53 protein-coding genes and 2 tRNA genes are annotated in these 51,703 nt (G+C 41.5%); 47 read left to right on the forward strand and 8 right to left on the reverse strand.

The annotated features are described in order from the left end of the window. Positions 1-204: 204 nt before the first annotated feature. From MM817_RS12950 to MM817_RS12960, 3 genes are read right to left on the reverse strand one after another with little or no spacing between them, the layout of a single operon-like run. Positions 205-447, reverse strand: a complete 243-nt coding sequence (locus tag MM817_RS12950; RefSeq protein ID WP_241715875.1) for a hypothetical protein — start codon at positions 445-447, stop codon at positions 205-207. 54 nt (positions 448-501) lie between these two features. Then, the gene (gene serA / locus MM817_RS12955) at positions 502-2,097 is read right to left on the reverse strand and encodes a phosphoglycerate dehydrogenase (protein WP_241715878.1); all 1,596 of its coding nucleotides are present in this window, start codon (positions 2,095-2,097) and stop codon (positions 502-504) included. Next, positions 2,075-3,235, reverse strand: a complete 1,161-nt coding sequence (locus MM817_RS12960; protein WP_241715880.1) for a pyridoxal-phosphate-dependent aminotransferase family protein — start codon at positions 3,233-3,235, stop codon at positions 2,075-2,077. The genes serA and MM817_RS12960 overlap by 23 nt, the downstream gene beginning before the upstream one ends. 367 nt (positions 3,236-3,602) lie before the next feature. Between MM817_RS12960 and MM817_RS12965 the strand changes: the two genes are divergently transcribed. Further along, positions 3,603-4,277, forward strand: coding sequence for an SIR2 family NAD-dependent protein deacylase (locus tag MM817_RS12965; RefSeq protein ID WP_241715881.1), 675 nt, complete (start codon positions 3,603-3,605; stop codon positions 4,275-4,277). Here the strand turns inward: MM817_RS12965 and MM817_RS12970 are convergent. Then, a complete protein-coding gene (locus tag MM817_RS12970; RefSeq protein ID WP_241715883.1) occupies positions 4,266-4,562 on the reverse strand; it encodes a hypothetical protein in 297 nt (98 codons plus the stop codon). The two genes, MM817_RS12965 and MM817_RS12970, sit on opposite strands and share 12 nt — an antisense overlap. Before the next feature lie 129 nt (positions 4,563-4,691). Here MM817_RS12970 and MM817_RS12975 point away from each other — a divergent pair, with 129 nt between their 5' ends. Together MM817_RS12975 and MM817_RS12980 are read left to right on the forward strand one after the other, a co-directional pair. Further along, positions 4,692-6,080 (forward strand): leucyl aminopeptidase family protein, encoded by a 1,389-nt coding sequence (locus tag MM817_RS12975; RefSeq protein ID WP_241715885.1) that lies wholly within the window; start codon positions 4,692-4,694, stop codon positions 6,078-6,080. A gap of 190 nt (positions 6,081-6,270) precedes the next feature. Then, the gene (locus tag MM817_RS12980; protein WP_241715887.1) at positions 6,271-6,630 is read left to right on the forward strand and encodes a hypothetical protein; all 360 of its coding nucleotides are present in this window, start codon (positions 6,271-6,273) and stop codon (positions 6,628-6,630) included. Here MM817_RS12980 and MM817_RS12985 read toward each other — a convergent pair. Beyond that, positions 6,615-7,280, reverse strand: a complete 666-nt coding sequence (locus MM817_RS12985) for a PrsW family glutamic-type intramembrane protease (RefSeq protein WP_241715889.1) — start codon at positions 7,278-7,280, stop codon at positions 6,615-6,617. The genes MM817_RS12980 and MM817_RS12985 overlap by 16 nt on opposite strands. A gap of 108 nt (positions 7,281-7,388) precedes the next feature. Between MM817_RS12985 and MM817_RS12990 the strand changes: the two genes are divergently transcribed. From MM817_RS12990 to MM817_RS13010, 5 genes are all read left to right on the forward strand, one after another. Then, entirely contained in the window at positions 7,389-8,183 is a 795-nt protein-coding gene (locus MM817_RS12990; protein WP_241715891.1) for a DUF2797 domain-containing protein, read from the forward strand. A gap of 91 nt (positions 8,184-8,274) precedes the next feature. Then, entirely contained in the window at positions 8,275-8,448 is a 174-nt protein-coding gene (locus tag MM817_RS12995; protein WP_241715893.1) for a hypothetical protein, read from the forward strand. Positions 8,449-8,517: 69 nt separating this feature from the next. Then, positions 8,518-8,841: a YuzB family protein gene (locus tag MM817_RS13000; protein ID WP_241715895.1), complete on the forward strand. Its 324-nt coding sequence runs from the start codon at positions 8,518-8,520 to the stop codon at positions 8,839-8,841. 139 nt (positions 8,842-8,980) lie between these two features. Then, positions 8,981-9,739: a S1C family serine protease gene (locus tag MM817_RS13005; protein ID WP_241715897.1), complete on the forward strand. Its 759-nt coding sequence runs from the start codon at positions 8,981-8,983 to the stop codon at positions 9,737-9,739. 339 nt (positions 9,740-10,078) lie between these two features. Further along, positions 10,079-14,620 (forward strand): glutamate synthase-related protein, encoded by a 4,542-nt coding sequence (locus MM817_RS13010; RefSeq protein ID WP_241715899.1) that lies wholly within the window; start codon positions 10,079-10,081, stop codon positions 14,618-14,620. Between the two features lie 105 nt (positions 14,621-14,725). Here the strand turns inward: MM817_RS13010 and MM817_RS13015 are convergent, their stop codons facing one another. After that, positions 14,726-15,097 (reverse strand): hypothetical protein, encoded by a 372-nt coding sequence (locus MM817_RS13015; RefSeq protein WP_241715901.1) that lies wholly within the window; start codon positions 15,095-15,097, stop codon positions 14,726-14,728. Between the two features lie 135 nt (positions 15,098-15,232). Here MM817_RS13015 and MM817_RS13020 point away from each other — a divergent pair, with 135 nt between their 5' ends. Then, a complete protein-coding gene (locus tag MM817_RS13020; RefSeq protein WP_241715903.1) occupies positions 15,233-15,955 on the forward strand; it encodes a class I SAM-dependent methyltransferase in 723 nt (240 codons plus the stop codon). A gap of 80 nt (positions 15,956-16,035) precedes the next feature. Further along, positions 16,036-16,605, forward strand: coding sequence for a GTP cyclohydrolase I FolE (gene folE, locus MM817_RS13025; RefSeq protein WP_241715905.1), 570 nt, complete (start codon positions 16,036-16,038; stop codon positions 16,603-16,605). Here the strand turns inward: folE and MM817_RS13030 are convergent. Next, a complete protein-coding gene (locus tag MM817_RS13030; protein ID WP_241715907.1) occupies positions 16,588-17,307 on the reverse strand; it encodes a metallophosphoesterase in 720 nt (239 codons plus the stop codon). The two genes, folE and MM817_RS13030, sit on opposite strands and share 18 nt — an antisense overlap. A gap of 44 nt (positions 17,308-17,351) precedes the next feature. Here MM817_RS13030 and MM817_RS13035 point away from each other — a divergent pair, with 44 nt between their 5' ends. The 36 genes from MM817_RS13035 (at position 17,352) to MM817_RS13210 (ending at position 50,520) form a co-directional block, all read left to right on the forward strand. Then, positions 17,352-17,861, forward strand: a complete 510-nt coding sequence (locus MM817_RS13035; RefSeq protein WP_241715909.1) for a SprT family protein — start codon at positions 17,352-17,354, stop codon at positions 17,859-17,861. 14 nt (positions 17,862-17,875) lie between these two features. Beyond that, entirely contained in the window at positions 17,876-18,142 is a 267-nt protein-coding gene (locus MM817_RS13040; RefSeq protein ID WP_241715911.1) for a hypothetical protein, read from the forward strand. Positions 18,143-18,153: 11 nt separating this feature from the next. Beyond that, positions 18,154-18,465 (forward strand): hypothetical protein, encoded by a 312-nt coding sequence (locus tag MM817_RS13045; RefSeq protein WP_241715913.1) that lies wholly within the window; start codon positions 18,154-18,156, stop codon positions 18,463-18,465. Next, positions 18,462-20,534 carry an ATP-dependent helicase gene (locus MM817_RS13050; RefSeq protein WP_241715915.1) on the forward strand — a complete coding sequence of 691 codons (2,073 nt, stop codon included), beginning with the start codon at positions 18,462-18,464 and terminating at the stop codon, positions 20,532-20,534. The genes MM817_RS13045 and MM817_RS13050 overlap by 4 nt, the downstream gene beginning before the upstream one ends. Then, positions 20,531-21,535, forward strand: a complete 1,005-nt coding sequence (locus tag MM817_RS13055; protein WP_241715917.1) for a substrate-binding domain-containing protein — start codon at positions 20,531-20,533, stop codon at positions 21,533-21,535. The genes MM817_RS13050 and MM817_RS13055 overlap by 4 nt, the downstream gene beginning before the upstream one ends. A gap of 174 nt (positions 21,536-21,709) precedes the next feature. Beyond that, positions 21,710-22,291, forward strand: coding sequence for an adaptor protein MecA (locus MM817_RS13060; protein WP_241715918.1), 582 nt, complete (start codon positions 21,710-21,712; stop codon positions 22,289-22,291). 95 nt (positions 22,292-22,386) lie between these two features. Then, the gene (locus tag MM817_RS13065; RefSeq protein ID WP_241715920.1) at positions 22,387-23,487 is read left to right on the forward strand and encodes a M20/M25/M40 family metallo-hydrolase; all 1,101 of its coding nucleotides are present in this window, start codon (positions 22,387-22,389) and stop codon (positions 23,485-23,487) included. A 24-nt stretch (positions 23,488-23,511) separates the two neighbouring features. Then, positions 23,512-24,453: a D-alanine--D-alanine ligase family protein gene (locus MM817_RS13070; RefSeq protein WP_241715922.1), complete on the forward strand. Its 942-nt coding sequence runs from the start codon at positions 23,512-23,514 to the stop codon at positions 24,451-24,453. Positions 24,454-24,558: 105 nt separating this feature from the next. Next, the gene (locus tag MM817_RS13075; protein WP_272879986.1) at positions 24,559-25,821 is read left to right on the forward strand and encodes a Glu/Leu/Phe/Val family dehydrogenase; all 1,263 of its coding nucleotides are present in this window, start codon (positions 24,559-24,561) and stop codon (positions 25,819-25,821) included. A 59-nt stretch (positions 25,822-25,880) separates the two neighbouring features. Continuing rightward, positions 25,881-26,087 (forward strand): hypothetical protein, encoded by a 207-nt coding sequence (locus MM817_RS13080; RefSeq protein ID WP_241715924.1) that lies wholly within the window; start codon positions 25,881-25,883, stop codon positions 26,085-26,087. Positions 26,088-26,252: 165 nt separating this feature from the next. Further along, positions 26,253-27,254 (forward strand): spore cortex-lytic enzyme, encoded by a 1,002-nt coding sequence (sleB, locus tag MM817_RS13085; RefSeq protein WP_241715926.1) that lies wholly within the window; start codon positions 26,253-26,255, stop codon positions 27,252-27,254. An 11-nt stretch (positions 27,255-27,265) separates the two neighbouring features. Then, positions 27,266-28,636, forward strand: a complete 1,371-nt coding sequence (locus tag MM817_RS13090) for a PepSY1/2 domain-containing protein (RefSeq protein ID WP_241715928.1) — start codon at positions 27,266-27,268, stop codon at positions 28,634-28,636. A gap of 105 nt (positions 28,637-28,741) precedes the next feature. Continuing rightward, positions 28,742-29,416: a flagellar brake protein gene (locus MM817_RS13095; RefSeq protein ID WP_241715930.1), complete on the forward strand. Its 675-nt coding sequence runs from the start codon at positions 28,742-28,744 to the stop codon at positions 29,414-29,416. A gap of 23 nt (positions 29,417-29,439) precedes the next feature. Beyond that, positions 29,440-30,168, forward strand: coding sequence for a (d)CMP kinase (gene cmk, locus MM817_RS13100; RefSeq protein WP_241715932.1), 729 nt, complete (start codon positions 29,440-29,442; stop codon positions 30,166-30,168). Positions 30,169-30,178: 10 nt separating this feature from the next. After that, positions 30,179-30,784 carry a lysophospholipid acyltransferase family protein gene (locus tag MM817_RS13105; protein ID WP_241715934.1) on the forward strand — a complete coding sequence of 202 codons (606 nt, stop codon included), beginning with the start codon at positions 30,179-30,181 and terminating at the stop codon, positions 30,782-30,784. Beyond that, the gene (locus MM817_RS13110) at positions 30,765-31,118 is read left to right on the forward strand and encodes a hypothetical protein (protein ID WP_241715937.1); all 354 of its coding nucleotides are present in this window, start codon (positions 30,765-30,767) and stop codon (positions 31,116-31,118) included. The genes MM817_RS13105 and MM817_RS13110 overlap by 20 nt, the downstream gene beginning before the upstream one ends. Continuing rightward, complete coding sequence (rpsA, locus tag MM817_RS13115; RefSeq protein ID WP_241715939.1) at positions 31,072-32,262, forward strand: 30S ribosomal protein S1; 1,191 nt, start codon at positions 31,072-31,074, stop codon at positions 32,260-32,262. Before MM817_RS13110 ends, rpsA begins: the two co-directional genes overlap by 47 nt. Positions 32,263-32,320: 58 nt before the next feature. Beyond that, positions 32,321-33,694, forward strand: a complete 1,374-nt coding sequence (locus MM817_RS13120) for a DUF512 domain-containing protein (RefSeq protein ID WP_241715941.1) — start codon at positions 32,321-32,323, stop codon at positions 33,692-33,694. A 29-nt stretch (positions 33,695-33,723) separates the two neighbouring features. Beyond that, positions 33,724-35,058, forward strand: coding sequence for a ribosome biogenesis GTPase Der (der, locus tag MM817_RS13125; protein WP_241715943.1), 1,335 nt, complete (start codon positions 33,724-33,726; stop codon positions 35,056-35,058). Positions 35,059-35,079: 21 nt separating this feature from the next. After that, positions 35,080-35,673, forward strand: a complete 594-nt coding sequence (plsY, locus tag MM817_RS13130; protein ID WP_241715945.1) for a glycerol-3-phosphate 1-O-acyltransferase PlsY — start codon at positions 35,080-35,082, stop codon at positions 35,671-35,673. A gap of 48 nt (positions 35,674-35,721) precedes the next feature. Next, positions 35,722-36,783, forward strand: a complete 1,062-nt coding sequence (locus MM817_RS13135; protein ID WP_241715947.1) for an NAD(P)H-dependent glycerol-3-phosphate dehydrogenase — start codon at positions 35,722-35,724, stop codon at positions 36,781-36,783. A 44-nt stretch (positions 36,784-36,827) separates the two neighbouring features. Beyond that, positions 36,828-37,208 carry a glycine cleavage system protein GcvH gene (gene gcvH, locus MM817_RS13140; RefSeq protein ID WP_241715949.1) on the forward strand — a complete coding sequence of 127 codons (381 nt, stop codon included), beginning with the start codon at positions 36,828-36,830 and terminating at the stop codon, positions 37,206-37,208. Between the two features lie 3 nt (positions 37,209-37,211). Continuing rightward, entirely contained in the window at positions 37,212-38,054 is an 843-nt protein-coding gene (locus MM817_RS13145) for a lipoate--protein ligase family protein (RefSeq protein WP_241715951.1), read from the forward strand. A gap of 306 nt (positions 38,055-38,360) precedes the next feature. After that, positions 38,361-39,839, forward strand: a complete 1,479-nt coding sequence (gene spoIVA, locus MM817_RS13150) for a stage IV sporulation protein A (RefSeq protein ID WP_241715953.1) — start codon at positions 38,361-38,363, stop codon at positions 39,837-39,839. 204 nt (positions 39,840-40,043) lie between these two features. Then, positions 40,044-41,624, forward strand: coding sequence for an acetate--CoA ligase (locus MM817_RS13155; RefSeq protein WP_241715955.1), 1,581 nt, complete (start codon positions 40,044-40,046; stop codon positions 41,622-41,624). 92 nt (positions 41,625-41,716) lie between these two features. Beyond that, positions 41,717-41,793: transfer RNA gene (locus tag MM817_RS13160), tRNA-Pro, on the forward strand. A gap of 77 nt (positions 41,794-41,870) precedes the next feature. Next, positions 41,871-42,086: a trp RNA-binding attenuation protein MtrB gene (gene mtrB / locus MM817_RS13165; protein WP_419723398.1), complete on the forward strand. Its 216-nt coding sequence runs from the start codon at positions 41,871-41,873 to the stop codon at positions 42,084-42,086. Positions 42,087-42,187: 101 nt separating this feature from the next. Further along, positions 42,188-43,075 (forward strand): heptaprenyl diphosphate synthase component 1, encoded by an 888-nt coding sequence (locus tag MM817_RS13170; RefSeq protein ID WP_241715959.1) that lies wholly within the window; start codon positions 42,188-42,190, stop codon positions 43,073-43,075. A gap of 6 nt (positions 43,076-43,081) precedes the next feature. After that, entirely contained in the window at positions 43,082-43,807 is a 726-nt protein-coding gene (locus MM817_RS13175; RefSeq protein WP_241715961.1) for a demethylmenaquinone methyltransferase, read from the forward strand. 27 nt (positions 43,808-43,834) lie between these two features. Further along, entirely contained in the window at positions 43,835-44,812 is a 978-nt protein-coding gene (locus MM817_RS13180; RefSeq protein WP_241715962.1) for a polyprenyl synthetase family protein, read from the forward strand. 113 nt (positions 44,813-44,925) lie between these two features. Next, positions 44,926-45,369 carry a nucleoside-diphosphate kinase gene (gene ndk, locus MM817_RS13185; protein WP_241715964.1) on the forward strand — a complete coding sequence of 148 codons (444 nt, stop codon included), beginning with the start codon at positions 44,926-44,928 and terminating at the stop codon, positions 45,367-45,369. A 129-nt stretch (positions 45,370-45,498) separates the two neighbouring features. Beyond that, positions 45,499-46,290, forward strand: coding sequence for a CheR family methyltransferase (locus MM817_RS13190; RefSeq protein ID WP_241715966.1), 792 nt, complete (start codon positions 45,499-45,501; stop codon positions 46,288-46,290). A 109-nt stretch (positions 46,291-46,399) separates the two neighbouring features. Continuing rightward, positions 46,400-46,475, forward strand: a tRNA-Gly gene (locus tag MM817_RS13195). Between the two features lie 126 nt (positions 46,476-46,601). Next, positions 46,602-48,095 carry a glycerol kinase GlpK gene (gene glpK / locus MM817_RS13200; protein WP_241715968.1) on the forward strand — a complete coding sequence of 498 codons (1,494 nt, stop codon included), beginning with the start codon at positions 46,602-46,604 and terminating at the stop codon, positions 48,093-48,095. A gap of 104 nt (positions 48,096-48,199) precedes the next feature. Beyond that, a complete protein-coding gene (locus MM817_RS13205) occupies positions 48,200-49,858 on the forward strand; it encodes a glycerol-3-phosphate dehydrogenase/oxidase (protein ID WP_272879987.1) in 1,659 nt (552 codons plus the stop codon). 104 nt (positions 49,859-49,962) lie between these two features. Then, positions 49,963-50,520 (forward strand): glycerol-3-phosphate responsive antiterminator, encoded by a 558-nt coding sequence (locus tag MM817_RS13210; protein ID WP_241715970.1) that lies wholly within the window; start codon positions 49,963-49,965, stop codon positions 50,518-50,520. Positions 50,521-50,531: 11 nt separating this feature from the next. Here the strand turns inward: MM817_RS13210 and MM817_RS13215 are convergent, their stop codons facing one another. After that, positions 50,532-50,981 carry a hypothetical protein gene (locus MM817_RS13215; RefSeq protein WP_241715972.1) on the reverse strand — a complete coding sequence of 150 codons (450 nt, stop codon included), beginning with the start codon at positions 50,979-50,981 and terminating at the stop codon, positions 50,532-50,534. A gap of 274 nt (positions 50,982-51,255) precedes the next feature. Between MM817_RS13215 and MM817_RS13220 the strand changes: the two genes are divergently transcribed. Then, positions 51,256-51,510: a hypothetical protein gene (locus MM817_RS13220; RefSeq protein WP_241715974.1), complete on the forward strand. Its 255-nt coding sequence runs from the start codon at positions 51,256-51,258 to the stop codon at positions 51,508-51,510. Positions 51,511-51,703: the final 193 nt, after the last annotated feature.

Raw genomic sequence — 51,703 nt, forward strand, 5'->3', positions numbered from 1 at the left:
AGCCCTCCAGCGCCGATGGTACTTGGACCGCAGGGTCCTGGGAGAGTAGGTCGTTGCCAGGCAAGTGCACGATACGAGAACGAGAGAGTCTAAGGTTATGAAGCCCTAGACTCTCTCGTTCTTTTTTGCATGGGTATGAATCTTACTTTCAATTAGGTAAAAACCATCACCATAGTATATACATCATCTATGGTGATGGTTTTTTTATTTACGTAAATCTTCTTCAACCTTTTGATCGATCTCTTCATCTGTCAGATCAAATTGTGATGAAAGATCACGAGCACGTCTTCGTTGTTCACGATAGTAATAATAAAGATCTTCGCGTGTGGGCTTTCTCTTCAAATGGGATGGTCGAAAAGCACGGAAAATAAGAAAACTAGCGATACTCGTAAGAATTAACATCAAAATACTTATAAGCGGACTTCCAAACCCAAAACCAATAATCACATTTTTCACCTTCAGTATGGGGGAGTACTCCTACTGAGTTACGCGTTGCTTGTATTAAGACTGGATAGGTAACTCTATATATAATACCCGATCCATGCCTACAGTATCTCGTATTTGTTTCAAATGCATCGCATCTACTTCACGATCCACACCAAGAATCATCATGGCTTGACCGCCGTTTTCTTGACGGCTGACCTGCATGGATGCAATATTGACACCTGATTGACCAAGAATTCCACCAACGTGACCAATCATACCAGGTTGATCACGATGCCAAGTAAGAACCATAGCTTCACTTGGTGCAATATCCACAGAGTACTCATCCATTTGTATGATGTGCAATCCATGGCCTGGAATGACTGTTCCTGCTACCGCAACTTTACTCTGATCGCCACTTAGTTGCACTTCTATCAGATTGGCATAAGTAGCATGCCGTGGTTGTTTTGTTTCTATGACCTCAATACCGATTTCCTCAGCAATCAAATTGGCACTAATTAAATGAACCTCTTCACGATAAAAATGAGTAAGAACACCTTTTAGAATCGATCTCGTTATAGCATCAATAGGTTGCGTAATTGGTTCTCCAAAGTATTTGATTTGAACTTGTTGTACGCTACCACGAATGGTTTGAGCAGCCATACTTCCAATGATTTCACCTAACTGTACAAAGGGCTCTACCTTTTTACGGGCTTCTGCAGATAATGCAGGTAGGTTTACTGTATGTGGATAACTTTCTCCACGCAGTAAACGAATGAGACCTACCGCAACGTCGACTGCAACATTGACTTGTGCCTCCACTGTCGACGCACCAAGATGTGGCGTAGCGATGACTTGAGGATAGCTTAAAAGGGGATTTGCCATTGCTGGTTCCTCTTCATATACATCGAGTGCCGCTCCTGATACAACTCCTTCATCCAGTGCTCGAATGAGTGCAGCTTCGTCAATGATGCCACCACGCGCGCAATTTAAAACCTTGACACCACGTTTCATCATAGCAAATTCTTTGTCGCTGATTAAGTGACGAGTATCCTTAGTTAACGGTGTGTGAACTGTAATAAAATCTGCCTTTTGAATAGTTTCATCAAGAGATGCTACTTGAATGCCTAATTTTTCTCCACGAGTTACACTTAAAAATGGATCATAAGCAATGACTTGCATACCAAATACTTGAGCACGCTTAGCTACTTCTGTTCCAATCCGCCCAAATCCTACGATTCCAAGTATTTTATCGCGCAATTCTACACCTGTAAAAAGTGTACGCTCCCATTTCCCTGATCGCAAGCTCGCATTTGCTTGGGGAATATGGCGAGCTAGTGCCAGCATCATTGAAAAGGTGAATTCTGCAGTTGTCACGGTGTTACCATCAGGTGCATTGATAACAAGAATGCCAGCTTTTGTTGCTGCGCGGACATCAATATTGTCGACACCAACACCTGCACGACCGATCACGCGCAATTTTTTTCCAGCTAATATAACTTCTTTCGTTACTTTTGTTTGACTACGGACAAGGAGTGCATCAAATTCGGCAATCACGTGAACTAATTCTCCTGCGGAAATACCTACTTTTTCAACTATCTCGAAATCTCCTGCAGCATATAATTCATGTAACCCTTGCTCGGAAATTGGATCAGTTACGAGTATTCTCTGCATGTACATATACCTCCGCTGCAGCACCTACACCAGTGCCAAGTGTAATATCATAACCTGTTTTTACTAATGCAATTTCAAGAGTAGCTAAACATTGCAATACATCGCTTGCATCAACATAACCCATATGGCCTATGCGAATAATTTTTCCTGCAAGTTGCTTTTGACCGCCTGCAACTGCTAAGTGAAGATCGTTTTTCATAATTTTACGTACTTCATCAGCATGATTTACAAATACAGTTGTTACAGTGTGACTTGCCATATGGTCATCTTCAACCATAAGGGTTAGACCCAGTGCTCGTATTCCTGCACGCGTCATATCACGCAATAAACGGTGGCGGTCCTGCGTTTTCTGTAATCCTTCAGCTAGAATCATGGATACGGATTGGCGTAATCCATAAATCAAGCTAACAGGTGGTGTCCAAGGTGTTGTTGATGCACTTATATCCTTCTGATATCGCCGTAAATCAAAATAAAAAGAACGTGCTGCTGGACCCTCTTTCATCCGTTCAATGGCACGTGGTCCCATTGCTACAAGTGCCAATCCAGGTGGTAATCCTAGTGCCTTTTGAGAACCCGTAACGACTATATCTACATGCCACTCATCCATTAGTAATGGGGAGCCAACAAAAGAACTCACAGCATCGACAATGAGATAGGCTCCATGTTCATGAGTGACTCGGGCAATCTCTTTTACATCATTTAATACTCCCGTGGAAGTCTCGCAGTGTGTCAGTAAAACGACTTGAATATCAGGATACTGCTGTAAAGTTTCAACGATCTCTTGTACATTTGCTGATGTGCCCCACTCGCAATTCATCGTGAGAACTTCAGATTCTGTCCGACGTGCAATGTCAGTAAAGCGATCGCCAAAGTTTCCAGTAGAAATTGCCAGCACACGATCACCTTGCTGAACCATACTATAAACCGCCGCTTCTAACCCAGCCGTACCTGTACCCGCGATGACAGCAACGTCACCAGAAGTTTGGAATAATTCGCGTAAATTCTCTTGCACCTCTTTAAAAAGTGTAGAAAAATCGCCACTTCGATGTCCTATCATCGAGTGCGTCATCGCTCTCGTTACTTCAGGCGGCACAGGTGTTGGACCCGGAATCCGTAAAACTGTTTTTTCATCAAACATATTCTCCACTCCCATTTTTTAGTGTATAACACAAAACCGCTTGCCCCCTTCTATGCAAAGGGGCAAGCGGTCAATACGCCTGCGGTACCACCCAAAGTCCTGATCGCTTTACAGCGTTCAGCTCAGTCAGTTCTTGTATAAAGAACTGTGACCGATAACGAGGTCAACGTAACCAGCTACTAGTGTATAAGTACACGTTCACCATTCACTCTGGAATGCTATCGAACTACGTTTTGTCACTGACTCGCACCATCCGTCAGTTCTCTTTGCACATCCCGCAGACTTGTTTCCATCATCGTTTTAGTAATATGGAATTTGTCAGAGAATACTACATAAACACTCTATCCGTCAAGGGGGAATTATAAAGATGAATCCTCATCCACCTTTACTATCTCAAAAAAAGGATATATTAAAAGCGATTCAGATGGCTAAACGTCCATTAGCAATCACTGGTGCAGGGATTAGCACAGCAAGTGGACTACCAACTATTGATGCTAAATGGCAGGGCCATTCTCTACAAGAATTATTTAAACTTAAGCACGCCCATCGGCATATAAAGGAGTACCAAAACGCCTACCGTGAGATGCTACAAGCCTGGATAGCAGCCGAGCCTAATCAAGCACACCTAATCCTAGCCATATCCAACTTTACAATTATTACTCAAAATATAGATGGACTTCATCACCGTGCAAAATCTTTCGATGTCATTGAATTACATGGTGCTCTTACGCGTTGGCGTTGTCACGGATGCCGTTCTCTATATCAAGCGCGTACACTTATCAATGGATCGATGGAGTGCGAAGCTTGCGGGAACATCCTATGGCCCGATATTGTATTTGAAGGTGAATATGTATATCAGCTGGCTAAAGCTATTCAATGGACCAACAACTGTGATTTGTTGTTTATTGTAGGTACACAACTGCAAATGAACCCGATTGCAAAGTTGGTTGAGATCGCATTGCGAAATCATATACCCATTGTTTGCTTTAATCGTGATGCAGAGCAAATGTTACCGCATTATCTAACAATATCACGATGTTGACTGAGTGATTAATTTTTGATATATGCGCTGAGCAAAATCGTACACTGATTCGGTAGGAAATGCTGATTCTTGAATAATCAAATCCATATATTTCATGAAGATAATTCTTGCTTCTTCTAGATCTGAACAAAAGATAGCAGGTGCTTCAAAATCTTCTTGCGCGTCAAAAACGTAAATGGCATATGTTTGATCCTGATGATGAAGGTCTAAATCGAGGGTTCGCAATTCGCCTTCTACTACTTTTGAAAGCACAATACGCTCCATTAATGTTCGTGCATTGCGCATTAGAACACCATCCATTCGTCATGCATAGAAAATAAAAGTATACCACGGAAAACAGAATCTTAAAAAGTTCGTGAGTACAGTTTAAAAAAGGAGTATACTTATTATATCTATTTTTTGAGGAGTGATCTAATGAAAGTGACTTTACGCCATACTCATGCTTCATCATGCACAGGAACCATCGGGTTTGTCACTGAACAAACTTTAGAATTTCAAGGTATTTCCTTATCTAAACGCCATCAAAAATTAGGTACTGTAACAACATTTACCGAACTTATTCTTGTAGGACTTGGCGATGCCTCTAAAGTAGATGCGGATAGCCTTCGTGCTGCTGCAGGACAAGCGTTACGGGAAGCAAATAAGGAGGAGTTTGGAGAAGTTGAGTTGATTTTACCAAACCTTCTTAGCGCTCATATAGAAGCGCAGGCTATTACTGAGGGAGCTCTTCTTGGTACATATCAATTTGATAAGTATAAAGCACATAAAAAACCAAATTCTGTTCACGAATTAGCTTTGCTCACTGAGAAAGACGTCACTTCTAGTATTGAAATTGGCAGCATTTATGCACATGCCACTGTACTCGCACGTGATCTAGCCAATGAACCACCTAATCTATTGCGGCCCAGTACGTTAGCTGATTTTGTAACTGCACATTTTGAAAAAACTAAAGCTACTGTAAAAGTTTTTCAGGGTGATCAACTTGTAGATGAACAAATGGTTGGCGTTCTCACTGTTGGAAAGGGTAGTGATCATAAACCTCGATTTATTGAAATTCATTACACAAGTGATGCATCAAAACCGCTTGTTGCTTTAGTTGGCAAAGGCATTACCTTTGATACAGGTGGCGTCAGTTTGAAAAGTGGTCGCGACATTAGTGACATGCGGATGGATATGGCGGGAGCCGCAGCTGTAATCGGTGCTTTAGATGCTCTGGTCGCAGCCAACATTCCGTGTAATGTGGTCGGTCTCATCGCATCAGCGGAAAACATTCCTGATGCAGGTTCGATGTTGCCAGGAGAATTGATCCAGTATCCAAATGGCGTCTCTGTTCAAGTGGCTAACACAGATGCAGAAGGAAGGCTTGTTCTTGCAGATGCACTTATTCGGGCGATGAAAATGAAAGCCGAATATACTGTGGATATTGCAACTCTTACAGGAGCTGCAGCAGCTGCTTTAGGAACAAAGTATGCGGCTCTCTTTGGCACAGATTCTCTAGTTGACACACTTCTTGATGCAGGTTCTGTTACAGGAGATGGGTTATGGAGAATGCCTTTAATTGAAGAGTACAATGATCAATTAAAAAGCACGTATGCTGATATTTCTAACATTGGGAAAGGAAAAGGTGGAGCCATTACGGCAGCTTTATTCTTGCAACACTTTGTCACAGAAAATGCACAGTGGGCTCACATTGATATGGCAGGTCCAATGGAAGCTGATTCTACGTCAGGATACAAACCAGCCGGAGCTACAGGATTTGGTGCGCGCGTTTTGGCGGAAGCTACCATTTTGCTTTCCAAATGATTGAATAACGCTTCTTGTTCATGTCATAGTGGGACAAGTTTCAAACAAGTCCACAAAATTTTTACTCCCATATGACTGAGTTTTACGTTATACTACGGATAAGCTTATGATTGTTTCAAAACGAGAGAATGCCCCCTAATCCGGTTGGTTACCAAAGGGGGCATTCCTTGTTGTACAAAGGAGGCAAATCATGCATTACGCCTTGGTGACTGAACATAGCAGAAAATCTCGAGCTGCAAAAAATGTATTTGATTTTATGCGCACAAAAAGTGAGATCCAACAGACGACTATTGATGCTATTGATGAAGGACCTGCTTTATCTGGCTTTCACGTGCCTGTAGTTGACCGTGCACGTGTGGTTAGTTTGCGTTTTCACGATGAACACTTAAGCCCATACTTTAAAACCAATATGAACCTTTTTCATCTCCTTATGATTGATGAAGAGACTGATGTCTCTGTTTTCAAAACGGAAGACGGTGTGTTATTTGTTTTTGAAGGGATTCCAGAAAATCCATTGCGAGCAGGACAAAGTGGTCATGATATGCGATAAGGTATTTTCCACTGCAATAAGGGATAACTTCGCATATAGGCAAAACGGACAAGCCACATCAAATACAGGATGAGTAAAATATTTGCAAAGTAACTCTCGGCCATGGCAAATGTATCATAAAGACCGTGCAATAATGCAGGAACAACAAAAGCAGGCCATATGGGTGCCTCTTCAAATTTGGCGCGACTAAAATAAGTACCCATCACGATGCCAAATAATGCGTGTGCTGGGACAGCTGTAAATGCGCGTACAAATGCAGTAGCAAGCCCAGAACTTAACACATACATGATATTTTCTATGGTGGCAAACCCAAGACCGATTGCTACTGCATACACAACACCGTCATAAGGCTCATTGAAAAATGATTTCGGATACACTAATCGGCGAAATGCGATCGCTTTTAAAGATTCTTCAACGGCGCCAGCAATAAAAAAGGCTGTGATCAGCGTGGCCAAGAATCCAGTTTGCGGCTCAGATGTTTGGCTGTATAGATCAAGTAAATATTTTTCTGCAAATGCTGCAGGAAGAACAATAAGCATGCCAACAAAATAAAGTAAAAACACAAATTGCGGCTTTTCTCGTTGTCGATCTGCTCTATAGATGACGGCTAAGAATAACAACGCTGGAATGATTGCAGCCAGTAATAACATGTTAGCTGTCCTCCTTTATCACCATACCTAATAGCATGACCTGTCGCCAACACATTGTTGCATGGTTTACATGAGATCAATGACACATTATTTTAGGAGCTGGATATATTGAAAGGTTTTTCTAATGGACTTACTCACTTTGTTCAAGAGCCAATCCAATATAACTGGATGTTAGGAGACGAAGAAACAAGGATGAATGAGTGGATAGGGGAAACCGTTCATCTTCGTTTTCTTGGAGAAAAACAATGTATCGTATGTGGTCGAAAAGTTAATAAACTATATCAAAATGGGTATTGTTATCCATGTGTTACAACTCTTGCGGAAACAGATCTGTGTATTGTAAAGCCACATGAATGTCATTTCGCACTTGGAACATGCCGTGATGAATCATTTGCTGCTACACACTGTATGATACCTCATTATGTTTACCTAGCAGTTAGTAGTCAGGTCAAAGTGGGTTTAACTAGAAAACATCGTGAATGGACGCGGTGGATTGATCAAGGTGCAGTGAAATCAATGTTGATCGCGGAATTACCGACACGTCTTTTGGCGGGACAATTTGAAATGGAAGTGGCCAAAGAATTACCAGATAAAACGGACTGGCGCAAACTGATTCAAGGTATCTCAGCAGATGTAAACTTAGAGCAAGTCGCTACAGAAGTACGTGAACGTCTTCCAGAAGAGTGGAAACGATACTTATTAAGCGATATGACAGTCAATGATTTTGTTTATCCTATTGGTTCAGATGTCACTCCTAAGGCGCGATCGCTATCTCTTGAAAAGCAAGAAATCGAAAGTGTACTGCTTGGCATTCGCGGTCAGTACTTATTGTTTGAAGAAGGTGGAGTGAATGTAAAGAAGCATGCTGGGATGTTGCTTGAGGCTACCCTAGCTACATCGTAATGCCATGAAAATATTGGGATATACATGTCTCGATGACTCTTCGGGTACACTGTGCATGACCTTACAACCATGAAAATGGAGGAGGGTATGCATGAGCTGGATTTATGAAGCGCGACTATACGACTCACGTTCTGTTGCTAATTACGTAGCAATGTGTGTTCGTGACGACCAAGTTTTACGCGGTCAACAACAGCCACTTGTCCAAATCTATCGGACCCGTAAAGGGAATTATGGCGTCCGCTACCAATCGCCATTTTCTCTGTAACATCTAATGGCATACGAGAATTGGACTGTGCTACAATGGTTGATGAAGCAGGTAAGGGAGATGTGCTAGATGCCTTCATCAGTCAATTTATCTTTTTGTAAAAAAAATTTAGAACTATACTCGCAATCCGTTTATGACGCTTTGCGAGAAAATTATCCGGAAGTTGATATTGAAGTGAAAGACTGCTTAGATACTTGTGGGATGTGCACCGATGTACCTTTTGCTCTACGAAATGGTGCGCTAATAGGCGGACGCGATCCGATGGGACTTTATCGAAAATTAGAACGCGGAATGCAATTTTTGAATCAACCACCACTACCAGGAACATCTGGCTATCGTGAGCACACACAAGATAACTCAGCGAAACTCACTTCTGTTTCAAAAGAATCATAATGAATACAACCGCCTATCTGAGGCGGTTTTTTTTCTATAGATAGGGTGTGACTTATTTACGAAGGGGACATTTGCCTGAAACCTGTGACTGACATCACGAATATGGTGTCATATGCCGTAGGGAGCGAGGTGGGCCAGCTTGCAGAAAAGCCCAATTGTAAAAAAGCAAACTGCAAAGCGTAAGCAAAATGTGATACAGCCCAATCGTCGCGGGAAAACCCTCGACTTTGTCACGATTGTTGAACGTTATAAAAGTGCCATTGTTGGGGTTGAAGTCACTCAAGAAAACACGCGTCCAAGAAATGCGATGTTGCCTTTCGGTTTTCCTTGGGAGGCCATGCCTAATCAAGAACCACAAGCACTAAACATAGGAACTGGATTCGTGTTTGACCCGCGAGGATACATTTTAACCAATGAACATGTCATTCATGGCGCATCTAAAGTCATGGTACAGATGCTTGGAAAGGAGAAACCAATTGCAGCTAAAGTTGTAGGTACAAATTATGAACACGATCTTGCTGTATTAAAGGTCACATTACCAAAAAACGGTTCACTTTTAAAGCTGGGTCACTCTAAAGATGTCAAAGTTGGAGAATGGGTATTAGCTGTGGGTAATCCACTTGGGCTTGATCATTCGGTAACAGTTGGCATTGTTAGCGCTAAAGAACGTCCGATGCAAATTGGCGATCGTACCTATCCACATCTTTTACAAACAGATGCTGCAATTAATCGAGGAAACTCAGGTGGGCCACTCATCAATCTCCGTGGTGAAGTGATTGGCATAAACACTGCAGTTAGCCAAAGTTCACAAGGCATCGGTTTTGCTATAGCCATTGATGTGGTGCGAGATGCATTAAAGGCAATGATGGGAAGTGCTTATCAAGAAGGTGAATTATAAATCTTCCGGTCTTTCGATGTGACCTAGTAGCAACGAATACTCGAACAAAATCGTTGCATTATTATGCATGTAAAGGTATACTCAACGTATCAGAGGAAGTGCACCTAGGGATCCGGCGTTCCTTATTTTGGGATAAGACAGGACCGAGCGGTGCAGGCCTATTTGCGAGTAGGCACACCGTGAGGATAAAAGACTCGGCGGAGAGGTTCCCTGCTTTACAGGGTCTCTCCGCTTTTCTTATATCCAGACGACTACTCCATACCATACGTAGTATTTTGCTCAATCTAACTATTTTAATAATTTAAAATGATGTAGTTTTTTTAAAAGGGAGTGGAGTTTATGGCATTTCTAGAGAGAGAAGAACACGATGCATGCGGTATTGTTGCATGGGTAGAAAAAGGATCACTAGGCTCTAGAGAAAATATTGATCACGTGCTCCATTCATTACATCAGATGAGGCATCGAGCTGGTTTTGTTGAAGAAGAAGGAGATGGATGTGGCATCCTTATTGATCTTCCAAGAACGATTTGGGAAGATCATTTACTAGCCAATAATCATAATCCTATTTGGGCATATGATGCTCGCTTTGTTGTGGGGCATTTTATTTTATCAAACAGTGTAGGGCTACCTCTTATAGATTTTCAACATACGATTAGCGATGTGGTTGCTAAAGAGGGATTCGAGGTTCTTGCTGTGATCGTGGATGCAGTGAATTCGAACGTTCTTGGACCTGGCGGGAAGTCTGAAGGGCTACATTTTGTGCAACTTGCTTTATGGTCGCAGCAATATGATACGCCAGATGAGGTAGAGCAATCATGTTTTAAACTTGAATTATTTATTGAGTCAGAAAATATTGCGCATGTAGCATCTCTATCCAATCATTCGGTTGTTTATAAAGTTCGTGGCGACAGTAAAACTTTAGAGGCGTACTATCATGACTTTTGTAGCAAAGGCTTACTTAGTCGAATCACACTTGGTCATAATCGGTACTCTACTAACACAACGACATCGACTGAAAGAGTCCAACCTTTCTCTCTATTGGGTCATAATGGAGAGCTGAATACCATTTATCGTTTACGTGAAGAATCAAGAATGCTAGATATACCCACTACGTTAGGTGGTTCAGATTCACAGGATCTCAATCGATTCATTGAAGGTTTAAGACGGCGTCATCATTTTTCACTTCTCGAAGCATTCGAATTGGTGTTTCCTCCAATCATTCACGAAATTAAGCGTATGCCATCGCATTTGCAAGATTTATATATGTATATGAGATCTATCCTAGGACCATTTGCTCAAGGTCCGGCAGCCATCATTGCTCGCTCTGCGAATGAAGCCATATTTTCTGTTGATGCTCTCGGTCTTCGTCCATTGTGGATGGTTGAGACGGATACAAGTATCATTTTTAGCTCTGAACAAGGCGTTGTACCGTTATTTGAAATGCTCCATGATCCGCGTCCGCTAAGTCCAGGAGAAAAGGTATATGTAGAATTAAAAGATCAAATGCCAACTGTGGCTTATTCTTATCACGAAGCACAACAACTAACGTATGAACGCATGAAAGAAAAGTATCATTTTGCAGGGTATAGACATGGTATTGCTTTTGGAGGACCACCTATTTTTGGCGAAGTACAGCTCACTCCCCATAGAATTCAGGAGAATAGCCGGGAAGCATTAATGGGTGCATTTGGATGGGATGTCGATGATATTCGCATTTTAGAACACCATGCATCAACGGGACAAGAGCCCATTCGTTCACTTGGATTTGATGGACCCCTTGCCGTTCTCTCCGATCGACAGCAAAATATCGCTGATTATTTAAAAGAAACAGTAGCAGTTGTTACCAATCCGGCCATTGATCGTGAGCGAGAAATTGAACATTTTTCTACGCGCGTTGTGCTTGGTAAACGGAAGTCTTTACTAAAAGATACACGAAGAGACTCGCGTAAAACATTGCACATGGAATTGCAAAGTCCATTTTTGCTTGGTGGTCATGATCTAGAAGAAGCTGATCGCTATCGTGCGATTGCTCATAAAGCCGGCACCCAACTATTAGAGGACGTATTGCGGTATTTTTCTATTTCGCATAGAGATGTGGCGGAGATATTCCCGCGCATAGAGGATGGAGAATCGTTAGAAGAAGCACTCACAAGACTAAAAAGTGAAGTGATTCATGCTGCCATAGAAGGAGCAAGTGTGATTGTTCTGGATGACCAACTATCATTTACTGATCATAATGCTTGGTTAGATCCAGCTCTTGCAGTTAGTGTCACGCACATAACGTTACGCGATTATACGTTGCCAAATGGAGAAAATGCACGGCGCAATAGTAGCGTTATTATTCGTTCTGGGGCTATTCGTAATTTGCATGATGTTGTGGTGATGATTGGTCTTGGTGCAGATGCTGTCAACCCTTATGTGTATCTTGCAGGTGCGTATAGTATTGACGGTTGGAAGGGAATTGAGAATGCATATCAAGCATTGACAAAGGGTCTAGAGAAAGTATTGTCTACGTTAGGTATCCATGAAGTACGTGGTTATGACCGTCTATTTAGTGCGATTGGGTTATCTGAAGAAGTGGCAAAATTGCTTGAAGTTAAATCCTTTTTTGCTGATCATTCTTTGTTTAGTAATAGTGAAGCCATTCTCGTGTCTGCTCGCGAACGATCTGAAAAACTGAAGCAAGGGAAAATTGCAGCCAGTCGACCTTATCAACAATGGCCAAGAATATGGAAGTCTGCAGGTGATGCAGCTGCGGGAAATATTCTGTATGCGGATTACAGCACAAAATTACAAGAACTTGAGAAAAAGCAACCTATATCTTTGCGTCATCTTCTAGACCTAAAGGTGCAACATTCATCGGTCACTCCAATGGAGCAAGTAGATTTATCTGTTGGGGAGCATGCGTTACCCTTTGTTATTAGTTCAATGTCTTTTGGTTCTCAAGGAGAAACTGCATTTCGCTCATATGCTATCGCTGCCACTGAACTTGACATGCTTTCTTTGAATGGTGAGGGCGGAGAAATTAAAGACATGCTTGGGAAATATGCTAAAAATAGAGGTCACCAAATTGCATCTGGTAGATTTGGAGTCAATGCAGAGTTGTGCAATTCCGTTGACTTATTAGAAATCAAGATTGGGCAAGGTGCTAAACCTGGTGAAGGTGGACACTTACCCGGTTCAAAGGTTTCGATAAAAGTGGCAAATGCACGTAGTGCCAATCAGGGTACTGACCTTATCTCGCCTTCTAATAATCACGATATTTATTCCATTGAAGACTTGGCGCAAATGATCGATGAGTTAAAAATTGTAAATCCGCGTGCAAAGGTCTCTGTAAAGGTTCCTGTCGTTTCCGGTATTGGTACGATCGCGGTGGGTATTGCTAAAGCAGGTGCAGATATTATTGCGCTAAGTGGTTATGATGGTGGCACAGGTGCGGCACGTGCTCACGCATTGAAACACGTTGGGTTGCCTATTGAGATTGGAGTCAAGGTAGCGCATGAAGCATTACTTGAATCTGGATTGCGGAGTACGGTAGAGATTTGGTGCGATGGTGGCATGAAAACTGGAGTAGATGTAGTTAAAATGGTCCTACTAGGGGCCAATAGAGTTGGTTTTGGAACAATGGCTATGGTCGCAATCGGATGTACTGGATGTCGAGCATGTCATAAAGACACTTGTCACGTGGGTATCGCTACTCAGATTGAAACTGTCCAACAGGCAACAGAACATGGACTAAAAGCCTTTGTGCCACGTAGCATTGAAAGTGCTGTTACTCAGTTAACTCATTTCTTTACTGAGTTAGCAAATGAAACTCGAATGCTCGTCTCACAACTTGGTGCAAGTTCACTACAAAGTCTTGTCGGTCGCAGTGACTTATTAGAACAAACGCGTGAATTGGATCGCATTCACTTACAAGATCTCATGATACAACATGTGGCTGTTCAGTATAGATATTTGTGGAATGCACCACGCAAAAGTAGTATTGACGTTCAATCTATTACGGCGAAGTTAGGGGAACAAGCAGTTTCAGCAATGGCGGTAGGCAATGAGGCACTTTACTTTGGAGCAACACAAGTACAATCTCGTGAACGTGTCATAGGTGGCATGTTATCTGGCTCGGTTGTGCGCAGAGAGGTTAGGGATCGCAAAAAAAGTCTTGAGACAGCTTCCATCAAATTGACAAGTGGCTCTATCGCAGGCAATGGGTTTGGTGCATATAATGCACGTGGTGTACAGTTGCGCGTCGAAGGTGGCGCCCAAGATGGTGTTGGAAAAAGTGCCATGGGTGGAAAAATTGTAGTGCTAAAAGGGCTGAACCAACATGGGCAGCGGGTAAATGGCTCGGTAGGAAAAGGCCTTGCTTATGGAGCTCAACGTGGGATATTTATTATTCAAGGTAATGCTGATTCACGAGCTGGCATCCGACTTTCTGGTGCCGACATCGTCATTGGAGGAGAACTTTCTTCGCCAATTGATGATTCTCGCGGCGCACTCTCCGTAACTGCTAATATCAAAGGTTTTGCGTTTGAATATATGACAGATGGACGTGCACTTGTGTTAGGAGATCCGGGTCCGTGGATTTGTTCGGGCATGACAGGTGGAGCTGTTTATTTGCGGATCCAACCGGCCATGGGACTAACCGTAGAGGCTTTAAAACGTCGTTTGGCCAAAGGGGCTAAAGTGAGTCTCACTTCTTTAAGTTCAGAAGGTGTGCAGGATGTACAAGAACTTCTAAGTATTTATCAAAAAGAATTAGTTCGCTCTGGCCAGCAAAGCGAGGCAGAACATATTTCGCACCTTGTCCTCGATCCACAAGAACACTTTGTCATGGTGCGACCAGGATTAGAGCAAACTGATCAAGATATTGCAACTGAATAACTCGTATCAGAAAGCATACAGATAAGAACCTAGGATTTTATGTATCCAAGTAGTATATGGATCGCATAAAACCCTAGGTTCTTAGACATATCAGTAACTCTTATATCATACATTGTTATGTAATGAACGTTCTAAAAAATGATACTTAGTAGGCTCTGCTACATATAGAAATGATAGAAGTTCCTCAACGGAAACATCTTCTAGCCCATGTGTGATTCGATAAGACTGAAGATCTTCTAATTTAATTTGTGCATTTCTAAATGTAACCCCATCGCTTAGTAGCTCACTTAAAGGGAATTTCAATAGTCCTGCACGCAAAAAATTGTGCAATGAATCTAATGAATAGACTAGATAGCGATACTCTTCCCCCACAATACAAATACCCTCTGGAATAAAGTAAAAATCGTCTTCATGCTCGACATGAATGATGTAAGCTTCATAAGGACCGCTCGGTTTGGATCCTCGCTTTTTTTGCATGGTGAAACCTCCTTGTCAAACTATACTCTCTAACCCACATTGAAAACAACCAGTTATAGCCCAGCGTTTAGAATACGCACACTGTACAGATTTTTGCGTACGATAACAATGGTTATAAGGGGAGGAGGATTGAGCATGGACTATCATGATGCGCTAGCAGCGCTTGGAGCAGGTAGCGCTCATCCTGGAGGTTTTTCTATTACGCGTGAGTGGATGGCTCAAATTGCACTCACAACAGATGATAAAGTACTTGAAATTGGTTGTGGAACAGGGAGAACAAGTTGTGAAATTGCTCAGCGTTTTGGTTGTGTAGTACTTGGTGTAGATCGAAATGTGAATATGATTCATAAAGCACGCAAACGCGCAATGGAATTACAAGCACCAGTACAATTTTCTGTGGTTAGCGGAGATACATTTCCATTTCCAGACGGTGAGTTTGATGCCATTATAGCAGAATCGGTTAGCGTTTTTAATGAACCACTTACGGTGTTACATGAATACTACCGCCTTTTAAAGGCTACGGGTATGGCGATTGATGTAGAAATGTGCGCTAATTCACCACTTCCACCGGATGTTTTTTATGCATTTCAAGAGATGTATGGTGCCAAATGTGTTCCGACAATGACACAGTGGAAGCAATATTATCGCGCAGCTGGATTCTCAAGTATCCGTATTTTGCGTTCAGGCCCAGTGCCGAGTAGTCCGGTCTTTGATTCAGACGTTGATTCATTAGCTCCTATCCTTACGGATGCTGATGCGTATAGTGAGGATGTATATCGCATCATGAACGACAATCAACTAGTTATGCACAATTATGCTAAGTGGTTAAATTTTGCTGTTATCGTAGCACAAAAATGAGTCATTATTGCAAACTCATGAGATCAACTTTCCATTACCTTATTAATAATGGTATATTGGCGACTATGGAGAGTGATATCATGAGTGGCTTTGACCAAAAAAAAATTGAAATTGCTGTGAGAATGATTTTAGAAGCAATCGGAGAAGATCCTGATCGCGAAGGATTACTTGATACACCTGCACGAGTGGGTCGCATGTACAGTGAAGTGTTTTCCGGATTGCATCAAGATCCGAGAGAACAGCTAAAAACGATTTTTAACGAGGATCACAATGAAGTGGTTCTCGTTAAAGATATTACTTTTTATAGCATGTGTGAGCATCATCTTGTCCCATTTTATGGACATGCTCATGTGGCCTATATTCCACAAGGTGCTCGTATTACCGGTTTATCAAAACTAGCTCGGCTTGTCGAATCTACTGCACGTCGGCCACAATTGCAAGAGCGCTTAACATCGACGATTGCCAATGCATTAGTGGACCGTTTAGATCCTGCTGGCGTAGCTGTTATGATTGAAGCTGAGCATATGTGTATGGCCATGCGCGGTGTAAATAAACCAGGAACGAAAACATTAACTACGGCTGTAAGAGGTATTTTAGCTACAGATACAAATAAACGAAAAGAAGTATTTGACTTAATGCACAACAGTTAGTTCGATAGGACGAAAGTCAAGAAAATCTGCTGCAACTAGATGATATTGGACACCACGCACATCGCCTTCAACTCTGAAACGATGTGCATGTCCATGTAAGTGACCATATACACAATGCTGCACTTGATATTGTTCGAGAAGGTCTGTAAATGGAGTCGCGTCCTCTTTAGTAGCTAATGGTGGATAATGCATCATAGCAATCATCGGTTGTTTTTGCTTTACTCCAGCCTCTAATGATAAACGCAAACGTTCAATTTCACGGTGATAAATCTTCTCATCATCAAACGTCGTTTCTTTATTTGTCGCCGGGAGTTCCCAACCGCGTGTTCCTACGATCGTGCATTGTGGCAATAAAACAGCATCTGCTTGCAAAACATAGGTGTTATCACCAGCCAATTGTTTTACTTTTTTTTTCGTGCTCCACCAATAATCGTGATTTCCTTTTAACAATACTTTTTGTCCAGGTAAGCTTGCCAGATATGCCATATCAGGGATGACTTCTTGCTCGCGCATAGCCCAAGAAATATCTCCAGCAATAAGTACAACATCATCTGGTGTAATCATGTCGCGCCACATCATAGCCATGCGTTGTTCATAACCATCCCACTGTTCACCAAATACAGACATAGGTTTATCAACGCCAAAAGACAAATGCGTATCTGCAATCGCAAAAATTCGAATTGGACTTGCCCCCTTTTGCAATCGATTGTACCATGAAAGGAAACATTTCTTGCAAGGAGCTTGAGATGCAATCAAAAGATTTATCCACTACGGGTCATCTTCCAAAGACAGAGAAAGAGTTATACGATCTCGTTGTAAAGATATCGCAAGAAGACTTTTCGCGCCCATTTATGCACAAATGCCGATTCAATTCGCGTTTGCGTACGTCTGGTGGTCGTTATCTACTCGAATCGCATGATGTAGAGTTCAACCCACGCTATATGAATCTTGTGGGTTTTGAGGGACTGGTAGGTACCATTCGACATGAGTTATGTCACTATCATTTACATCTAATCGGACGTGGATATCGGCATGGAGATCGAGACTTCAAACAGTTGCTCGCAAAAGTGGGTGCTCCAAGATATGCACAATCTACTTCGTTAAAGAGGATTTTGCCGATTCGTTACGAATATATGTGTAAGCAGTGTAAAAGGCATTATTCAAGGAGACGTAAATTAGATCTTGAACGTTATGTTTGTGGTATTTGTAAAAGTAAGCTTACATTAATCTGCGATCAGATGTCATGTAACAACTAGAGAGGAAGATTAATTTGCAAATCAACACGCTTTCACATGGAATTCAATCCACTATGGAATTACTTCAAGAGTGTGCAAAAGAAGTGGCAACTACACGTCCTGATGAAGATCAAGTAGCTGAGCAAGTCATGCGGTTATTTCGAGAGGAAGATATACAGGGTATCGCTACATTGATGAAGCAACATAAAATTGAACGAGAATTCTCAACGGAGCTCACTCAATTTGTGAATCAATGGCAACATCGATTATTACAGTTTGAACAGGCATCCATTGAACGTTAAAGGAGCAATGCATGATGGCCATTCCGGACGACCATGCAGGTGATGAAATCATTACAACTCAGCCTATTCGCGAAAAGAGTCGGAACATGAACGAAATGAAAGGCGACCTATTTAGTGCCATGCGAAGACAACGTGAACAGCGGATTCAGATGCTCTTAAGCTTGTGGGAAGCGCAGTTGATGCGTATAGAGCATCGAGCGGTAACCTATTTTTATGAAGCAAACACTCCAAAAATTGCGGACTTATTTCCGGCAAAACGCAAAGCTGAACAACGGATACAAGGACTGAGTCTATTCCTGCAAAAAATGGACGATTATAAATGAATGATCAGGAGTTTGTTCATTTTCTCCGATCAAAGTCTCTACGTGTGACTGCAGATCAGTGGGCTGCAATTAGCGCGCACGGAGAAGCATTAGCAATATATGCAGGGCCAGGTAGTGGTAAAACAACAGTACTCATAGTAAGGGCTGCATACCTATATCTAGTGCAAGGTATGGCACCAGAACATATTGTTATTTTTACCTTTACGCGTAAAAGCGCATTTGAATTAAAAAATCGACTTGAACGTTTTTTACCTGCTCTCAAAAGGGTTGTCGCAGGGACTTTTCACTCGTTGTTTTTACGTTTTTTATTGCGTGATAAGCACGTAAATCCACAACTGCTATCTACCAAAAAAGAACAACGAACGTTAATGATCTCTGCTCTCACGAGTGTGCGATTACCTAACGATCGGGAAATTTGCGATCGTTATTTACAAAGTATCTCACAACTTAAAAATCAGGCGCGCGTAGTCTTTACTATGGATGAAAATGATGATTGTATTGATCCTGTTCTTGAAAAGATCTACGCTACATACGAAGAGATCAAAAGAGATCAAGATCGCTTTGACTATGATGATATTCTTATTACATTTTATCAGGCCATACGAGATGATATGTGTTTCCGAGATGCTGTGCAAAGTAGCATGAGGGCTGTGATGGTCGATGAATTTCAGGACACAAGTCGCATCCAATGGTTGTCTATAAAATTATTATGTAAACAATCGATGTCACTTACTGTAGTAGGTGATGATGATCAATCCATCTATCGTTTCCGAAGTGCAGATCCGCATATTTTAGCTACTTTTGAACGTGAATATCCACAAGCCAGCGTGGTCGTGCTCAGACATAATTTTCGTTCCACAGATCCGATTATACGTCTAGCCACACAGATGATTGAGCAAAGTGATAATAGGAAGAAAAAATCATTTATTGGCGTTATCGGGGCAGGGGTTAAACCTGCCCTTTCACGCTATGGATCAGAGTGGGATGAAGCAGAACGAGTAGCGAATGCCATTGTACAATTGGTCCAAGTAACACCTAAGCGTACAATAGGTGTATTGGCACGTACTAATCGCCAACTTATCTGCCTTGTCGATGCATTGCGCAGTAAACATCTTTTATTTACCACACAGGACCTAGGGACTGATTTGTACAAAGACTTTGTCGTGCAGCGTTTATTATTTGTATTACAGGCAACCAGGTATAATGCAAACAGAACTAGCTTACAGGAAGCGACAACAGAATATGCTAAATGGTTGGATATACAAAAGTTAGATGCACAAACTGTTAGTCGTCACTTTGAGCAGTTCTTACATACTATTAGACATTTATCTGCAAAATCTGCTATACAGTACGCTCGAGAAGTATATGACCCTTATTTATCGCGATCAAGGCAAAACCGAAGTTTACATAGCGATGGGGGGCTAGATCAATTACAATTACTGTATGAAAAAGTGCCAGAAGATCAAAAACTTTCTCATTGGCTAAGCGAATTGGACAACTTGATCCAAGCGCCAGCACCAAGTGCCTATCATTATCAAATACAATTGCTTACTTTTCATGGTGCTAAAGGACTTGAATTTGATGATGTATTCGTTATAGGTCTACATGATCAAGCAGTACCACATCGAAGGGCGATTCATGAAGCATCATCAGAGCTAGATCATCAAATAGCTATAGATGAGGAACGCAGACTTTTATACGTAGCCTTAACTCGTGCACGTTATCGCCTTTTTATGAGTTACTCGACCCTTGTATTACAACATCAAACAAATTTCACGCCTTTTCTAGATAAACTTTTAGTGAAGAAGAATGAGGAAAAGTCATTTACAATGCCAACGGATGCTACTTTTCCTGCCATAGATAGTGCAGTTCCAGATATCGGTGTTCATGTTGTTCATAAAATATTTGGAGGTGGTGTAGTTATTTCGGTCAACTTCATGCAAAACATGGGACATAAAATCTGTATAATGTTTAATGAACACGATTGCAGATGTTTTTATTGGGAGATGCTTTATCAACTTAATCATATTTCAAAAAGCGGGGATCGCGGAAAGGGGATACAATCATGAGTGCGACTATTTATGACGTAGCCAGAGAAGCAGGCGTATCCATGGCAACAGTATCACGCGTGATGAATGATACAGCTGTGGTCAAAGAAGAGACCAAAAAACGTGTTTTAGAAGCCATTGCTAAACTATCCTATCGTCCAAACGCCATAGCTCGTGGATTAGCTAGTAAACGAACAAAAACAATTGGCGTAATCGTACCGGATGTATCCGCCGCATTTATGGCAGAGCTTGTTCGGGGTATTGAAGACATCGCTAACATGTATCATTATCATATTATTTTGTGTAATTCGGACGGACAACTCGACCGTGAAAAAGATCTTGTAGGAACTATGTGGGAAAAACAGGTTGACGGTTTGCTGTTTATGTCACCTCGTTTGCAGCAAGAACATATTGATACTTTTGAAGAGGCTCAGCTGCCTATTGTTCTCTGTCGAACGGATGATCCAGAAGGTAGGATACCGTCTGTCAATATTAATAATAGACAAGCTGCGATCGATGTTGTGGATTACTTAGTTGCTAAAGGGTGTAAATCGATTGCCTTTGTTGGTGCGCAAAACGGTTTGCGCACGCTTACAGATGAGCGACGCGTTGGGTTTTTACAAGGAATACAGCGTAATGGGATAGACTCTCAACTGATTGAATTGCCCAATGAAACGTATGCAACAGCTTTACCAATTTTGAAGAATGCATTCAAACAGGGTGCACCACGTGCTATTTTCACAGCAAATGATGAACTTGCAATTGCTGCAGAACACGCAGCCCAAGATGCATCCTTACGCATACCGGAAGATATCATGATTGTTGGATTTGATAATACAAAGCTGACAGAAATGAGTCGTCCAGCGCTAACTACGGTTACTCAATCCATGTATGATTACGGTGCTGTTGCCATGAGGTTTCTAACAAAACTTTTAAGTGATGAGCCAATTAGCACATATACTGTTGTGTTACCGCATCAAATTCTAGAGAAGGAATCTACAGCTCCTCGATTGATTCGATAAAACGGAGTAAAAGATACCTAGACTTTTACCCATTTTAGGGTGAGGCGAGTCATAATTCGTGTATTTTCCACTAGCATCTCAGAGCAATTGTGAGTATGATTACAGAAAAGATTGAAGTAGTACGCAAAATTACACGACGGGTGCATGTGCTCGCTTCGAAGGGATGGGATCTGCGTGCGAGTAGAAAAGGTAGCAAGGAATAAGTTGCGTATCTTTATCAGTTACGACGACCTAGAGGCGCGAGGCATTGACCGTGATGAGATGTGGCAAAACGGAAAGAAAGTACAAGAATTATTTTGGGATATGTTAGAGGTTGCTTACGCAGAAGTTGGTTTTGAAATTGCCGGTCCGATTGCAGTAGAAGCATTTACGATGCCAACTGAAGGTGTAGTGCTTATTGTGACACAAGTTCCAAGTCTCCCACCTGTAGCAGGAGATCATGATGAAGAAAACACGTTAAAAAGAGACCCGTTTGGTTCATTTGTTTTTTCATTTGAAGATTTTGAAGATGTAGTTCGTGTCGTACCACCGCTGAGTTATCTTTTCCCTGTGGATTGTTCTTTATACTACTACAATGACAAATATCACTTGTCCTTTGATGATGAAACCATTCCTGAAAGCCATTACGATTTAGTATGGGCGGTACTGCAGGAACATGGCGAATTAGCACCTGTCACCTCTGCGCTTTTAGAGGAATACGGGAAGTGCATTGCTGATGGAAACGCACTTGAAGTGATCAATCGTCATTTCGTTTAACAGAGATCCAGTGAGAGGGAGCCATGCTCTCAGTAACTGGATCTCTGTCAGTTTATTTCACGTGTGATTGTAGTAGGAGGGAACGTATTCAGTTCATGGTTTTAAAAAATGATATCGATCCTCATCTACAAGAGGAGTTATTAGAACTAGCATTGACGCTTGAACAACATCCTGAGCTTGCGTATGAAGAAGAATTCACAGTTAGTCAATGGACATGCTTCTCAAAACGTCACAAATTGCCCATAACCTATGGATTACATGGGAAAGCACCAATGATTTCACTCGGTGAGTTTGATCGTGCAAGATGTAAAATTGTGATGACAGCCGATCTAGACGCAGTTAAACTAAGCGAGAATGGCCCTGTTGGTCATTTTTGTGGTCATCATGCACAGTCGATTCATGCCCTTGGACTCGCGGCCATGTTACTTGAAAATGAATTTGATTTTAAAGATCTCGCGATTCGCATGATTGGGTGTCCAGCAGAGGAATGTCGGCCAGCGTACGATTCAAACTGTGCTCTACCTTTTATACCAGGGAAGAAGCGATTGTTAGAAGAAGGCTGGTTTGATGGTGCGACTGCTGTTCTTAGCACACATCTTGATGATGATGTTACCGCTCATCAAGTACATCTATCTAAAGGTACACATGGTGCTATTTGGTTGCGTGCACATTGGATGACTGATGTACTGACAAGCTTTGGATCTATGTACCCTATATCCTCTCGCTCTGACACTCTTTTAGCTGCTTATCGCAAGGAATTAGGATTGTACATACATGCGGTTAAAACGCAAGACAAGCAACGGTATCTAGATATTTGGATTGAAACAAATGGACAAAATGATCAGCTCACGAAAATGTCAATCATTCGATTACAACAAATTACAGTTCAATGTTTACAAGTGAATGTTGAACTTGTAACTCATTATGAACCTTTACGTCAAGAAAAAAAATTACTTGAACAAGCTAAATATGTGTTACGGACATGGGATCAAAGCGTAACAGTGAAAGAGACAGATTGCTTACAGGGTGCAACCGATCTCGGTGAGGTGAGCGCTCTTTTTCCGACATTACAAATATTTGTTGGCGGAACTAAAGGTATGACGCATGAACACTCATTCAGGGTAGTTGATCCTTTATTTTCTTACATTTGGCCAATTATATTTGTACAAAAATTAATTATTAATTTGCTTCAATAACGCGTTAGAAGGAGTTGGCGTTCGATGAAAATTGTTGTGTTATATGGAGGAAGATCTGCAGAGCGAGAGGTCTCTCTGATGACTGGACGCGAGATGATTCGTGCCTTAAGCGGTCTTGGGCATGACATAAAGGGTATTGACCTTACAGAAGGATTTTTAAATGAACTACAGTCTTTTCAACCAGACATCGTATTAATTGGTCTACATGGTCGTTTTGGAGAAGATGGAACGGTACAAGGAACTCTTGAATTATTAGGTTATCCTTATGTTGGGTCGGGTATTCTGGCTAGCGCGTTAGCTATTGATAAATCGATGACTAAACATATTCTAAAAAGTGCAGGAATTCCAGTTGCAAAACAAGTTCTTATCAACCGCGATGAGTATGAATCCTTATCAGATATTTTTTTTGAACAACTTGGCGAAAATTTGATGTGGCCGTTTATTATAAAACCAAATAGCGAAGGATCCACCTTTGGTCTGACGTTAGCTCATAATGTAGAGGAAGCGAAAGCGGGGTTAGATCTTGCCCTTCAATATGATTCGCGCGTGCTAATTGAGGAGTATATTCAGGGAATGGAGGTAACGGTTGCTGTTACAGGGGATACGAATCAACCGGATATTCTAGGTGTCATTGAAATCATACCAATGAATGAGTTATATGATTATCATTCTAAATATCAAGTTGGAGGAAGCCAGCATATTATTCCGGCGAGATTAGAGCCTGAAATTATGCAAGAAATTGAATCGTATGCAAAAAAAGCGTATACAGCGATCCATTGCCAAGATTATGCTAGAATTGATTTTATAATAGGGAAACATGGTCCTATTGCGCTTGAAGTCAATACATTACCTGGTATGACTTCGACGAGTCTTGTGCCTGATGCTGCAAGAGCACAAGGAATTTCGTTCCAGGATTTTTTGTTTAGTTTAGTTCAAACGGCTTATCAGCGTTCTATTTCAGGTTAAAGTGAACAATTATCACGTCAATATTTGACCATTTTTCAATACTGCTGTTATACTGTCCATGAAAATAAGAACTCGTTTATCGTATTTCTAAAAGGTGGCGAAAGCATGTCGCAAAATGAATCGACAGCTGAAAATTTAAATGTTTTAACTAGTACACAGGCTGTCATCAAAGAAGCTCTTACAAAACTAGGGTATGGATCAGAGATGTACGAATTATTGAAGGAGCCTTTGCGGACATTAACTGTGCGAATACCTGTGCGTATGGATGATGATACTGTCAGAGTATTTACTGGATATCGAGCACAGCACAGTGATGCGATTGGACCAGCTAAGGGTGGAATTCGCTTTCATCCAGATGTGACCGAGGATGAAGTAAAAGCTTTGTCGATATGGATGAGTGTCAAGTGTGGTATTGCAAACCTTCCTTATGGTGGAGGAAAAGGTGGAGTTATCTGCGATCCACGCGAGATGTCTTTCCGTGAACAAGAACGTCTTGCACGTGCATATGTTCGAGCGATTAGTCAAATTGTAGGGCCCACAAAAGACATTCCTGCTCCTGATGTTATGACTAACTCCCAGGTAATGGCTTGGATGATGGATGAGTATAGTCGCATCAAAGAATTTGATTCTCCTAATTTTATTACGGGTAAACCGATTGCACTTGGTGGATCGCTTGGACGGGATACCTCGACTGCGCGCGGAGTGGCCATTTGTATTCGCGAAGCTGCACGAGTGAAAGGCATTAGTTTAGAGGGTAGCCGAGTTGTTGTACAGGGATTTGGTAATGCAGGAAGTTATCTAGCTAAATTCATGCATGAAGCAGGGGCAAAAGTAATTGCAATATCTGATGCATATGGTGCACTTTACGATGAAAATGGATTAGATATTCATTCATTGTTAGAACGACGTGATTCTTTCGGCACAGTGACTAAATTATTTAAAAATACCATTTCAAATAAAGAACTCTTAGAATTAGATTGTGATATTCTCGTTCCAGCTGCGATTGAAAATCAAATCACATTAGAAAATGCGTATGACATTAAAGCAAAAATTATTGTGGAGGCAGCAAACGGCCCTACAACCATGGAAGCTACACGCATTTTAAGTGAACGTGACATTCTCCTCGTTCCAGATGTGCTTGGAAATTCGGGTGGAGTGATTGTATCTTATTTTGAATGGGTGCAAAATAACCAGGGATACTATTGGACGGAAGTTGAAGTAGAGACTCGTCTTGAAGAACTCATGGTGCGCTCCTTCGAAACTGTGTATAATACTGCGCAGGCACGTAACATTGATATGCGTCTTGCGGCGTATATGGTTGGTGTTCGGCGCCTAGCAGAGGCTGTAGAATTGCGCGGTTGGGTATGATGCGTGTAGTAACGAGTTCATACTGGAAATGTTGGTGGTGTTCTTAGGAGGGTAATGACATGCGTTCGGAATCTATGACGCTCCATGAGATAGGCAGTGAACTGGATGCTCCTAGCGGCAGAGTTAAAATCCACATTCGTTGTCGCAAATGCGGTGAAGTGTTTATCCTACGAGGCGTTCGCGATGTCCGCGGGCATGTAGAAACAGGGTTTCGCCGTTGTCTGTGCGATAACGACAAGGAGTTTGATATTGAACCGCTAGTATAATGTCTTGTTTTACGTTATGTACGATGGAATAAAGCGATTACCTTTCGAGGTGGTCGCTTTTTTTTTGTTTTCTTATCTTTTCTTACATAGTCGATATAGGATTGTAAAACACTACATGAGGACAGCATCGCGGAAGAGAAGTGAAGTATAGGAGGATTGCAAGCTATGAGATGGTTTAACAAGATCGCGCTAACTGCAGCATCTTTAGTCATGATGTTTGCATTGTGGGATATGCCACCAACAGTTGCTCAGGCAAGTACTTTGACCGTAGGAGATCAGGGGCAAAGTGTCATTGACTTGCAAAGTAGGTTGGGTTATCTAGGGTATTATCACGGATCGTTCACAGCGACATACACTCAACAGACAGCTAATGCAGTTAGCAATTTTCAATCTGCTTTTGGGATACCTGCAACTGGTCAATACGATACACAGACCGCGGCTAGTCTCTTGCAAGCAACTGCAGGATGGCCTGGGGTAGGCAAACAAGGTCCGCAAATCAATGAATTGCAAAGTCGATTGAAGTTTTTAGGATATTATTCTGGTCCTATCAATGGTGTGTATGGATGGACAACCTATTGGGCGGTTCGGGATTTTCAGTATGCCTTTGGTATGCCTGTGAATGGAGCGCTTACAACACAAACCTGGACGCAACTCGATAAAGCGACCATCAATTGGTCAGGGAATACACAAAACACATCCAATACTAACAACGGAACTTCTACGGCTGCTACAAGTGCGACTACTACTTCGCAAAGTAGCTCACCTGCAACTTCTGCCGCTAGCAGTGCGAGTAATGGTGGGACTGATGGATTTTCACAAAATGACATTACTCTTATGGCACATGTGGTTTATGGAGAAGCTCGTAACCAACCATTCACAGGGCAAGTTGCAGTTGCTGCAGTCATTTTGAACAGGTATCATAGCAATCTATTTCCACACTCCATACCGTCCATTATTTATCAGCCGGGTGCATTTACATCGATATCTAACGGGCAAGCATGGCTAGGACTACATCACGAAAATGTGACAGCTGTCATGGATGCTATTCATGGCTGGGATCCTACAAATGGTGCCTTATATTACTGGAATCCTGCAACTGCAACCTCACAGTGGATTTGGTCTCAACCGATTATGTTAACTATAGGAAATCATGTATTTGCGAAATAGGAGGAATCATGATGCATATGGAGCGAAGAAGAGTAGGATGGATGATACCTGCTTTAGCCCTGGGTTTGATCGGGGTTTCGTTATATGGATTTCAAGAACACCGATTACAATCAGCTTCTCTTGCAAATTTGGAATTAAGTTATCAATCAGCATTTCATAGTATGACTTATGATATTGATGAGCTACAAGATGCACTTGGTAATGCATTAATCCCCAAATCGTCTAGTGCGATGATTGGACAACTACACATAGCAGCAAAAGATGCCGCAACGGCTGAAGCGTATGCGAGTAGACTGCCTGTAACGCTTACTCAAAACAGCCATTTACAACGTTTTCTTGGGTCTGTTACACAGCAAACTGAACGTCTGGCTAATGCGCATACAAATGGTACTGCTTTTAGTCAGAAAGATCGTATGGAGATTAGCATGTTATACGATCAAGCGACTCAAGTAGAAAGGGCGACGAGAAAAGCGCAAAGTGAAATGATGGTTCATTCTAGCCCGATGATCCATGTGACAAGCGCTTTTGCAGAACCTGTATTTGGTGTTACTAAATCTGTACAGGATCAATTTGCAAATATCGCAAAGGCAGTACCTGCAATAGGCACAGGAGACGAATCTACGGCTCTTCATTCTAAGTCTAATCAACATGTACATCCGCACAATAAAGCTATATATGATTCTTCGGTATCTCCTTCAACGGCAAAAGCATATGCGCGCTTTGTACTGGGAGTTAACCGACAGGCTAAAACATCAGTGGAAAATTTGGGACCTGGTTATGGGGTAAATGGGTATCTTGTAAAAGTCACTCAACCTTCACATTCTTTACCGAGTTATGTTGCTGTCAAAAAAAGTGATGGCGCAATTCTTTGGATGGCTCGTGAAGGGGAGAATTCATCTAGTCACGAAAAATTAACACTTATGGAAGGTGCCAAAGTAGCACAACGTTTTATACAAAACCAACACATTAACAACTGTGTGTTCATCAGTTCTGTAGCATACGATGAGGTCGGAACCTATACTTTTGCCCCCATTCATGATGGGGTACGCATGTTAACGGAGCCTGTGCTTGCCAAAGTTTCCTTAGATTCAGGAATAGTTACACACTATGATGCAACTAAACTGCTCACTGCACCACCTGTGCACATTGCATTACAAAATCTGCTTACAGAAAAACAAGTCATGAGTGAATTGCAACCTCAATATCACATCTCTAGTGTGTACTTAGCTATGGTTGAATCTGCTTCTCATCAACCTCTTCTTGTTTACGATATGATGGGTTATTCTAATAAGAATGAAGTTCATGTGGACATTGATGCACATACTGGTCAAGTGATTGCAATCCATAAACTCACAAAATACGAGATTGCAAGCTCTCACTAAACAAAGATGTAGATAATAAAAATTCATAAAAGAGAGGTGTGTCAATCACCTCTCTTTTATGTTTCTCTAAACCACGCTATAATTAAAGATGAGCGGGGTGAAAGGATGGCCTTACCTAAATTAGGACAACAACTGTTTATTATGCGCATGCGCGATCGCGAACGCGGAGATGCACATGTTTTAGATATCTCACAGACAGCGATTGTGTTTGAGTTACCTTTAAGCACAAATAGCAATACACTATTGGCACTTGATGCTAAGGACCCTGTATTAATTAGCTATTTTGCTGTAGATGGCTCTTTGCAGCAATTTGAAACAACCATTCATCAAAAAATAGCGCAAAATGAGTTACAAACTCTACAGATCCTTACTCCTAAAGCGGAGGAGATACGTCACATTCAGCGACGGTCTTTTGTGCGTGTACCAGCTAATTTTGCTGTTGCATTTCTAGTTCCAAAACGCGAGGGAGGCATTCCACTAGTTCGTGGTAAGGGACTTACTCATGATATCAGTGGTGGAGGGATTCGCTTTCATCCAGAATCAGATGTTCCGGTAGTGGCAGGAGATACCATAACCGTGCAATTCTCTTTGCCAAAGGACGCTCCCACTACTCCAGCTGTGAGTGCAAAAGGGATTGTGCTGCGACTGAAACCACATGAACTGCTATCTATTCCGATTTTATCTATTCGATTCACTGAAATATCGAATGCAGCGCAACAAAGAATTGTACAATATGCGTTTAAACGACAACTTGAATTGCGCGCAAAAGGACTTGAATAAAGATAACTGAAGAGTAGCTATTAATGACTTTACATGTAACGCGAATAAGCTGGGAGGAACACTTCATCGTGTCTATTCAGATTGCAATCGACGGCCCGGCAGGTGCAGGAAAGAGTACAGTAGCAAAACGGGTGGCAACTCGTCTTGCTATACCATATATTGATACGGGTGCCATGTACCGAAGTGTCACGTGGAGTGCGTTGCAAAACAATATCTCATTATACGATGAACAAGCGCTCGTTGCACTAGTAGACAATTGCGACATCCAATTTATACCTGGTGAACCGGAACAAAAAGTTGTGCTCAATGGGCAAGAAATAACGACTGCCATACGCACATCTGATATTGGTGCGTTAGTATCAACTGTAGCTACACATGCCCTTGTTCGAGAAAAACTAGTTCAACGTCAACAGCAGATGGTCAATACAACACTTGGTGTGGTCATGGATGGACGCGATATTGGAACGCATGTACTTCCGCTAGCAGATGTGAAATTTTTTTTAACGGCTTCACTTCATATGAGGGCTAAGAGAAGATTTGACGAACTCGTGCTCAAAGGATATTCAGGCCTGTATGAAGATGTTGTTTGCTTTGTGGCAAAACGTGATGAACTTGACGAGACTCGTGAAGCATCTCCGCTTAAAAAAGCTGACGATGCTGTACTTCTTGACACAACGGCCTTAGCCATTGATGAAGTAGTAGAGATGATTATTGCACTCTGTAAATATCGTCAATCTCAAAAAAGGGGTTAACAAACTACGTATGTATTATATCGGTCGATTTGCGGTCAGACTGGTGATGAGGTTGTTTTTTCGAATATCCGTTTGTGGGTCTGAGTGTATTCCAAAACAAGGTGCCGTTATCATCTGTTCTCGTCATATATCCAACTGGGATCCACTTCTTATTGGGATTTCCATGAAACGTGCAGTGTCATTTATGTCCAAAGAAGAACTTTTTCGTTTTAAGCCACTGGGTATGCTGATTAAGTCGGTGCATGGGTTTCCGATTCAACGAGGGGGCAATGATCGAGCGGCTATTAAAACAGCTCTTCAGATATTAAGCCAAGATGGCATTTTAGTGGTTTTTCCAGAAGGATCGAGAAATCGCACTGGAGATGGCTTACAACCATTGCAAAGAGGAGCAGCTCTCCTAGCTAGTCGATCACAAGCGTCAGTGGTTCCTGTGGGTATTGTAGGGCCGTACAGGCTATTTGGCAGAGTGCATATCCGGTTCGGTGAACCATTTGTCATTTCAGCAGATACTGCTAAGGAAAGTGGCACTTCAATTGCGGAGTATGCTAAAACTACAATTGAATCAAGATTGCTCGCCATTCTGGAGGAAACTCTACATGATACAGCAAATTCTTGAAGTGATCGTGCTTGGTGTTTTTGCGTTTTTTGCTATATGGCTGTACAGTGGGGTATTGAATGCATCACCATACGGAGATGCTGTAAAAAAGAAAGCCATGATCCGCAACATGCGCAACTTTGGTGCAGTACTTATCGCATATGCATTGATCATAGGTTCTTTCTATCGTTTTCATGTACTATCACTTACGTGGGCAGTCATTTTGTACATACCGGTCATCGCAGGTTTTTTTACAGGAATGCATAGATTGCAACCCTATTTACGACCGGATAAGGAGGAAGCACACAATGACAGAACATACATTAAACCAGAACAGCACACAGACGATGATTGACCATGGATCGACCTTACTTGTTGGGGCTATTGTCGAGGCTACGGTTATCTCAGTAGAAGCAAATCAGGTCACTGTAGAATTTGGATATAAACAACCAGGGCATATTGCAGTGAAAGATTGGTCGGACGTCCGTTCACAAACGTTAGTTGGAACAGTGGATATTGGAGAACGTGTTCTGGCTAGAATCATCGAATTACATGATGAAGGGGAGCACCCCGTATTATCTAGGAAAGATGCAGTGAGTTCAGAAACATGGGCGACTTTACAAGACAAATTTGCTAGTCAAGAAATAATAAAAGTGAAAATATTGGCTTCAATTAAAGGCGGGTTAGTTGCAGATATTGAAAGTCTGCGCGCTTTTCTACCTGCATCATTAGTTGATTTTCGGTTTCAAAGTGATTTAACTTCGTTTGTCGGTCAAACAGTTCCTGTCGTGATTACAGAGATTGAACCGGAGCAACGAAGGGTCATTATTTCTCGTAAACAGGCTTTAGAAAAAGAGCAACAATCATTTCGTGGAGAAAAGCTTCAAGCATTTGAAGTGGGTCAAATCACTGAGGGGATCGTAGCTCGTTTAACAGGATTTGGCGCATTTGTTGATTTAGGAGGCATTGACGGATTGCTTCATATTTCTGAAATGTCATTTGCACGCGTGAATAGACCTGAAGATGTGGTACAACCAGGGGATTCTGTTCGTGTAAAGATACTACGCATTGAACCTGAATCGGGTAAAATTTCTCTGAGTATGAAGCTGGAAGATGCTAACCCTTGGCGAAACGCTACCAATCAATTTCAGGTTGGTCAAGTGATTACAGGGGTAGTAAAAAGAATAGCTTCTTTTGGAGCCTTTGTTGAAGTTGCGCCTGGCATTGAAGGACTTGTACACATTTCACAACTAGCCAATAGTCGTATCGAATCACCTGCGGAAGTGGTGACACCAGGCGATGAAGTACAAGTAAAAATTTTGGAATTAAAACCAGAAGAAGAACGCATGTCACTGTCTATCCGCGAAGCGACGAAACAATCACAAAAGCCAGCACCTGCGATGCGGCAACCGTCGAAGACGGAAATGAAGGCTGAGCCTACAAGTGCAACACTAGAAGAATTATTTGGAGAAGCATTACGTAAAAAGTTTAATTTGTAATTGACGATATGCACTATTCTTTGCGATAATGGCATGATGGTTAGGAGGTCGAATAGTGATGCCAAAAGTGCTAACTGTGCATCCTGGTTCACTTGCAGAAGAGTTACAAATTGAACCAGGAGATGACATTGTTGCGATCAATGGTCAACCAATCCGCGATGTTATCGACCTTCAATTTGCCCTGGCAGGCGAAGATATCTCTCTTGATATACGCAAAAGTAATGGTGATGAGTGGGTAGTTGAAGTCGATAAAGACTATGATGAGTCGTTGGGAGTAGATTGGGAACACCCAACTGTGGATAAAGTGCGTTTGTGTCACAATAAATGTGTATTTTGTTTCGTTGATCAAGTTCCAAAAAACATGCGCAAGACATTGAATATGCGCGATGATGATTATCGATTATCTTTTTTACATGGTAACTTTGTGACACTGACTAATTTGCGTGAAGGCGAATTGGAACGCATTGCTGCTCTGCGAATGTCTCCACTTAATATCAGCGTTCACGCAACAAATCCAGTGTTGCGTGAACAAATGCTTGGCAATAAAAAGTCGGGAGAAATATTAGAGCAAATTGCTTATTTATCCTCACATGACATCGAGATGAATACTCAAGTTGTACTTTGTCCAGAGTGGAATGATGGCGCGGAATTAGATCGCACAATTGAAGAGCTTTCACAGTTTTATCCGGCTGTTCGCACGTTGTCTATTGTGCCTGTAGGACTAACAAAACACCGTCGTGGATTAGCGCAATTGCGCAATTGTAGCGCAGAAGAGGCAAGGCAAATTGCACAACAAGTAGCGAAGTGGCAAAATATTTTACGACCTAAACTAGGGGTCAATTTTGTTCATGCGGCAGACGAGTTTTATTGCATAGGTGATAGTGAGATTCCTACAGCTATGTATTATGATGAGTTTGCTCAGATAGAAAATGGTGTCGGATTACTCCGTACATTTTTAGATGAATTTACTTCTTTGCAAAAAAAACTACCTAGGAAGTTGCAAAAGCATCGTCATGTTGCAATTGTGACAGGTACATCAGCGCAAAAAGTGATTACAAGCACTGCTGAACAATTAAATCGCATTGATGGCCTCACTGTTGACGTATACCCCATTGTGAATGAATTTTATGGTGATCAAGTGACAGTTACTGGTTTAATTACTGGACAAGATATCATTGCACAATTGCGGGATCGACTAAAAGCTGATGTATTATTGATTCCCGATGTGATGTTAAAAGATGATGCTGACATTTTTCTTGATGATTATCGAGTGGAACAGGTTCGCGATGAACTAAATATCGAAATCCTTGTAGTACCACCTAGTGCAAGTGGAATTGTGTATGGTGCACTTGGTAAAACTCATGCATTACCCGTTAGACAGCGCTATGAAGCAACACTTACTGCAGCAGTAGGTGCAGCCGCTAGCAATTAATTAAATTTACAGAAGGGAGGGAACATCATATGGCAGCACCAGTTATGGCTATTGTAGGAACGCCAAACGTGGGCAAATCAACATTATTTAATCGCATTATCGGTCAACGCATGGCCATTGTAGAGAATCGTCCGGGAATTACAAGGGATCGTATATTTGCTTCTACAGAATGGCGTTCCAGATCTTTTCGAGTCATTGATACAGGTGGACTTGAAGTTGGACAAGTTGATGAGATTACATTACGTATACGTTCACAGATTGAGTTAGCTATAGACGAGGCACAAGTCATCGTGTTTGTAGTCGATGGTCTAAACGGAGTTACATCAGCTGATGAAGAAATAGCGAATCTATTGCGCAGATCGGGAAAACCAGTTATTGTTGCTGTAAATAAACTAGATAACGTTGAACGTGGTTCCTTAGCCTATGAATTTTTTGGATTGGGTTTTGAGCAGACATTGGGCGTATCTGCCGAACATGCATTGGGCATAGGAGATTTATTGGATGCGGTTTTTGACTTTTTCCCAGATGAAAGTACAGATCAAGAAGCCATCGACGAAGATGCAATCAAGGTGGCAGTGATTGGTCGTCCTAATGTAGGTAAATCATCATTAATCAATGCACTATTGGGAGAAGATCGCGTATTAGTGAGTGATCAAGCAGGTACGACTCGCGATGCCATTGATACGTCGCTCACTCTAGATGATGCAAAGTTTGTATTAATCGATACTGCAGGTATGCGCAAAAGAGGAAAAGTATACGAAGCTACAGAAAAATACAGTGTTTTGCGTGCTTTGCGGGCCATCGAACGCTCTGATGTAGCCGTTTTAATTATTGATGCTTCTTCGGGCATTATAGAACAGGATAAACGCGTAGTAGGCTATGCACTCGATGCGGGAAAAGCAATCATTATTGCAGTAAATAAATGGGATGCAGTAGAAAAAAACGGGAAAACAGCTCAAGAATTTGAAAAAATGATCCGTTCCCACTTTCCATTTTTAGCTTGGGCACCCATTGTGTTTATTTCTGCTAAAACTGGCCAACGAGTTCGCAAAGTTCTAGAAATCGCAGCTGAGGCTGCAGAAAATCATGCACAACGCATTGCCACATCCACTATTAATACCATTGTTCAGGAAGCAGTGGCCATGGTACCGCCGCCGACCGATAAGGGTAAACGACTTAAGATTCTTTATGCCACTCAAGTTGCTGTAAAACCACCGACGTTTGCTGTTTTCGTTAACAAAGCGGATATGATGCATTTCTCCTATCAACGCTATTTAGAGAATAAATTGCGAGAATCGTTTGGGTTTCTTGGAACTCCAATGCGTATTTTAATACGCGAACGCAATTCTCATGAACGACGCTAAGTTCGCATTGCACTGAGGGGGATGGAGATGCTCTTTCTTAGCATGATATTTGGTTATTTGCTAGGAGCGATCAGCAGTAGTTATATTGCTGGTAAGGTGGCAACCGGGGTCGATATTCGAGAACATGGGAGCGGAAATGCAGGGGCAACAAACACATTACGCGTACTAGGTCTAAAACTTGCACTTATTGTTTTGATAGCTGATATATTAAAAGGAGTTTTAGCTATTGCATTTGCGCATCTTGTAACAAGTGATTCGGATTGGGCTATGGCACTCGCAGGTCTTGCGGCTATCGTAGGTCACAACTGGCCAGTTTACTTTGGGTTTCGTGGTGGCAAAGGTGTTGCTACAACCATCGGTGTTCTTGTAACCCTTAGTTTCTTACCTGCAATCTATGCTGGGCTTGTTGCGATTGCTTTATTACTGATCACTCGTTATGTATCATTAGCCGCGTTAGTCTTTGTTATACTTGTTCCTATTTTTCAGATAGCGATGCATAGTTCGGGGCCTTATATCTGGGTGAGTATCATCATTGTATTAATGACGTTTTGGCGCCATCGTTCGAACATTACACGCTTACGTCAGGGCATAGAACATCGTATTTTTACGCGCTAATCAACTATACATGAGAGAATCACTATACAGGAACGGAGTCTGCGATCGATGGTCATCGATGATTTTCCTACACAGCGTATCGCAGTAATTGGTGGAGGAAGTTTTGGTACCGCACTAGCTTCTGTATGTGCTAATAACGGGCACGATGTATCACTTATTGTTAGAAACTCTTCACAAGTCACTGAAATTAACGAAAACCATACTAATGAGCACTATTTACCTGGTGTCCTTTTACACAGTGGAGTGAGAGCTACAACGAGTGAACAATGTATCGCTCATTCCGATGTAGTGCTTCTTGTCGTGCCGTCACATGCTATGCGTGAAACCTGTAAAAGAATTGCTCCCTTCCTGCGATCAGATGTTATTTTAGCTCATGCAACTAAAGGTTTAGAGTTAGGTACCGGGGCACGGATGTCGACGATTATTTTAGACACTTGCCCCACTCTTTCTGAACAGCGATTAGCTGTTGTGACGGGACCTAGTCATGCTGAAGAAGTTTCGCGGTTACTTCCTACAACTCTTGTCGTTGCAAGTGCGTCCAAAGTGACGGCTGAATGTATTCAAGACATGTTGATGAATTCTGTATTGCGCGTATATACTAATCCGGACGTAGTGGGTGCAGAACTTGGCGGTGCATTAAAAAATATTATCGCACTGGGTTGTGGTATTTCAGATGGTCTTGGATATGGTGACAATGCTAGAGCAGCTATTATGACGCGCGGTCTTGTTGAAATATCACGGCTTGGCATTCAACTAGGAGCTCTCTATCATACTTTTTCAGGGTTAACTGGGCTTGGTGACCTCATTGTGACGTGTACGAGTCGACATAGTCGCAACTGGAATGCGGGATACTTACTTGGACAAGGGTTTTCTTTAGAAGAGGCATTGGAACGTGTAGGCATGGTGGTAGAAGGGGTAAAAACAACGAAAGTTGCACTTGATATTGCTTCAAAAGCAGATGTGCCTATGCCGATAGCTACAGCTATAGGAGATATTCTTTATGCTCAAAAATCACCTCGAATTGCTGTAGATGAACTCATGTCGCGTACGCGTACGCATGAAATGGAGCTCTTTTTACAAGAAACAACAACTGGCTGGATTTTTCCATAAGTGATACAATGGCACATATACATACTGCTAGGGGGATAAACGACATGAGTCAAGCACCAGATCATCTATTGTACACTAAGGAACATGAGTGGGTTCGCATGGAGGGGAATACTGCTTATATTGGCATTACTGATTTTGCTCAAAGTGAGCTGGGTGATATTGTGTTTGTTGAATTGCCTGATATTGGTGCAACGATACAATCAGGAGAAACGTTTGGTACGGTTGAATCAGTGAAAACCGTTTCTGATTTGTATGCTCCTATTACAGGTAAAGTAGTGAAGGTCAATGCTGAACTAAACGACACACCAGAGAAGGTCAATGAGCAACCATATGAAGGTGGTTGGATGATTGCGATTGAAGTCGATGGTACGGAATATCAAGGATTACTTAGCGCAAAAGAATATCAAGCGCAAATAGCTGAATAATACATGATAGATAATGCGAATCGATTCCGCGTGATTGATACCGGTGTAGGAAGTGCCGCATACAATATGGCGCTTGACGAAGCAATCTTATTGCATGTCGCAAATGGCACAGTTTTACCAACGATACGATTTTATGCCTGGGATCGCCCTACCGTATCCATTGGTTATTTTCAACGTGTGGATCGCGATGTAGATAGACAACGCTTACAAGATCGGGGATTTTCACTTGTAAGAAGAATGACTGGTGGGCGAGCTGTACTTCATGATAAAGAGTTGACATATAGTGTAATTGTCCCAGGAGATCATCCGTTTGCCAAAGCTTCAGTTGTAGAATCGTACAGGCAGTTATCTCTTGGACTATGTGAAGGTTTTATTTCGCTTGGTGTACAAGCAGAAGTAGTATCTTTAACTAATGAGTCAGAACGAACGAAGTATAGCACATTAGGATCAGCAGCTTGTTTTGACTCTCCTTCATGGTACGAGCTTGTTGTAGCAGGAAAGAAAATTGCGGGTAGCGCACAGGTGCGTGCTCACAATGGTCTTCTACAACATGGGTCATTACTTTTAGATTTAGAACCGGATGATCTTTTTGATGTGCTTTTATTTCGCTCCGATGATGAACGAGCACGTGTTAGAAATGAATTTGATGAACGGGCGATAAGCGTTCGTCAGCTCACCTCTCGGAATGTTACGTATCAAGAAGCAAAACAAGCTTTTACAAGCGGTTTTGCTCATGGATTACACTTAGAATTGGTGGAATCTAATGTAACTGAACCTGAAATACAAGATGCGATGCGATTGATGCAAGAAAAGTATGCAAGTGATAGTTGGACGCTACGTCGCTAATGAGTGATGTAATTTTTATGAGATAACATGAAACAGGTACTACGGCATATGCTGTAGTACCTGTTTGTTTTTAGAGTCTATCATTTAGTGTGGTGTAGTTGTTCTAAGATGTGGTGATGCTGCGTATACATAAAACAAATAGGACTCGCTGTGGCCAATACGATTATGCGGGCATATTGGGCCGCAAAGCTCATATATATGTAACGTCCAAACAGGGTTTTGCGCAGATGAGGCCGTCAGGCGCCCGCAGCCAACAGAACATGATTGGTCATCTACGCTGGCTTTTGAAGTTAGGGAGGGAATAGCGTGGACAAATTTGATATATTTAAAGATATTGCGGAGCGAACTGGCGGCGATATCTATCTGGGCGTAGTAGGCCCAGTAAGGACGGGTAAATCCACCTTCATTAAGAAGTTCATGGAATTAATTGTATTACCGGGAATGCAAGATGAAGCGGATCGTGCACGTGCAATTGATGAACTTCCTCAAAGTGCGGCAGGTCGTACAATTATGACAACTGAACCTAAGTTTGTACCAAATCAAGCTGCTAGAATTACTGTAGCAGAAGGCTTAACCATTGACTGCAGACTTGTGGATTGCGTTGGCTATACAGTCATTGGAGCTCGTGGTTATGAAGATGAAAATGGGCCTCGGATGGTGAGTACACCATGGTATGATGATCCGATTCCATTTCAAGATGCAGCTGAAATTGGTACGCGCAAAGTTATTGCTGATCACTCAACGATTGGACTTGTGATCACGACAGATGGTTCGATCTCGGAAATACCTCGGGAGAACTATATTGAAGCAGAAGAACGTGTGATTGAAGAGTTAAAGGAACTTGGCAAGCCTTTTGTTATGGTCATTAACTCGGTGCATCCTTATAGCCCAGAAACTCAATCACTACGTGCAGCATTAATTGAAAAATACGATGTACCTGCAGTTGCAATTTCTTGTGCAACTATGGGCAGTGAAGATGTGTTACTCATTCTAAAAGAAGCTTTATTTGAATTCCCAGTTCATGAAGTGAATGTCAATCTCCCAAGTTGGGTGATGGTGCTAGATCCGGAGCATTGGTTACGTAAAAGCTATGAAATGTCCGTTCGTGACACAATCCGTGATATTAAACGTCTACGTGATGTCGATCGAGTGATTGGGAATTTTGGACAGTATGAATTTATTGCTAAAGCTGCTCTAGCTGGAGTGAATATGGGGCAAGGTGTAGCAGACATTGAACTTACTGCTCCGGATACTTTATATGATCAAGTATTAACGGAAGTTGTTGGTGTTGAGATTCGCGGCAAAGATCAACTGTTAAAATTAATGAAGGACTTTGCTTACGCTAAAAAAGAATATGATAAGGTTGCAGATGCATTGCGTATGGTTAAACTTACAGGATACGGTATCGCACCACCTGTTCTTGAGGAAATGGCCCTTGATGAACCAGAATTAATCAGACAAGGTTCGCGATTCGGAGTCAGACTCAAAGCAACTGCTCCCTCTATCCATATGATACGGGTTGATGTCGAATCGGAATTTGCACCTATTGTCGGTACAGAACGGCAAAGTGAAGAATTAGTAAAATACTTGATGCAGGATTTTGAAGAAAATCCTCTTAAGATTTGGGATTCTGATATCTTTGGGAAGTCCTTGGCTGCGATTGTGCGAGAAGGCATCTCTGGTAAGTTATCCATGATGCCAGAAAATGCGCAATATAAGTTGAAAGAAACACTACAACGCATTATTAATGAAGGTAGTGGAGGATTAATTGCTATTATCTTGTAATGAATCTGCAAGTGGTAATAAGACGCGCGGGATATCCCGCGCGTCATCTATTGTGAGCATAGGCAGGAAAATGTCCATTCAAAGCGAATATAATTCAGATCTAACTATTAGATAAGGTTATTACATACGGGTAGATACCGTAGACAATGGATGTGTAATAATCGGTTATTGTAACTGTGTATGTTATTAGAAAGGAGCTTTTAATTGGAGGATTACTACAATTTTTCGACTGCTATTTCTACGTATGCAACTGCTCATCGAGACTCATTGGCTTTATTTGTTCAAACAGAAGATCATCAAACTGCAAAGTGCACATATGGGGAACTTACGGATGAGTCAGCTATTTTACATCAGACTTTTTTAGATCTTGGAATGAAACAAGGAGACAAAGTGCTCGTACTTGTTAATAGAGGTATCGCTGCATATCAAATATACTTGGGACTCAATCGGATGGGAGCGGTAATTTTACCCGGTTCGGAGATGCTGCGTAAGGGGGATATCCTATATCGTGCTCGTCATGCACAAATAAAAGCAGTTATTTGTGCGCCACATGTTGTTTTAGAAGTGTCTGAAGCGTTGGCTGAAGATACATCTATTATTCGCATTGTTACAGAGGGGCACGTAGATCATTTTTATAGTTTACATGATGAGCGCGTCAAAGCCGCAATGAAACCAAAACCTCAACCAGCACTTACGAAAGCAGATGATATGGCTTTTTTATCGTATACTTCTGGTACGACAGCTGGACCTAAAGGTGTCGTGCACGTGCATGGTTGGCCGCGAGCACATATTGCTAATGCTGCAACTCACTGGTTTGATGTACAAGAAGGGGAATGGGCATGGGCAACAGCTAGTCCTGGCTGGGCCAAGTGGATTTGGAGTCCTTTTGTTTCTATTCTTGGTAAAGGTGGAACCGCGTTTATCTATACAGGAAAGTTTATTCCAGAACGCTATCTCACTCTAATGGAGCAGTTTCCCATACGCGTACTTTGCGCAACCCCCACTGAGTATCGATTGATGGCCAAATCGAAACAAATGAGCAAATGGCATCCTCTTGCACTACGCAGTGCAGTCAGTGCTGGCGAACCACTAAATCGAGAAGTGATAGAGTCCTTTTTACGTCAATGTCATGTCTATGTGCGAGATGGTTACGGTCAAACGGAGAATTCACTTTTGGTATCCACTCAAGTTGGCATGGAAGTTAAACCTGGATCTATGGGTAAACCGTCGCCTTTACATGAAGTTGCGATCATTGATGAAGATGGTACTCCGCTTTCTGTTGGGGAAATCGGAGATATTGCAGTCAAACGTACAGCGCCTACTCTATTTAAAGAATATCTATACGATCCCGAACGTACAAAACATTCTTTTCGCAAAGATTTTTATGTCACAGGTGATCTCGGTAGATTTGATGAAGATGGATACCTATGGTTTGAGGGACGCGCTGATGACATGATTATTAGTTCTGGATATACGATAGGACCTTTTGAAGTAGAGGATGCATTGGTCTTACATCCTGCTGTCGCTGAATGTGCAGCAGTCGCTAGCCCTGATGAAGAACGCGGTCACATTGTGAAAGCGTTTATTATTTTAAAAGAAGGGGTAAATGCCAATGACGAATTAATAGTAGAGCTACAGCAGCATGCTAAAGAAATGACAGCTCCGTATAAATACCCACGTGAAATCGAGTTTGTGGACTCTTTACCAAAAACAACGAGTGGGAAGATCAGGCGTATCGAACTACGAACACTTGAAAAACAGCGCAAAGGATTGCCGAGGAAATAAGAAAATAATCATTGATTCGCCTTATTCTGACGTTTTTCGCCTGCTTGCGAAAGATCGTAGTCACTGTTATAATTAACTCCATTCGCAAGTGACGGGATGTAGCGCAGCCTGGTAGCGCGCTACCTTGGGGAGGTAGAGGTCCCGGGTTCGAATCCCGGCATTCCGACCACAAAGATCAGCCCGTGCATATCGGGCTGATCTTTTTAATAGAAGAACAGACCTCACATCCGAAAGGGCGTATTGAACGTGACGGAAGAGGACTATGTCATCATAAAAGCAAAAGTAAGCGGTGTCCAAGTGATTGGATTGACACGAGGGCAGGAAACAAAATTTAATCATTTGGAGAAACTAGATCGAGGCGAAGTCATGATCGCACAATTTACAGAATACACATCTGCGATCAAGATTCGTGGTCCAGCTCTTATTTATACGAAACATGGGATAATTGACACAGAACAATAAAGAAGTAACCATAGCAAACCATGCTTGCATGATCCTGAATATGATATAATGAACGCGCTTCATGTGGGGATGGCAAACGTGGATGGCGGGAGATGGGCAGGGTGGGTATAGATCTCGACAATCTAAGCCGAAATGAAGGCCTGAAATATGAGGAAGTACAAACCTTCGCTGAACACATGATCTCTCATCAAGTGCTCAATGATGCATCAGTGCTTCCCACCTTGTCGCAGCTACAGTTATTGCTTGGTGCGACAGTTTTAGGGGAATCTACTATTGGATTAACAGTTCAGAAGAGACTTCTAACAGCGATGATTATGATGTACCATGGTCTTTGCATGCATGACTCTATAAAAGAGGGTAAGCCAGCTAACGAAAAACGTCGTCAACTAGCTATCTTAGGCGGCGATTACCTTAGTAGCTTATTTTATCGTTTATTAGCAGATGCGGGACTTCTTGAAATGGTGAAAATCTTTGCAAAGGCAATCATTCAAATTAATGAAGCTAAAATGTCATTGCACAGCGCCGTATTAAATGGCACTTATAATGAAATGGATTATCATAGAGACTTATCAGTCATACATGGCGCTCTCTTACACGCATTATGTGATGCTTATGCACCTTTTGAACGCATACGTCTTATGATTGATTTAGCCATATCGGCAAGTATTTATGACAAGGAACTTAGTCGAGCATCTTTTGCTGGAGAAAAGACATTAACAAACATTATACTTGCTCAGTCTGCAACAGAAGATGAGCGTATCTTTATTGATACTCAATTACGCAGTGAAGTTGGAGACAAGCGGTTATCTTCGCTACACTCTAAATACGGAACGATGAAACGTGTATTCCACGGGTTTCGCGGTGTAATGACTCAGCTAGAAGACGTTGCTATCGATCTGATGGGGATAGATGGATGGTCACGATTAGAAAAGTTTTTTACCCACGCAAACAATGGAGCTGATCACGCTCCATCAGTGGAAGGAGGTTGATAGGAAATGGCTGATAATCATTCTCACGTACGTTCTGAATTTGTGCATGATGTGTTTTCTCAAATTGCTGGGCGCTATGATGTAATGAATTCTATACTTAGTTTTAATCAGCATAAGCTTTGGAGAAAATTTACCATGCGCAAGATGAACGTGCGCAAGGGAGCAAAATGTTTGGATCTGGCGACAGGCACGGCAGATTGGGCTATTTCTTTAGCTGATACCACTGGTAAAGAGGGACATATTGTAGGACTTGATTTTTGTCAAGAAATGCTTGATGTTGGTGAAACGAAAGTGAAACGACGGGGATTGACGGATCGCATTGAGCTTATTCGTGGCAATGCTATGGATATTCCTTATCAGGATAGTATGTTTGATTATGTAACAATTGGTTTTGGGCTAAGAAATATGCCTGATATTCCACGGGTTATCGGTGAAATGAAACGTGTCGTTAAACCAGGTGGATTAGTGGTATGTCTTGAACTTTCCAAACCGACTTGGCCACCTTTTCGAGCTCTTTATTATTTTTATTTTTACCGTATTCTACCCTTTGTGGGTCGCCTAGCGGTAGGGAAAGCAGAGCCATATAAGTGGTTACCAGAATCATTGATAGAATTTCCTGACCGTTTTGCATTGGCCAAGCTATTTTCTGAAGCTGGACTAGAACACGTTGATCACTACGCATTAACTGGAGGTATTTGCGCTCTCCACATTGGACGCAAACCTAAAGCCTAACTAAAGGCGTAGGTAAAGACGTAGAAGGTGAATGACACCGTGGTTGTAACTGATTTATACGCTGATTTAGAATCGGATTTAACATATATTGAAGATCGTTTGCGCGATCAGCTTTGCTCTGTGCAACCTATTCTTGAAGATGCAGCTGTGCATTTACTTGAAGCAGGGGGCAAACGTTTACGACCAGTATTTGTGCTGTTGGCTGGGAAATTTGGCGCATATCGTATAGACTCCTTGGCGCAGGTTGCAGTGGGACTTGAGCTCATTCACATGGCTACTCTTGTACATGACGATGTGATTGACAATGCGGATACAAGGCGTGGAAATTCAACTGTCAAGGCTCATTTTGGTAATCGCGTAGCGATGTATACAGGAGATTTTATATTTGCACAAGCACTGTCCGTGTTATCTGAAATAAAAGATCCTCGGGCTCATCGCATTTTATCTGCAGCCATTGAACATATGTGTATTGGTGAAATTGAACAGATTCGCGATTTGTATTCTTTAGATCAAAATTTACGTATTTATTTGAAACGCATAAGACGTAAAACTGCTTTATTAATTGTAATGTCTTGTGCACTTGGTGCACTTGTTTCGCAGGCGGATTCTTCGATTGTTGCATCTTTAAGACGCTTTGGATATTATGCGGGTATGGCATTTCAAATAACGGATGATATTCTTGATTTCACAGCTTCTGCTGAACGTTTGGGGAAACCTGTTGGTGGAGATTTACGGCAAGGGAATATTACTATTCCTGTGCTTTTTGCTTTGCAAAATTCACAAACAAAAACTGATCTGGGTCATTTAATTTCACTCAATCAGACGTCTGAACAAGTTCTTGAGGCTATTGCCATTGTTAAGGATAGTGACGGAATTGTAAAAGCAAAAGCACTTGCTGATCGTTATCTCGATAAGGCCAATATGGCTTTATCTACTTTACCCGATATTCCTACGCGTGAATCATTGATAGAACTTGCAAGTTTTGTCGGGCAACGAGATCATTAGATTTTATTGAAGCCAAGGAAATATCATGCTTTTCATTGCGTATGTCTGTTCTATGCTGTTACAATAATAACCGTTATCTACACACATTAGACTTAAAAGAAATGAGGCTCATTATGGAACGTACATTTATTATGATTAAGCCAGATGGAGTACAACGCAGTTTGATTGGAGAGATTGTTTCACGTTTTGAAAAACGCGGGTTGAAGCTCGTTGGTGCAAAGCTTTTAGACGTTAACAAAGAATTAGCAGAGTCGCATTACGCTGAACATCGTGAGCGTCCGTTTTTTGGAGAACTTGTTAGTTTTATTACGTCGTCCCCTGTATTTGCAATGGTTTGGGAAGGTCCTAATGCTATCTCTATCGCACGTACAATGATGGGTAAGACCAACCCTGTTGATTCTATGCCTGGAACTATTCGTGGTGATTATGCAGTTAGTCTCGGTATGAATATCATTCATGGTAGCGACTCTTCGGAAAGCGCAGCACGTGAGATTGCTATGTGGTTTAATGAAGCAGATGTAATTTCATATGAAAAAACGATCGGATCTTGGGTGTAAGTAGTATCTATGTAATCAATATTAATAAATCAACAACATGATCGGTTCAGTCATTTATCCGATCATGTTGTTGTAACTTTTATAGCTATCAGCTAACACATTCGCATATCAAATAAGGATGCAGTCGACATGGATCATGATCGTAGTAGTAGTCTCGGGTACGATTGGTTTGTAGAACAATTTCGATCTACAACAGGTATAGATCTCTCTTTATATAAACGTGCACAAATGGAGCGACGTCTTTTTGCTCTTTGTACTAAACGTGGTTATCAGTCATTTGAAGAGTATTATTTTGCAGTACAAGATAGTTCTGTTCTGCTTGCTGAATTACTTGATCGTATGACGATCAATGTGTCTGAATTTCTTCGCAATCCAGTGCGTTGGGAGACGCTTAAGAAAGATATCATACCTAGGTTGATCTCCTCGAGAGAGTTTCATGCATGGAGTGCTGCTTGTAGCACTGGTCAAGAGCCATATACACTTTTTATGATACTTGCGAATGTTATATCGATTGAACAGATCTCTATTTTAGCAACAGATATTGATGTTCAAGCACTTAGTGTAGCTAAAAGAGGACAATATGCTGTACAAGAGATAACGATGTTAGACAAACGTTGGCAGGACAGCTACTTTATAGAGGATGAGCATCACAAGGTAGTGGTAGCTCCATTTGTCAAAGAGCGTATTACATTTCACCAACACAATTTACTAGCTGATGTTTTCCCTACACATTTAGATCTGATCATCTGTAGGAATGTACTTATTTATTTTACTGATGATGCAAAACATATGTTAATTGAAAAATTTGCTCAAGCACTTCGTGTGGGCGGCATTTTATTTGTGGGTGGAACTGAGCAAATATTTCATCCTGAGACCTATCGCTTAAAGCAGGTTATTCCATTTTTTTATGAACGAATATAAATCCATAATACTTTCTAGACCTACACAAACGCTTTTTTGCTGTCAGTTGAAAGTACTATTTTTATGTGTTATAATTTATCTATTGTTTTGGAATTGAATGGTTTCATATGCGGATGTAGTTCAACTGGCAGAGCGTCAGCTTCCCAAGCTGAATGTTGCGGGTTCGAATCCCGTCATCCGCTCCATGAATGGGTATACGACTAACCGTTTCCGTGCATATACGTTGTTAATAACAGCTATGTGCGTTTTGATGCGTGGTAGTGGTATATTTTTTTATGTCTTTAAACGTTCTATAGGAACGGAGTGAAGATGTGCAATCATACATATTGTCAATTGACCAAGGAACGACTAGTTCGCGCGCTATTTTAGTTAATAAGTCAGGGCACATCACTGCGTTTGCACAGAAAGAATGTAAACAAATTTTTTCTAATAATGGATGGGTAGAGCATAATGCTCTTGAAATATGGGACACTGTACAAAGTGTCATTGCAGAGGTTGTTGCTCACAATCACATCCGTGTATCTGATATTGCGGCTATTGGAATTGCAAATCAACGTGAGACAACTGTAATTTGGGATAAGAATACTGGTATTCCCGTTTACCATGCTATTGTATGGCAATCTCGTCAAACATTTGATATATGCGAAGAATTGCGACAAAAAGGCTACGAACGTATCATTCATGAAAAGACCGGGTTGTTAATTGATGCGTACTTTTCTGGTACAAAAGTAAAATGGATTCTCGACCATATACCAGGTGTTCGTGAAAAAGCTGAACAGGGTGAACTGCTGTTTGGCACCATCGATACATGGCTAGTCTGGAAACTTACTAGTGGTAAAAGACACGTTACAGATTATAGCAATGCTTCGAGAACACTTATGTTCAATATTTACGAAAAAATATGGGATGAAGAAATTTTGGAGATTTTATCGATACCAAAGATTTTATTACCTGAGGTTTGTACATCCTCTGAAATATATGCTAAGACGGATCCAAGTGTATTTTTCGGTGAAGCAATCCCTATCTCAGGGATTGCTGGTGATCAACAAGCTGCCTTATTTGGTCAGACTTGCTTTGAACCAGGTATGGTCAAAAATACTTACGGAACTGGTTGCTTTATGCTGATGAATACAGGCGAGCGCGCTGTACGCTCTGATAAAGGGTTACTTACGACAATTGCTTGGGGGATCGATGGGAAAGTAGAGTACGCATTGGAAGGGAGTATCTTTGTTGGAGGTTCTGCCATTCAGTGGTTAAGAGATGGCCTTCGTATGTTCAAAAATGCATCAGACAGCGAGCAATATGCTTCTCGTGTCGATTCTACAAATGGAGTATACATGGTTCCTGCATTTGTTGGACTCGGAACTCCTTATTGGGATAGCGAGGCTCGAGGTGCAGTTTTTGGTCTTACAAGGGGAACGCAAAAAGAACATTTTGTGCGTGCGACACTTGAAGCCTTGGCATATCAAACAAAAGATGTTCTTGCAGTCATGGAAGAGGAGTCTGGCATTTCTCTTACAAAATTGCGTGTTGATGGGGGGGCGACCCTGAATCATTTTCTTATGCAGTTTCAAAGTGATTTGTTAGATGTTCCAGTAGAACGACCTGCTATATTAGAAACAACAGCATTAGGCGCTGCATATTTAGCTGGTCTAGCGGTTGGTTTTTGGAGGGATAAGCGGGAAATTTCTTCTCAAACTAAGATTGACCGTACTTTTACAAATACTATGGACAATGACACGCGTAGTCGCCTATACTTAGGTTGGTTAAAAGCCGTAAAAGCAACAAGAACATTTACATCATAGTTTTTACAACTTAATTATGAACGTGGTATGGAGCCATTGAGAAACCACAAGTCTTCCTTGATAAGGAATCGACTTGTGGTTTTACTGTTAAGGAGTGAGATGATATGAGTAATCAGTTTTCTAACGAACATCGTTATTCCATGTATGAATATTTGCAGTCCACTTTATTGGATGTATTGGTCATTGGTGGGGGAATTACAGGTGCTGGCATTCTCCTCGATGGACAGATGCGAGGAATGAAGGTCGGACTCGTTGAAATGCAAGACTTTGCTGCAGGTACGTCAAGTAGGTCTACAAAATTAGTTCATGGTGGATTGCGCTATTTGAAGCAATTGGATATTGGTCTGGTTGCTGAAGTAGGGAAAGAAAGGGCAATTGTCTACGAGAATGCCCCTCATGTAACGACACCGCTTTGGATGCTTTTACCTATTATCGAACATGGCAGTTATGGCAAATTTACCAGTTCTATTGGAATCTATCTGTACGATCGCCTTGCAAAGGTGAAGCGTGGTGAGCGACGTAAGATGCTTTCTGCTTCACAAGCTCTAGAGAAGGAACCATTACTTCGCAAAGACAATTTGAAGGGGGCAGGGTATTATGTTGAATACAGAACGGATGATGCAAGGCTTACGTTAGAAATTATTAAAAAAGCAGTAGATCAAGGTGCGGTAGCGGTTAATTATACGAAGGTGGATTCATTGCTTTATGAAAATGGGATGATTATTGGAGCTAAAGTTGTCAATCTGTTAAATGGAGAGTTATTCTCTATTCGGGCTAAGCACGTGATTAACGCAACGGGTCCGTGGGTAGATGAGTTGCGGGATATCGATCATTCAAAACAGGGTAAAACGCTACATTTGACAAAAGGTGTACATCTTGTTATTGATGGAACTCGGTTTCCTTTACAGAATCCCGTATATTTTGACGTGCAGGATGGACGAATGATTTTTGCTATACCTCGTGATGGGAAAACGTATGTTGGTACAACAGATACGGACTATCATGGCGATGTAAAGAATCCTAGGGTGAGCCAACAAGATGTCGATTATCTCATTACATGTGTCAACTTTATGTTCCCAAGTGTCGAATTATCTAGGAAAGATATTGAAAGCTTTTGGGCTGGTGTTCGTCCTTTGATTCAAGAAGAAGGAAAAAGTGCATCTGAAATATCTCGCAAAGATGAAATTTTTCTTTCTAAAAGTGGTTTGATTACCATTGCGGGTGGTAAGTTAACGGGATATCGAGTCATGGCGGATAAAGCTGTTACTCATGTCGCTCATGCTTTGAAACATGAGGAACATATAGAATTTCCCCCGTGCACAACAGATAAGATATCATTATCGGGTGGCGAATTTAAGGACTCTGATGAATTGAGTGTATTTGTTGAGGACATGTGTACAAAAAGTGCTGACTTTGGATTATCTATAGTTGAAGCGCGTAAACTTGCTCATCGGTACGGAAAGAATATGGAGCGATTATATGCCATTCTTGAAAGCATGAATGAGGAATGGAAACGGAGTCGACTATCAGCCGAAGTATTTGCATCCTTACAGTATGGAATGCAATCTGAAATGGTAGTTACACCCTCGGATTTTTTCATTCGTCGAACTGGGGCCATGTTTTTTGATGTTGCATGGGTAAGTAAGTGGAAAGATTTGGTGATTGCTTATATGCAACAAACTTTAGGATGGTCAGATAAACAAACAGAAATTTATGATAAAGAATTAGAAGAACAGTTACGTGAGGCAACAGAAGTTTTGTAGTATAGATATATGGTGATTGGGTACCTTGGAATGACTTTGGGAATCTAAATGACCATACTTTATCTTTTGCTTAGTTGAATGAAATACGTTTGGAGGAATATCTGATGGAAATTACGCAAAAAATGATCCCTGCTACTAATCGAATCTCAGATATTGAATCGCTTGTACACAATCATTTTGAATATATGATTATGTTGCAAATTCATATATCGCAGCTTACTTATGTGGTTGACTTTGTGCATCGACACAAGAAGAAAATTTTATTGCATGCAGATTTGATACAAGGGCTAAAAGCTGATGAAGCTGGTGCGCAGTACCTTTGTCAAGATATTAAACCAGATGGACTCATCTCTACTCATGCGCAAGTAATCACAACGGCTAAAAAAAGAGGACTACTTGCTGTACAGAGAATTTTTCTTATTGATAGTCATTCATTAGAAACGAGTTATCGTGTCATTCAATCTGCGCATCCAGATTATATAGAAGTCCTCCCAGGCATTATGCCAAGTGTGATAAGAGATGTATGCACACAAACCAAACTGCCTGTATTTGCAGGAGGATTTTTACATACGACAACTGATGTGAAGGCGGCATTAGCTGCTGGCGCCTCTTCAGTTACGACATCAGATAAAACCTTGTGGTCACTTCAACGGGAACTGTAGTTATTGCATGCTTATTTCTTGAAAAATCGATATTCTACTGGTAATGGACTCGGTCTTTGCGAAGCAGTAAATCCCTCTCTTGTAAATGCACTAACCGCTTCGCCATGAGCATGTATCAGGGCTACAACGTTATCATCGGAACTTAACTCCTCTACTTGAACACCATTCGTTAAGAGTGTGACTGTCATATCAATAGCCTCTCTTTGAGCAAAAATCTCGACGAAAGCTGGATCCCAAAAGCGAAGACCGATATTTTCTTGCAATCGTTTATGCATGGCAGGAACATGGTCGTGCAGTAGTGACACAATTACAGGGTCTTCTGACGTTGTTATCGTGCGTATGCCATTTGGCAAAGAAGTGACTTCGCGGTGAATTTTTTCGTGTTCTCGCAATAAAGTGTGGAATATATCTTGATCATGCTTGTGACGTTGCATTTTAAAAAAGTGTTCATGATCCATCATAGCGGTTTGTGTCCTCCTATAAATGCTAAGTGTAATTAGTCTTAATAAGTATTCATGTTATTCTCGTTTGTAGTTTGTAGGGAGGTCCATTTGGACTATCTTTTTGATGAAAGTCTGTCTCTTTACTTAGAGATCTATAGCGTACTGATTGTATTTATGAAAGATAGCAAATTGACCTACTTTGTTTGTCCACACGAAAGCAACCCGATACGCATTAACTATACATATAGTTATACTTAATATTCTGATGTCTTGATTAAAAGAAGGATAGATGATGAACATGCCATTTGACCGATCACCACGTTCTATTGATATAGGTGATATCATCACTGTTTACACAACAGGTATAGGCCCAGGAAGTCAAGGTTTTACGGGAGTTATTTTGCAATCTGATGATCATTATCTCTATCTCGGTCTATTTCCACCAGGTACACCACCCGTTCAATCAGGAACACGCAATCCTAAATCAGTTGTTGCTATGGCTATTATCCCTTTTCGTCATATTACAACGCTTATCCATCGCGCGTAGTAGTACGAAACTTTGAATTCTTTTGGCTAAGTGAATAAATACGGAATTACCTGCGTTATATATAGAATAATTCGCAATGTATTTACTTTAAGGTAAGGCTTTGACATGGGTAAAACGACTGTGTTATATTACTACCTGTCGCCACGAACGGCGGCGCGAAGAAGGCAAGCAAGTGGATCCTTGAAAACTAAAT

This window comes from Sulfoacidibacillus ferrooxidans (assembly GCF_022606465.1).
In the GTDB taxonomy this organism is placed as follows: Bacteria; Bacillota; Bacilli; order Alicyclobacillales; family SLC66; genus Sulfoacidibacillus; species Sulfoacidibacillus ferrooxidans.

Bases quoted from the DNA above. Each gene is read 5' to 3' on its own strand.
- serA (WP_241715878.1), bottom strand. From the start codon at position 2,097: ATGCAGAGAATACTCGTAACTGATCCAATTTCCGAGCAAGGGTTACAT.
- MM817_RS12960 (WP_241715880.1), bottom strand. From the start codon at position 3,235: ATGTTTGATGAAAAAACAGTTTTACGGATTCCGGGTCCAACACCTGTG.
- MM817_RS12965 (WP_241715881.1), top strand. From the start codon at position 3,603: ATGAATCCTCATCCACCTTTACTATCTCAAAAAAAGGATATATTAAAA.
- MM817_RS12970 (WP_241715883.1), bottom strand. From the start codon at position 4,562: ATGCGCAATGCACGAACATTAATGGAGCGTATTGTGCTTTCAAAAGTA.
- MM817_RS12975 (WP_241715885.1), top strand. From the start codon at position 4,692: ATGAAAGTGACTTTACGCCATACTCATGCTTCATCATGCACAGGAACC.
- MM817_RS12980 (WP_241715887.1), top strand. From the start codon at position 6,271: ATGCATTACGCCTTGGTGACTGAACATAGCAGAAAATCTCGAGCTGCA.
- MM817_RS12985 (WP_241715889.1), bottom strand. From the start codon at position 7,280: ATGTTATTACTGGCTGCAATCATTCCAGCGTTGTTATTCTTAGCCGTC.
- MM817_RS12995 (WP_241715893.1), top strand. From the start codon at position 8,275: ATGAGCTGGATTTATGAAGCGCGACTATACGACTCACGTTCTGTTGCT.
- MM817_RS13000 (WP_241715895.1), top strand. From the start codon at position 8,518: ATGCCTTCATCAGTCAATTTATCTTTTTGTAAAAAAAATTTAGAACTA.
- MM817_RS13010 (WP_241715899.1), top strand. From the start codon at position 10,079: ATGGCATTTCTAGAGAGAGAAGAACACGATGCATGCGGTATTGTTGCA.
- MM817_RS13015 (WP_241715901.1), bottom strand. From the start codon at position 15,097: ATGCAAAAAAAGCGAGGATCCAAACCGAGCGGTCCTTATGAAGCTTAC.
- MM817_RS13020 (WP_241715903.1), top strand. From the start codon at position 15,233: ATGGACTATCATGATGCGCTAGCAGCGCTTGGAGCAGGTAGCGCTCAT.
- folE (WP_241715905.1), top strand. From the start codon at position 16,036: ATGAGTGGCTTTGACCAAAAAAAAATTGAAATTGCTGTGAGAATGATT.
- MM817_RS13035 (WP_241715909.1), top strand. From the start codon at position 17,352: ATGCAATCAAAAGATTTATCCACTACGGGTCATCTTCCAAAGACAGAG.
- MM817_RS13045 (WP_241715913.1), top strand. From the start codon at position 18,154: ATGATGGCCATTCCGGACGACCATGCAGGTGATGAAATCATTACAACT.
- MM817_RS13050 (WP_241715915.1), top strand. From the start codon at position 18,462: ATGAATGATCAGGAGTTTGTTCATTTTCTCCGATCAAAGTCTCTACGT.
- MM817_RS13055 (WP_241715917.1), top strand. From the start codon at position 20,531: ATGAGTGCGACTATTTATGACGTAGCCAGAGAAGCAGGCGTATCCATG.
- MM817_RS13065 (WP_241715920.1), top strand. From the start codon at position 22,387: ATGGTTTTAAAAAATGATATCGATCCTCATCTACAAGAGGAGTTATTA.
- MM817_RS13070 (WP_241715922.1), top strand. From the start codon at position 23,512: ATGAAAATTGTTGTGTTATATGGAGGAAGATCTGCAGAGCGAGAGGTC.
- MM817_RS13075 (WP_272879986.1), top strand. From the start codon at position 24,559: ATGTCGCAAAATGAATCGACAGCTGAAAATTTAAATGTTTTAACTAGT.
- MM817_RS13080 (WP_241715924.1), top strand. From the start codon at position 25,881: ATGCGTTCGGAATCTATGACGCTCCATGAGATAGGCAGTGAACTGGAT.
- sleB (WP_241715926.1), top strand. From the start codon at position 26,253: ATGAGATGGTTTAACAAGATCGCGCTAACTGCAGCATCTTTAGTCATG.
- MM817_RS13090 (WP_241715928.1), top strand. From the start codon at position 27,266: ATGCATATGGAGCGAAGAAGAGTAGGATGGATGATACCTGCTTTAGCC.
- MM817_RS13095 (WP_241715930.1), top strand. From the start codon at position 28,742: ATGGCCTTACCTAAATTAGGACAACAACTGTTTATTATGCGCATGCGC.
- cmk (WP_241715932.1), top strand. From the start codon at position 29,440: ATGACTTTACATGTAACGCGAATAAGCTGGGAGGAACACTTCATCGTG.
- MM817_RS13105 (WP_241715934.1), top strand. From the start codon at position 30,179: ATGTATTATATCGGTCGATTTGCGGTCAGACTGGTGATGAGGTTGTTT.
- MM817_RS13110 (WP_241715937.1), top strand. From the start codon at position 30,765: ATGATACAGCAAATTCTTGAAGTGATCGTGCTTGGTGTTTTTGCGTTT.
- rpsA (WP_241715939.1), top strand. From the start codon at position 31,072: ATGACAGAACATACATTAAACCAGAACAGCACACAGACGATGATTGAC.
- MM817_RS13120 (WP_241715941.1), top strand. From the start codon at position 32,321: ATGCCAAAAGTGCTAACTGTGCATCCTGGTTCACTTGCAGAAGAGTTA.
- der (WP_241715943.1), top strand. From the start codon at position 33,724: ATGGCAGCACCAGTTATGGCTATTGTAGGAACGCCAAACGTGGGCAAA.
- plsY (WP_241715945.1), top strand. From the start codon at position 35,080: ATGGAGATGCTCTTTCTTAGCATGATATTTGGTTATTTGCTAGGAGCG.
- MM817_RS13135 (WP_241715947.1), top strand. From the start codon at position 35,722: ATGGTCATCGATGATTTTCCTACACAGCGTATCGCAGTAATTGGTGGA.
- gcvH (WP_241715949.1), top strand. From the start codon at position 36,828: ATGAGTCAAGCACCAGATCATCTATTGTACACTAAGGAACATGAGTGG.
- MM817_RS13145 (WP_241715951.1), top strand. From the start codon at position 37,212: ATGATAGATAATGCGAATCGATTCCGCGTGATTGATACCGGTGTAGGA.
- MM817_RS13175 (WP_241715961.1), top strand. From the start codon at position 43,082: ATGGCTGATAATCATTCTCACGTACGTTCTGAATTTGTGCATGATGTG.
- ndk (WP_241715964.1), top strand. From the start codon at position 44,926: ATGGAACGTACATTTATTATGATTAAGCCAGATGGAGTACAACGCAGT.
- MM817_RS13190 (WP_241715966.1), top strand. From the start codon at position 45,499: ATGGATCATGATCGTAGTAGTAGTCTCGGGTACGATTGGTTTGTAGAA.
- MM817_RS13205 (WP_272879987.1), top strand. From the start codon at position 48,200: ATGAGTAATCAGTTTTCTAACGAACATCGTTATTCCATGTATGAATAT.
- MM817_RS13210 (WP_241715970.1), top strand. From the start codon at position 49,963: ATGGAAATTACGCAAAAAATGATCCCTGCTACTAATCGAATCTCAGAT.
- MM817_RS13215 (WP_241715972.1), bottom strand. From the start codon at position 50,981: ATGATGGATCATGAACACTTTTTTAAAATGCAACGTCACAAGCATGAT.
- MM817_RS13220 (WP_241715974.1), top strand. From the start codon at position 51,256: ATGAACATGCCATTTGACCGATCACCACGTTCTATTGATATAGGTGAT.